The 46,727-nt window shown below is 71.5% G+C and carries 43 protein-coding genes and 1 pseudogene; 18 read left to right on the top strand and 26 right to left on the bottom strand.

The genetic code is table 11. The features are described 5' to 3' along the window. Positions 1–115 precede the first annotated feature (115 nt). Positions 116–3,298, bottom strand: a complete 3,183-nt coding sequence (locus AB0E94_RS46795; RefSeq protein WP_360341176.1) for a DUF4132 domain-containing protein — start codon at positions 3,296–3,298, stop codon at positions 116–118. 59 nt (positions 3,299–3,357) lie between these two features. Next, entirely contained in the window at positions 3,358–5,388 is a 2,031-nt protein-coding gene (locus AB0E94_RS46790) for a cellulose binding domain-containing protein (protein WP_360341173.1), read from the bottom strand. A gap of 100 nt (positions 5,389–5,488) precedes the next feature. Between AB0E94_RS46790 and AB0E94_RS46785 the strand changes: the two genes are divergently transcribed. The 7 genes from AB0E94_RS46785 (at position 5,489) to AB0E94_RS46755 (ending at position 12,187) form a co-directional block, all read left to right on the top strand. Beyond that, positions 5,489–6,121, top strand: coding sequence for a response regulator transcription factor (locus tag AB0E94_RS46785; protein ID WP_360341170.1), 633 nt, complete (start codon positions 5,489–5,491; stop codon positions 6,119–6,121). A 71-nt stretch (positions 6,122–6,192) separates the two neighbouring features. Continuing rightward, the gene (locus AB0E94_RS46780; protein WP_360341167.1) at positions 6,193–7,392 is read left to right on the top strand and encodes a cytochrome P450; all 1,200 of its coding nucleotides are present in this window, start codon (positions 6,193–6,195) and stop codon (positions 7,390–7,392) included. A gap of 11 nt (positions 7,393–7,403) precedes the next feature. Continuing rightward, positions 7,404–7,601, top strand: a complete 198-nt coding sequence (locus AB0E94_RS46775) for a ferredoxin (protein ID WP_360341164.1) — start codon at positions 7,404–7,406, stop codon at positions 7,599–7,601. Next, complete coding sequence (locus AB0E94_RS46770; RefSeq protein WP_360341161.1) at positions 7,598–8,866, top strand: FAD-dependent oxidoreductase; 1,269 nt, start codon at positions 7,598–7,600, stop codon at positions 8,864–8,866. Before AB0E94_RS46775 ends, AB0E94_RS46770 begins: the two co-directional genes overlap by 4 nt. Continuing rightward, positions 8,863–9,684 carry an SDR family oxidoreductase gene (locus AB0E94_RS46765; protein WP_360341158.1) on the top strand — a complete coding sequence of 274 codons (822 nt, stop codon included), beginning with the start codon at positions 8,863–8,865 and terminating at the stop codon, positions 9,682–9,684. The genes AB0E94_RS46770 and AB0E94_RS46765 overlap by 4 nt, the downstream gene beginning before the upstream one ends. 31 nt (positions 9,685–9,715) lie before the next feature. Further along, positions 9,716–11,209, top strand: a complete 1,494-nt coding sequence (locus tag AB0E94_RS46760; RefSeq protein WP_360341155.1) for a GGDEF domain-containing protein — start codon at positions 9,716–9,718, stop codon at positions 11,207–11,209. 648 nt (positions 11,210–11,857) lie between these two features. Next, positions 11,858–12,187, top strand: coding sequence for a cupin domain-containing protein (locus AB0E94_RS46755; RefSeq protein ID WP_360341152.1), 330 nt, complete (start codon positions 11,858–11,860; stop codon positions 12,185–12,187). A gap of 38 nt (positions 12,188–12,225) precedes the next feature. Here the strand turns inward: AB0E94_RS46755 and AB0E94_RS46750 are convergent, their stop codons facing one another. Next, positions 12,226–13,683 (bottom strand): MFS transporter, encoded by a 1,458-nt coding sequence (locus AB0E94_RS46750; protein ID WP_360341149.1) that lies wholly within the window; start codon positions 13,681–13,683, stop codon positions 12,226–12,228. Between the two features lie 97 nt (positions 13,684–13,780). Between AB0E94_RS46750 and AB0E94_RS46745 the strand changes: the two genes are divergently transcribed. After that, positions 13,781–14,407, top strand: coding sequence for a TetR/AcrR family transcriptional regulator (locus AB0E94_RS46745; RefSeq protein ID WP_360341146.1), 627 nt, complete (start codon positions 13,781–13,783; stop codon positions 14,405–14,407). Here the strand turns inward: AB0E94_RS46745 and AB0E94_RS46740 are convergent. After that, positions 14,374–14,973 (bottom strand): tetratricopeptide repeat protein, encoded by a 600-nt coding sequence (locus AB0E94_RS46740; protein WP_360341144.1) that lies wholly within the window; start codon positions 14,971–14,973, stop codon positions 14,374–14,376. The genes AB0E94_RS46745 and AB0E94_RS46740 overlap by 34 nt on opposite strands. 28 nt (positions 14,974–15,001) lie before the next feature. Further along, complete coding sequence (locus AB0E94_RS46735) at positions 15,002–17,242, bottom strand: CHAT domain-containing protein (RefSeq protein WP_360341141.1); 2,241 nt, start codon at positions 17,240–17,242, stop codon at positions 15,002–15,004. A 124-nt stretch (positions 17,243–17,366) separates the two neighbouring features. Here AB0E94_RS46735 and AB0E94_RS46730 point away from each other — a divergent pair, with 124 nt between their 5' ends. Beyond that, complete coding sequence (locus AB0E94_RS46730; protein WP_360341138.1) at positions 17,367–18,260, top strand: tetratricopeptide repeat protein; 894 nt, start codon at positions 17,367–17,369, stop codon at positions 18,258–18,260. Next, positions 18,238–19,446, top strand: a complete 1,209-nt coding sequence (locus AB0E94_RS46725; RefSeq protein WP_360341135.1) for a helix-turn-helix domain-containing protein — start codon at positions 18,238–18,240, stop codon at positions 19,444–19,446. The genes AB0E94_RS46730 and AB0E94_RS46725 overlap by 23 nt, the downstream gene beginning before the upstream one ends. Before the next feature lies 1 nt (position 19,447). Here the strand turns inward: AB0E94_RS46725 and AB0E94_RS46720 are convergent, their stop codons facing one another. After that, entirely contained in the window at positions 19,448–20,506 is a 1,059-nt protein-coding gene (locus AB0E94_RS46720) for a hypothetical protein (RefSeq protein WP_360341132.1), read from the bottom strand. Between the two features lies 1 nt (position 20,507). Further along, entirely contained in the window at positions 20,508–21,146 is a 639-nt protein-coding gene (locus AB0E94_RS46715; RefSeq protein WP_360341129.1) for a hypothetical protein, read from the bottom strand. Positions 21,147–21,240: 94 nt separating this feature from the next. Here AB0E94_RS46715 and AB0E94_RS46710 point away from each other — a divergent pair, with 94 nt between their 5' ends. Next, positions 21,241–21,810: a hypothetical protein gene (locus AB0E94_RS46710; RefSeq protein ID WP_360341126.1), complete on the top strand. Its 570-nt coding sequence runs from the start codon at positions 21,241–21,243 to the stop codon at positions 21,808–21,810. Positions 21,811–21,825: 15 nt separating this feature from the next. On the opposite strand, the gene AB0E94_RS46705 is transcribed toward AB0E94_RS46710, so the two are convergent. The 3 genes from AB0E94_RS46705 to AB0E94_RS46695 all read right to left on the bottom strand — a co-directional run bounded on the left by AB0E94_RS46705 (position 21,826) and on the right by AB0E94_RS46695 (position 23,487). Next, on the bottom strand, positions 21,826–22,215 hold the full coding sequence (locus AB0E94_RS46705) for a VOC family protein (protein WP_360341123.1): 390 nt from the start codon (positions 22,213–22,215) through the stop codon (positions 21,826–21,828). A gap of 29 nt (positions 22,216–22,244) precedes the next feature. Next, positions 22,245–22,706: a hypothetical protein gene (locus tag AB0E94_RS46700; RefSeq protein ID WP_360341120.1), complete on the bottom strand. Its 462-nt coding sequence runs from the start codon at positions 22,704–22,706 to the stop codon at positions 22,245–22,247. 109 nt (positions 22,707–22,815) lie between these two features. Further along, entirely contained in the window at positions 22,816–23,487 is a 672-nt protein-coding gene (locus AB0E94_RS46695; protein ID WP_360341117.1) for a helix-turn-helix domain-containing protein, read from the bottom strand. A gap of 150 nt (positions 23,488–23,637) precedes the next feature. Here AB0E94_RS46695 and AB0E94_RS46690 point away from each other — a divergent pair, with 150 nt between their 5' ends. Next, on the top strand, positions 23,638–24,459 hold the full coding sequence (locus AB0E94_RS46690) for an amidase domain-containing protein (RefSeq protein ID WP_360341114.1): 822 nt from the start codon (positions 23,638–23,640) through the stop codon (positions 24,457–24,459). On the opposite strand, the gene AB0E94_RS46685 is transcribed toward AB0E94_RS46690, so the two are convergent. The 13 genes from AB0E94_RS46685 to AB0E94_RS46625 all read right to left on the bottom strand — a co-directional run bounded on the left by AB0E94_RS46685 (position 24,454) and on the right by AB0E94_RS46625 (position 36,552). Next, positions 24,454–25,116, bottom strand: coding sequence for a response regulator transcription factor (locus AB0E94_RS46685; RefSeq protein WP_360341111.1), 663 nt, complete (start codon positions 25,114–25,116; stop codon positions 24,454–24,456). The genes AB0E94_RS46690 and AB0E94_RS46685 overlap by 6 nt on opposite strands. Then, positions 25,113–26,300 (bottom strand): histidine kinase, encoded by a 1,188-nt coding sequence (locus AB0E94_RS46680; protein ID WP_360341108.1) that lies wholly within the window; start codon positions 26,298–26,300, stop codon positions 25,113–25,115. Before AB0E94_RS46680 ends, AB0E94_RS46685 begins: the two co-directional genes overlap by 4 nt. 19 nt (positions 26,301–26,319) lie before the next feature. After that, positions 26,320–28,614, bottom strand: a complete 2,295-nt coding sequence (locus AB0E94_RS46675) for an FtsX-like permease family protein (RefSeq protein ID WP_360341105.1) — start codon at positions 28,612–28,614, stop codon at positions 26,320–26,322. 41 nt (positions 28,615–28,655) lie between these two features. Continuing rightward, on the bottom strand, positions 28,656–29,339 hold the full coding sequence (locus tag AB0E94_RS46670) for an ABC transporter ATP-binding protein (RefSeq protein WP_360341102.1): 684 nt from the start codon (positions 29,337–29,339) through the stop codon (positions 28,656–28,658). Positions 29,340–29,509: 170 nt separating this feature from the next. Next, positions 29,510–30,754, bottom strand: coding sequence for a styrene monooxygenase/indole monooxygenase family protein (locus AB0E94_RS46665; protein WP_360341099.1), 1,245 nt, complete (start codon positions 30,752–30,754; stop codon positions 29,510–29,512). Between the two features lie 30 nt (positions 30,755–30,784). Continuing rightward, positions 30,785–31,339 carry an ATP/GTP-binding protein gene (locus AB0E94_RS46660; protein WP_360341179.1) on the bottom strand — a complete coding sequence of 185 codons (555 nt, stop codon included), beginning with the start codon at positions 31,337–31,339 and terminating at the stop codon, positions 30,785–30,787. A 10-nt stretch (positions 31,340–31,349) separates the two neighbouring features. Beyond that, a complete protein-coding gene (locus AB0E94_RS46655) occupies positions 31,350–31,700 on the bottom strand; it encodes a DUF742 domain-containing protein (RefSeq protein ID WP_317796350.1) in 351 nt (116 codons plus the stop codon). Between the two features lie 10 nt (positions 31,701–31,710). Further along, positions 31,711–32,175 (bottom strand): roadblock/LC7 domain-containing protein, encoded by a 465-nt coding sequence (locus AB0E94_RS46650; RefSeq protein ID WP_360341096.1) that lies wholly within the window; start codon positions 32,173–32,175, stop codon positions 31,711–31,713. Then, positions 32,175–33,248 carry an ATP-binding protein gene (locus AB0E94_RS46645; RefSeq protein WP_360341093.1) on the bottom strand — a complete coding sequence of 358 codons (1,074 nt, stop codon included), beginning with the start codon at positions 33,246–33,248 and terminating at the stop codon, positions 32,175–32,177. The genes AB0E94_RS46650 and AB0E94_RS46645 overlap by 1 nt, the downstream gene beginning before the upstream one ends. A 334-nt stretch (positions 33,249–33,582) precedes the next feature. Continuing rightward, positions 33,583–34,392: a methyltransferase domain-containing protein gene (locus tag AB0E94_RS46640; protein ID WP_360341090.1), complete on the bottom strand. Its 810-nt coding sequence runs from the start codon at positions 34,390–34,392 to the stop codon at positions 33,583–33,585. A gap of 23 nt (positions 34,393–34,415) precedes the next feature. Continuing rightward, positions 34,416–35,327: a PDR/VanB family oxidoreductase gene (locus AB0E94_RS46635; protein ID WP_360341087.1), complete on the bottom strand. Its 912-nt coding sequence runs from the start codon at positions 35,325–35,327 to the stop codon at positions 34,416–34,418. Next, positions 35,324–35,518 (bottom strand): hypothetical protein, encoded by a 195-nt coding sequence (locus AB0E94_RS46630; RefSeq protein ID WP_360341084.1) that lies wholly within the window; start codon positions 35,516–35,518, stop codon positions 35,324–35,326. The genes AB0E94_RS46635 and AB0E94_RS46630 overlap by 4 nt, the downstream gene beginning before the upstream one ends. Continuing rightward, positions 35,515–36,552 (bottom strand): aromatic ring-hydroxylating dioxygenase subunit alpha, encoded by a 1,038-nt coding sequence (locus AB0E94_RS46625; RefSeq protein WP_360341081.1) that lies wholly within the window; start codon positions 36,550–36,552, stop codon positions 35,515–35,517. Before AB0E94_RS46625 ends, AB0E94_RS46630 begins: the two co-directional genes overlap by 4 nt. A 69-nt stretch (positions 36,553–36,621) precedes the next feature. Between AB0E94_RS46625 and AB0E94_RS46620 the strand changes: the two genes are divergently transcribed. After that, a complete protein-coding gene (locus tag AB0E94_RS46620; RefSeq protein ID WP_360341078.1) occupies positions 36,622–37,416 on the top strand; it encodes an IclR family transcriptional regulator in 795 nt (264 codons plus the stop codon). Positions 37,417–37,427: 11 nt separating this feature from the next. Here AB0E94_RS46620 and AB0E94_RS46615 read toward each other — a convergent pair. Further along, positions 37,428–38,003 (bottom strand): annotated as a pseudogene (locus AB0E94_RS46615) (HAMP domain-containing sensor histidine kinase); the annotation flags it as partial. Between the two features lie 1,050 nt (positions 38,004–39,053). Here AB0E94_RS46615 and AB0E94_RS46610 point away from each other — a divergent pair. The 3 genes from AB0E94_RS46610 (at position 39,054) to AB0E94_RS46600 (ending at position 42,939) form a co-directional block, all read left to right on the top strand. Then, entirely contained in the window at positions 39,054–39,857 is an 804-nt protein-coding gene (locus tag AB0E94_RS46610) for an alpha/beta hydrolase (RefSeq protein ID WP_360341075.1), read from the top strand. 53 nt (positions 39,858–39,910) lie between these two features. After that, the gene (locus AB0E94_RS46605; protein ID WP_360341072.1) at positions 39,911–41,335 is read left to right on the top strand and encodes an EAL domain-containing protein; all 1,425 of its coding nucleotides are present in this window, start codon (positions 39,911–39,913) and stop codon (positions 41,333–41,335) included. Positions 41,336–41,592: 257 nt separating this feature from the next. After that, positions 41,593–42,939, top strand: coding sequence for an AI-2E family transporter (locus AB0E94_RS46600; protein WP_360341069.1), 1,347 nt, complete (start codon positions 41,593–41,595; stop codon positions 42,937–42,939). A gap of 255 nt (positions 42,940–43,194) precedes the next feature. Here AB0E94_RS46600 and AB0E94_RS46595 read toward each other — a convergent pair whose 3' ends face one another. Then, positions 43,195–43,578, bottom strand: a complete 384-nt coding sequence (locus AB0E94_RS46595) for a hypothetical protein (RefSeq protein ID WP_360341066.1) — start codon at positions 43,576–43,578, stop codon at positions 43,195–43,197. A 64-nt stretch (positions 43,579–43,642) separates the two neighbouring features. On the opposite strand from AB0E94_RS46595, the gene AB0E94_RS46590 reads away from it, so the two are divergent. Beyond that, positions 43,643–44,101 carry a MarR family winged helix-turn-helix transcriptional regulator gene (locus tag AB0E94_RS46590; protein ID WP_360341063.1) on the top strand — a complete coding sequence of 153 codons (459 nt, stop codon included), beginning with the start codon at positions 43,643–43,645 and terminating at the stop codon, positions 44,099–44,101. 14 nt (positions 44,102–44,115) lie between these two features. Here the strand turns inward: AB0E94_RS46590 and AB0E94_RS46585 are convergent, their stop codons facing one another. Further along, positions 44,116–45,390 carry an NmrA family NAD(P)-binding protein gene (locus AB0E94_RS46585; RefSeq protein WP_360341060.1) on the bottom strand — a complete coding sequence of 425 codons (1,275 nt, stop codon included), beginning with the start codon at positions 45,388–45,390 and terminating at the stop codon, positions 44,116–44,118. An 89-nt stretch (positions 45,391–45,479) separates the two neighbouring features. Here AB0E94_RS46585 and AB0E94_RS46580 point away from each other — a divergent pair, with 89 nt between their 5' ends. After that, positions 45,480–46,376: an AraC family transcriptional regulator gene (locus AB0E94_RS46580; RefSeq protein ID WP_360341057.1), complete on the top strand. Its 897-nt coding sequence runs from the start codon at positions 45,480–45,482 to the stop codon at positions 46,374–46,376. Positions 46,377–46,727: the final 351 nt, after the last annotated feature.

Here is a 46,727-nt window from a genome sequence, read left to right as displayed (position 1 = left end):
CGTAGGTGTGGCGGTGTGGCGGTGTGGCGGTGTGGCGGTGTGGCGGTGTGGCGGTGTGGCGGTGTGGCGGTGTGGCGGTGTGGCGGTGTGGCGGTGTGGCGGTGTGGTGAGGGTGCTAGCTCGTGACGAACTTGAGGTCTCGGATCACCTCTGACGTGGCGATTGGGCCGAGCACGCCGAACGACTGCCGCCCCGCCGTGGTCTGGACGTGCACCGCCTCCAGGGTCTGGTCGCCGAGCCCGTCGGGGAGGCCGACCGGGATGCCCGGGTCGAGCTCGACGGTCACGGTGCACCCGGCGATGACCCGCTCGATCCGGTTCTGCACGCCGGCGTCCTGTGGCGTCTCCCGCCGCCAGCCACGCCTCTCCAGCCCGAGCACCCGCGTGGTCGGCACCTCGGCCCCGACCACGTCCTTGAGGTCGGCCTCGGTGTAGACCTCCCGCCCGAGCTGCGGGAACGGCTGGAGGATCTCGTAGTCGGCGAAGACCTCGCCCCACCCGGCGTCGAGGTCGAGCGGATGTGCGACCCCGACCGTGACGTCGGCGGGCAGGGTGTACGGCTCGTCGGTCACGTCGGCGTAGCTGCGGTCCTCGGAGACCCGGAACGAACTGCCGTCCGACACGGTCCAGACCAGCCGCCGCACGATGTGCCACAGCAGCGGGTGTCCGGCGAAGTAGCGGGCGAACTCGTCGGGTGTCCACCGGCGGCCGGTGACCATCGCCTGCTCCAGCCGCCGGACCTGGTCGGCGGCGACGGTGCGGACGTCCTTCTTCAGCGCGGCGAACTGTTTCTGCGCCTGCTCGGCGACCGGGTTCGACGGTTTCGGCAGCGCCTTGAGCCGTTTCCCACCGGCCTCCGACACGTAGGGCTTGAGCTGCTCGTCGAACCCGACGGTGAACTGCCGCGACCCGTAGTCGAGTGTCAGGCTGCCGTCGGCGGCCAGCCCGAAGTCGGGGACCAGCCGGTCGGCCAGCTGCTCGGCGGTCAGCCCGAGCCCGTCGGCAACCTCGATGATCTTCTCCTCGGCGGCCGTCTTGAGCCCTTTGAACTTCGCCCGCTGCGAGATGCCGTAGAGCCGCATCAGCGCCGTGTCGGAGCCGATCGTGGCCAGCACCCGGACCCCGGCGACCGCCTTGGTGTGCCCGCCCTCGCCGGGCCACGCGAGGATCAGCGGGGTGAGCTGCCGGACCGTCGTGTCGTCGCCGAGCAGCGCCAGGGCGTCGAGCACCCAGCTCTGCTTGGGGTCGGCCCCGGCGAGCTGCCAGGAGTCGAGCAGCCCCCAGGCGAACCCGGCCAGGTCAGCGGGCTCGCACGCGTCGGCGGCCAGGGCGACGCCGGCAAACGGCTCGTCCATCCGGGAGACGGCCAGCATGGTGATCAGCGCCTCGACGGCGGCCGGCGGCAGCACCCCCGAGCCGTCGCGCAACCGCACCGGCGGCAGGATCGCGGGCACCGCCCACGCCGGGGTCGCCGGCAGGCGGGCGGGCAGCAGCGTCAGCGGGTCGCGGGCCAGCAGCGCGGCGATCGCTGCGGCGGCTTCCGGCCCGTAGCCGGCGGCTGCCGCGTGCACCGTGTCGGCGGGCAGCGCGAGCAGCGCCGTCTCGGCCTGCCGCCGGGCCGGGCCGGCCTTGCCGAGCGCGGCCGGCACCAGTGCCCGGGCGGCCGACGCGGCGTGTCGCTGGAGCCAGGAGTACGCCGCCGGGCGGGCCCGCTTGACCCGCGTGAACCGGTCGGCCATCAGCAACGCGATCGCCGGTGACGAATACGGCAACAGCGCGTCGGTCATCGTGATCGACTGCTCGGCGGCGTCGTGAACGAGAGGCAGGGCGGCCCTGTCGAACCGGGCGGCGGCCACCTTGACCCACTGGTCGTAGACGTGCCCCCGGCTCGCCCGCCAGGTCGGCAGCAGCGGCCGGATCAGCTCCTCCGGGCCGTCGGCGAACAGCATCGCGGCCAGCCACTCGTTGCGGCCGGACGCGACGGCCTCGGTGATCTGCTCCCACGTCATCCAGGGTTGCTCCCGGCCATACGGCGTGTTGAGCCACCTGTCGCGCTCGCCGTCACGCCACTCGACGGTCGCCGGGTCGTCGCAGCTCAGGCCCGTGATCACGACAGGTTTCGCGGGCTTGGCCCGGGTCAGCCAGGGCGGGCTCGTCAGGACTGGCGGCACGGCCCCGACCGGGGCGTAGGTGACGGCGGCCGCGGCGGCGGCCAGGTCACGCACCCGCTCGGCGGCCGCGGGCGTCAGCGACGGCAGGACCTCGTCGACCAGGTCGAGATGGGACAGCACATGGGCGCGCAACAGCGGCGTGCCGGCCTCGGCGAACAGCCGCATGGCCCGGGCCGGGAAACGCGCGGCCGCGTCGAGCAGCGCGCCCGGCACATGCTTCCGGTCGAGCCGGGCCAGCAGCGCGGTGATCACCTCGTCGCCGTCGAGCTCGGCGAGGACGGACAGGATCCGCTGATGAACCTCGGTGGACAGGCGCGAGGTGTCGAGCCAGGTCAGCAGCCCGCTGGTGGCGCCCGGCCCGGCGCCCTCGGCGATGGTGGCGACGAACGGCAGCACCGGCAGCCAATACCAGGCGGTGATCTGCGGGGCGAGGACATCCACCTGCGCCCTCGTGCCCGCGGCGAGCAGCAGGAGCTCGGCCACCGGTTGGGTGAGGACTGCGGTGGCGACGTCGTGCTCGACCCACTCCAGCTCGCCGGGCAGCAGCACCGAGGTGGCGACGGATGCGCTCCAGCCCCGGTCTCGGTAGGGCCGCAGCGCGGCGAGCACCTCCGCATGGTCGCTGTCAGGCGCGACAGCGATCGCGGCCCGGACCCGGAGCAGGATCTGCTGCACCGGCCCCCGGAAGCCGGGCTGGTCCAGCGATGTCTCGGTGACGTAGAGCGGACCGAAGTGGGCCGGGTTGAGGCGGGTCCGCTCGTTGGTGGCCAGCATGGCGAGCTCGACCGCGGCGCACGCGGCGAAGACCAGCCCGCGGCGGGCCAGCCAGAGATCGGCGAACGGGCTGAGCGGGCCGTGCTCCCGGTATGCGCGCCACAGGTGTGGGCTCAGCGCCACGACGACCGCGGCCGCCCCGAGCGGCGGCGCGCCGGGATCGTCGTCGAGCCAGGCGCGGGCGGCCACGGCGATCTCGCGGGGCGTGCCCGGCTCGTCGAGAACCGGTGGCAGCTCAGCGTGATGATCGGCCAGAAGCTGCCCGGCGGAGGCCCCGCCGCTCGTGTCGATCACGAACGGCGGAGCATCCACACTGCCACGACGCACGAACCTGTTGCGCTTGACGACACCCACCCGGACCACCCTCCCGTGACGAACAGCCCGAAGAGTAGCGGCGGGGTACGACAGAAACCCTAAGCGCTGGTACAGACCGTGCCGTTGAGGGTGAACACGGCCGGCAGCACGTTGGGCCCGCTGTAGTTGCCGACGAACCCGACGCTGGCGGTGCCCCCGGCGGCCAGGGCGGCGTCGCTGGTCACCCGGACCGTGCGGCCGTCCTGGTTCCAGGTGGCACTCCACCCGCTGCTCACGCTCTGCCAGCCGGTCGGCCAGGTGAACGCCAGGGTCCACCCGTTGACCGGGGCGGTCGCGTTGTTGGTGATGTCGATCGTGCCGACGTACCCGTTGCCCCAGTCGTTGATGTCGCGGAACTTGACCGTGCACGACGAGGTCGCCGGGGTGCCGGTGGTGAAGGTCAGCGGCGGCGACGCGGGCGACTGACGGCCGGCGCCGTCGCGGGCCAGCACGTTGATCGTGTACCGGCGGCCGGGTTGCAGGTTGCCGATCGTCAGCGAGGTGCCGGTGGTCTCGCCGAGTTGCTCGCTGACGCCGCCGTTCTGCCGGAACACCTCGTATTTCAGCCCGGCTGCGCCGGCCGGCCAGGAGATCGTCGCGGTCCGGTCGGTCACCGTCGCGGCAGGCTGGCCGGGCGCCTTCGGCGATCCTGATTCGGTACGCCCGGAGCGAACCGTGACCAGCGAGACCGAGTACGGCTCCAGTGTCTGCGCCGAGGCGCTGCCCACGGCCGCGGTGCCGACGCCGTCGTCCCCGTTGCGGTACGAGGCGACCGTGGTCACCCCCGCTGCCGGCGTGAACCCCTGATAGTTGAGCGACACGGTGTGCGCCGCCCCCGGGTCCTTGTTGACCAGAAGCACCGCCAGATCCCCGTTGGCCCGCCGCACCGCATGCACGCTGACCAGCCCGTTGTCACTGCCGGCCCCGACGAACCGGTCGCCGGCCCGAGCGAGGTCCCCGACCAGCGAGAGCGCGTGATAGGGCGCGAACGGCGTGTTGAGCGCCGGCTGGCAGACCGTGTTGTCGGCGTTGCAGTTGCCGCTGGACAGCAGCCCGTAGTCGCCGTAGTCGGTCTCGCCGGCCACCTCGGAGATGGTGCCCAGGCCGTTGTGGACGTTCCACCACTGCACGGTGAACACACCCTGGGCGAGCAGCCCGCTGTACACGTCGGCGAGGAACAGCGCACCGGGCTGGGTGTTGCGGCCGACCTCGACGTTGGTCTCGGTCATGCTGATCCCGATCCGGCTCGCGCCGGCGCCCGCGTACTGGTTGATCTGCTGGCGCAGCAGGTACACGGCGTCCTGGATCTGCGCGGTCCGGGTCAGGGTCTCGGCCGGGGTGGCACCGCCCGGGTACCAGTGCACGTCCACGAAGTCGATGGCCGAGCCGGCGCGGGTCAGCACCTCCTGGTTCCAGGTGCCGGTGTCGCCGGAGCCGATGATGCCGTCCGGCCAGTTCCCCGGCATGGTCAGCACGGCGCCGACTTTGATCGTCGGGTCGACGGCCTTCATCGCCTCCGAGTAGGCGACGACGTTGGCGGCGTACTCCTTGGGGCTCTTGTCGGCATGGTCGTCGGCCTCCCAGGCCGAACCGTAATGGCCGTTGCCGTAGTTCTCGTTGCCGATGGTCCAGTATTTCGCGCCGTAGCCCTTGGTGACGTTGGCGTACCGCACCCAGTCGGCGGCCTCCTGGGCGGTGCCGGTGCCGTAGTTGGCGATGATCATCGGCTGGGCGCCGGTGCGCCGGGCTCCGGCCATGAACGTGTCGAAGTCGGTGTTCGGCGCGACGTAGCCGCCGGGGGCGGTGTGGTCGCGCCAGTGGTAGATGTCGGCGTAGGAGCCGCCCGGGTAGCGCAGCATGTTCACGCCGGCGTCGCTGAGCAGGTCGGCGACGGCCGGGGTGCCGAGCTGGGAGTCCCAGATGGCGTGGTTGACGCCGACCGCGGTGTCGCCGACGGTGGCCAGCCCGGCCCGTACGTCGATGTCGATCCGGGTGTCGGCGGCCGCGGCGGCGGACGCGCCGGTGGACGAGGGGAGGACGGCGGTGACCGCGGCGAGCAGCACGGCGCTCGCGAGGGAGGGGATCTTCACGGTGTCTCCACGAACGAGGGGGATGTTGGGAGCGCTCCCATCTTCGACGTAACAAAAGAAAGATGTCAATGAAACAAAATCGGTGCGGCATGCTGGACCGGTGAGGAATCAGCATGTGCTCGTCGCCGTCCCGGAGGAGCAGCTGCGGGTGTCGCTGGCCGAGCGCCTGTCGGCGGCCGGCTACCTGGTCACCGCGGTCACGACCGGCGCCGCGGCCATGACCCACCTCCAGTGCCACGACGTCGACCTGATCGTTGTCGATGTCGCGATCCCCGACATGTACGACCTGGCCCGGCACCGCCCGATCCTCGCCGACCGTCCGCCGGTCATCTGCATGACCACCTGCGACGCGCTCGACCTGCTGCTGCCCGAGATCGGCACCGATGTCGAGGACTGGGTCACCAAGCCCTGCCGGATCCCGGAGCTGCTCGCCCGGGTGCGGCTCCAGTTGCGCCAGACGGTGCTGCGCCACGGCGACCTCATCCTCGACGAGGTGGTCTACCAGGCGTGGCGCGGCGACCGGCCGCTCGATGTCACGCCCGCCGAGTACCGGCTGCTGCGCCACCTGCTGCTCAACGCCGGCCGGGTGCTGTCCAAGGAGCAGCTGGCGCAGAGCGTGTGGGGCGAGTCCCGCGATCTGAACACGATCGAGCGCCTGGTCTCCCGGCTGCGGCAGAAGGTCGGCCCCGAACTGATCCACACCAAGCGAGGCTTCGGCTACCGGCTGGAGTGACCTGGGTCACGTCTGGTTTCTGTCAGGTTCGTGTCCGGCTCACGTCAGGTCCGGTTGGTTGCATAGCGGGCATGTCTGACACGCCCTACTATCCGATGACACGTGAGGCGAGCTGCCCGTTCGCGCCCGCCGCCGCCATCCGCGAGGCCGAGCCGGTCAGCCGGGTGCGGATCTGGGACGGCAGCACCCCGTGGTTCGTCACCAGGCACGCCGACCAGCGCGCGCTGCTCAACGACCCGCGGCTGAGCATCGACGAGAAGAAGCCCGGCTACCCGCACATGACCCGCTCCCGGGCCGCCATCGCCCCGCACATCCCCGAGCTGATCACCAACACCGATCCGCCCGAGCACACCCGGCTACGGCGTACCGTCAACGGGCCCTTCATGGTCAAACGGGTCGAGGCGCTGCGCCCGCGAATCCAGGAGACCATCGACGGCCTCGTCGACGAGATGCTCGCCGGCCCCAACCCCGTCGACCTGGTGGAGGCGATCGGCCTGCCGGTACCCACCCTGGTGATCACCCGGATCCTCGGCGTCCCCTACGCGGACCATGCGTTCTTCCAGGCCGCCAGCCGCCGCGCGATCAGCCACGACACCGACCCCGAAGCGGGCGCCAAGGCCGGGCAGGACCTCGGCGAATACCTCGGCGCGCTGCTCACCCGCAAGATCGCCGAACCCGCCGACGACGTGCTCTCCGAGATGGGCGCCCGGGTCACCGCCGGGGAGATGACCTTCGCCGAGGCCGTCACGATGGGCAGCGCCATCCTCATCGCCGGCCACGAGACCAGCGCCAGCATGATCTCCCTGGGCACCCTCGCCCTGCTGCACAACCCGGACCAGCTCGCCCTGCTGCGCGCCAACAGCGACGACCCGAGATTCGTCGCCGGCGCGGCCGAGGAACTGCTGCGGTATCTGACGATCGTGCACACCGGCATCCGGCGGATCGCCGTCGAGGACATCGAACTGCACGGCGCCGTCATCAAGGCCGGCGACGGTGTCATCTTCGACCTGGGCGGCGCCAACTACGACCCGGCCGCCTACCCCGAACCCGACCGGCTCGACCTGACCCGGCCCGCGCGCACCCACCACGCCTTCGGCTACGGCGCACATCAGTGCCTCGGCCAGTCGCTGGCCCGCGTCGAGTTGCAGGTCGTCTACGGCACCCTCTACCGCCGCATCCCCACCCTCGCGCTCGCGGTGCCGTTCGAGGAGGTCGAGTTCGCCATGGAAGGCGTCGCCTACGGCCTCAAGTCACTGCCGGTCACCTGGTGAAAGGGGCTCTCATGCGAATCGAGTTCGACGAGCCGAAGTGCGTCGCCGCCGGGCAGTGCGCGATGGTCGCGCCAGACGTCTTCGACCAGCGTGAAGACGACGGGGTCGCCGTCGTCCTCGACGAGAACCCCGGCGCCGACCAGCACGAAGCCGTCCGCGAAGCCGCCGCGGTCTGCCCGGCCGCGGCCATCCGGCTGGTCGAGGAGTGAACCGGATCGTCATCGCCGGGGCCGGCGCGGCCGGGCTCGCCGCCGTCGAGACCCTGCGCCGGGAGGGGTTCACCGGCACGATCACCGTGCTCAGCGAGGAGACCGAGGTCTTCTACGACAGGCCGCCGCTGTCCAAACAGATCCTCGCGGGGGAGTGGGACGCCGACCGGATCCGGCTGCGCGCGCCCGCGCAACTCGCGGCGCTCGACATCGACCTGCGTCCGGGCGTGCGGGCGGCCGGCCTCGACACCGCCCGGCGGCTGGTCACCCTGAGCGACGGCACTGACGTGCCTTACGACGGGCTCGTCGTGGCCACCGGGGTGCGGCCACGACCGCTTCCGGACGATTCACAACCTTTCATCCGTACGATCGACCAAGCTCTTGAATGGCGCAAAAGGCTGCGGCCCGGCACCGCCTTGACCATCGTCGGCGCCGGGTTTCTCGGCGCGGAATGCGCCGCCGTCGCCGCACGCCTCGGATGCGCCGTCACCCTGCTCGAACCCGCCGCCGTCCCGCTCGCCCACGCCGTCGGCGAACCGGTCGGCCGGATGCTCGCCGACGTCCACCGCGAACACGGCGTCGACGTGCGCACCGGAGTCACCGTCACCTCGCTGGCCGACGACGCGCTGAGCACCGCCGACGAGGTGCTGGTCGCCATCGGCTCGATCGCCAACACCGACTGGCTCGCCGGCTCCGGACTCGACCTCGGCGACGGCCTGCTCTGCGACGAGTACTGCGCCGCCGCGCCGGGCATCTACGCCGCCGGTGACGTGGCCCGCTGGCACAATCCGCTGTTCGGCGTCACGATGCGCATCGAGCACCGCACCAACGCCGCCGAGCAGGGCATGGCCGCCGCCCGCAACCTCCTCGGCGCCGCGAAACCGTTCGCACCGGTCCCGTACTTCTGGTCCGACCAGTACGACCTCAAGATCCACGCGTACGGCCACCTGCGCGGACACGACCACTTCGAGATCGTCGAGGGCACCCTCGAGTCGCGCCGGTTCCTCGCCACGTACCGCCGCGCCGGGCGTCTCGTCGGCGCTCTCGCCGTCAACATGCCACCCAAGGCCATCCGCCCCTGGCGCCAGGCCATCGCCACCCCGCCGCCTTCCGCCGGTTCGTCTTCCGCGGCCTTGCCTTTCGCCGGTTCGTCTTCCGCGGCGTCGGCTTTCGCCGGTTCGTCGTCCGCGGCGTCGGCTTTCGCCGGTTCGTCGTCCGCCGCTTCGCCTTTCGCTGTCTCGCCTGTCGTCGAGGAGTCGCCGTGAGTGCCGCTGATGTCGTCGTCGTCACCGGGGCCGGTGGGATGGGCGCCGCCGTCGCCCGCCGCCTCGCCAGCGGCCGCACCCTGCTGCTCGCCGACGCGTTCCCCGACCACCTCGACCGTGCCGTGACCACGCTTCGTGCCGAAGGCTACGACGTGCGCGGCCAGGTCACCGACATCGCCGACCAGCCCGCGGTGGCCGGGCTCGCCGCCACCGCCGCGTCCCTGGGCCGGATCGCCGCCGTCGTCCACACCGCCGGAGTGTCGGCCGCCACCGCCACCGTCGACCAGATCATGCGGGTCGACCTGGCCGGAACCGCCTACCTGATCGACGCCTTCGAACCGCTCGCCGGCCACGGCGCCGCGATCGTCTGCGTGGCCAGCATGGCCGGCCACTACGCCCGGCTCAGCACGGCCGACGAACACGCCCTGGCCACCACCCCGGCCGCCGGGCTGCTCGAGCTCGACGTGATCACCGGCTTCGGCGGCGACCCGGTGCACGCCTACATCCTGGCCAAACGGGCCAACCAGGTCCGCGTCCAGGCAGCCGCCCTCGCCTACAACCGTCGCGGCGCCCGGATCAACACGATCAGCCCCGGCGTGATCGCCACCCCGATGGCCCGCGCCGAACAGGACTCCACCTCCGGTGCCCACATGATGGCCATGCTCGACGCGTGCGGCGCCGGCCGTACCGGGACGCCCGCCGAGATCGCCGACGCCGCAGCCTTCCTGACCGGCCCGCACTCCCGCTACATCACCGGAACCGACCTGCTCGTCGACGGCGGCCAGGCCGCGTGGATCCGCCACCACCGCGTTTCCTAAAGTCGGTGGCCCGGCAGTCGTTGTGGGGCCTGTGACGAGGTCTCTGCGCGCACGGTTGTCGGTGGTGATCGCCCTCGCGATCGCCTTCCAGGTGATCGTGCCGTTCGTCTCCCTGCCCGCCGGGCGCAGCATCTCGGACGCGCTGATCCTGCTCCTGGCCGGCACCGGGGCGGTCTCGTTCGGCCGGCGGGCCGCCACCGAGACCGGCCGCAACCGGGCCGCCGCGGTGGTGGCGTCGATCGGGGCCATCACGTGGGCGTCCGCCAACGGGCTGTTCCTGGCGAGCGAACTGGCCGGAATGCCGTTCGCGTATCTCGCCGGCGCCGTGCTCTCCGTCGCCGCCGCGGTGTTCCTGCCGGTGGGCATGCACCTGACCAGTCCACCGGTGCGCGCCGCCGAAGGCCTCCGCGGCCTGCTCGACGTCGCCGCGGTGTCCGGGGCCGTCCTGGCGCTCGTGTGGATCTACATCCTGGAGCCGGCGAACGACGCTCTCACGGACAGCGCCTACACCGCCGCGCTCATCGCACCCGAGGTCATCGCGGCGACCTTCGCGCTCGTCCTGATGTCGCGCAACCTGCCGGAGGCGTCCGGCGAAAGCCCCCGCCTTCTCGGGTCGGCCGCGGTGGTCCTCGCCGTCAGCGCTCTGCTCGGCCTGCGCAACCAGGTCGCCGAACAGCCCTGGTACGCGGGTGGCGCCGGCGCCGGGTTCATCCTGGCCGCCGGGCTGCTCCTGATCGCGAGCCGGGTACGGGCGCCCGAGTTCGCCGAGGCCGGCACGAAGCGGCACTTCGCCGGTCCGTGGGCGATCCTGCCGTACATCCCGATCGTCCTGGCCGTGGCCGCCACCGCTGTCGAACTGGTGCACGACGACACCCTCGCCGGACCTGTCGTCTGGGTTCTCCTGACCACGTTCAGCCTGGTCCTGGCACGCCAGTTCATGACCGTCGCGATAGTCGGCCGGCTCGCTATCACACTCGAACAGCAGCAGGCCGAGCTGGCGCACCAGGCCCACCACGACGCGCTCACCGGCCTGCACAACCGGGCCGCCTTCAACGACCTGGGCCGGCAGATGACCGCGGCCCCGGGCGGTGGCGCGATCCTGCTGCTGGATCTGGACGGCTTCAAACCGGTGAACGACCGCCTGGGCCACGCCGCCGGCGACGACGTGCTGGTCACGATCGCGGCCCGGCTGACCGCGGCGGCCCGCCCCGGCGACCTGGTCGTGCGGCTGGGCGGCGACGAGTTCGCGCTGGTCCTCACGGCTCCCGCCACCGAGGCCGCCGGCCGCCGGCTGGGCGCCGACATCCTGGCCGCGGTCTCCGCCCCGATGCAGATCCAGGGCGAGCAGGTGACGGTGGGCGGCAGCATCGGCATGGCCACCGGCACCCACCCACTCGGCGAACTGCTGCGCCAGGCCGACATCGCCATGTACGCCGCGAAGGCCGCCGGCAAGGGCACGATCCGCACCTACGAGCCCCCGGTGCCGGCCGCCGACCCGCCCCGGCAGCGAGCCCTGCTGAGCTGATCACACCGGCGGGTGGCCGTTCGCCGCTTGGTGGGCCGGCATCTCGGGCCGGGGTGCGATCGGGCTGCCCGGCCGCCGACCCAGAGGTCGCGCCGAGCGGCCCGCGTGGACACCTGCGGTTCGGATCGGGCCGTGTGTCACCACGTTGCCGGGTTGGCTGGCCTGCGTGGACATCTGAGGTTCGATCCGAACCGAGGGTCACCACGCGAGTCGCTGCTGTCGACGGAGGTTGGAACGCCCTACCCGCGCGCCACTGGTGTCGAACGACGGCCAGAGCACACAATGGCCGATCGTGTGCGTTCGGCACTGCCATCACGTAGGTCAGATCCCGCGATCGGCGTTACGTGTGCGCTGGTCATCGGCAGCACGAGGACCAGCGCACACGATCGCGCAGTGTGTGCTCCCATCGCCGCTCGGAGGCAGCGCCATGATGCCGGAACCCCACCGCCATGACTGCGTCATCGGCCGGGGCCGAGGCGGTCGGCACCTGACGGCGCGGAGCGGAGCAGGGTCCAGGCCGCGGCGGCGTAGACGGCCAAACCGCGCCGCTCCGGTGGGAACCAGGCGTGGCTGGGACTTCCGGCCCTGGCCGGCGGGCCCACGGGCGAGACATCGTGATCCGGCCGGACCCTACCGTCAGGAGACCCCATGGAGACCACGTCACTGTCCGGGCTCACCGAACAGCACCTGGCCATCGCCCGCCAGGCGTCCAGCGGGCGCAGCGCCCACACCGTGCACGGCGGCACCGCCAGTGTGCTGCGGCAGACACTGATCGCCCTGGCCGGCGGGCAGCAGCTCGACGAACACGAGAGCCCCGGCGAAGCCACCCTTCAAGTGCTGCATGGCCACGTACGGCTCGTCGCCGGCACCGACGAGCAGGCCGGCGACGCGGGTGACCTGCTGGTGATCCCGAACCGCCGGCACAGCCTGAAGGCCGTCGATGACAGCGTCGTCCTGCTGACCGTCGCCAAGAGCTGACGCCTCCGGCGATCCCGGTCCGCCGCCGCGACCAGGCTTCAGCGGCGGACCGGGGTGTCCAGGCCGGCGGCGCCCAGCACCTCGTCGGCCTCCACCTCGGCTACGGTGAGTTTCGGCTGCGGGGCCCGGGGCAGCAGCCGGGCGACCGTGACGGCGGCCGCCGCGGCCAGGGCGGCGCCCACCACGAACACCGTCACCAACTGGGCCTCGCGGGGGAGCGGGACCGGGCCGGGGATCGGGTTGCGGGTCGTCATGGTGACCACGAACGCGGTGCCCAGGGACATGCCGACCGAGCGGGCGATCGAGTTCACGCTGTTCGCGATGCCGGTCTCGGCGGGCTCCACGTGGGCGATCAGCATGGCGGGCAGGGCGGCGTACCCGAAGGTGACGGCGGTGTTGACCGCCAGCGCCCCGACGATCACCTCCCAGGTGGCCGCGTGCAGCACCGCGAGCCACGCGAAACCGGCGCCGGCCAGCGTCGCCGCGATCACCAGCGTCGCCTTCGCGCCGAAGCGGGCCACCAGACGGCCACCCAGTGGCGCGGTGAACACGCCGCTGGCCGTGCCGGGCAGCAGGTAGATGAGGCTGGTCGCGAGCACCGACGCGCCGAAACCGTAGCCGGCCACCTCGGGCGGTGTCTGGACCAGCGCGGACACCGACAGGAACACGGCGAACATCGAGAAGCCCAGGAACAGACCGGCCGCATTGGCCACCACGATCGGACGGTGGCTGAGCATCCTGGTACTGACCAGCGGATGCGTGACCCGGCGTTCAAAAAGGACAAACAGGGTGAGTACGGCCACCGCGCCGGCCAGCAAGCCGATCACCCTGGGTGAACCCCAGCCCCAGCCGTTGCCCTCGGCCAGCGGCAGGAGCAGCAGCACGAGACCCAGCCCGAGCAGGCCCGCGCCCGCCCAGTCGAGGGTGCCGGTGGCCGCTCCCGGGCGGGCCGGCAGCAGCCACGCGCCGATCAGGCCGATCACGGTCAGGGCGGAGGCCAGCCAGAACAGATGGTGATAGTCGCCGCCCTGGCGCATCAGCAGGCCGGTGATCACCAGGCCGAGGCCGGCGCCGACTGAGAGCATGCCGCTGACCAGGGCCATCGCGCCGGTCAGGCGGTGCGGCGGCAGCTCCTCCCGGAGCACGCCGATGGCCAGCGGGAACAGTCCGAAGCTGGCCGCCTGGGCGACCCGGCCGACGAGCAGGAGCGGCAGGCTGGCGGTGGTGGCGGCGAGCACGGAACCGAGCAGGACCGCGACGAGGACCCCGAGCATCACGGTACGGCGGCCGTACAGGTCACCGAGCCGGCCCAGCATCGGCGTGAGCACCGCCGCAGCCAGCAGGTTCGCGGTCACCACCCAGCTGGCCGCGCTCGTGGTGACGTCCAGGTCGGCCTGGATGTCGGCGACGACCGGGACCACGAGCGTTTGCAGGGCGGAGACGAGCAGGACGACGTACGAGGCGACAGGCAGCGCCAGACGCGTTCGGAAGGACATGCGCTGAACGTAGACCCGTAGCCAAGTATTTTCAACGCCGTGTCAAAAACTCAAGATGCGTCGTCAATTACATTTGATGGGCTGTAGAGTCGGCGCCGTGCCAGCCATCAAGAGCCGTCGTGCCCCCACGAAAGGTGACCAGCGGGAGCAGGCCCTGGTCGACGCCGCCCGGGCGGTCTTCCGGGACAAGCCGATCAGCCAGGTCACCATCGACGAGCTGGCCGGGGCGGCCGGCATCACCCGGTCCGGGTTCTACTTCTATTTCGAGTCCAAGCAGGCGCTGCTCGCCGCGGTCGTCGACCAGGGCATCGCCGAAGCCGACGTGGAACTGGCCGAGTGGCTCGGCTCCGACGGCCTCGACCGGGCGGCGCTGCGGCGCGGGCTGGCGGCCGGGCTGGCCCGGTGGAAGGTCGACGGGCGGTGGCTGCGCGAGGCGTTCCTCGCCCCCGATCCCGGGCCGGACGTCATGCAGGTCCGTGATCGGCTCGTCGACAAGGGCTGCACGCTGTTCAGCGCCCGGATCGAGCGCGACGCCCGGGCCGGCCTCACCGTCGGCGGGTCACCGGCGCTGCTGGCCCGGATGGCGGTCAACCTGCGCAGCACGATGTTCTCCGACGTGTACGCCGACCCGTCCGCCTACAACGAGGACGAACTCCTGGACACCCTGACCGACGCCATCCTGCGCCTGGTCTACGGGGTGAGCCCCGGCGACTCGGCCCGCTGACCTTCCGCCCGTTGCCGGCGCATTCGATCGAGTACGGCGGTGTGGGTGGAGAGATCAGGGTGTCCGATCTGGCGGTCGAGCTCGACCACCTGCTCGAGCTCGACCACCTGCTCGAGCTCGTGGACAGCCTGATCCAGGTCGCCGGTCATTTCGTGAACCATCGCGATGTTGTAGCGAGTGACCGATTCGCCGGCCCGGTAGCCGATCTCCTGGATGATGAACAGGGTCTGCCGGAAGTAGTCGAGTGCTTGCCGGTGGTTGCCCGACCCGATGTGCACCATGCCGATGTTGCTCAGGGTGTCGGATTCGCCGATCAGGTCCCCTGCCTGCCGGTGCAGATCCAGGGCGTGCTGGTAGTCCTGTAGGGCGGCCTGGGGCCGGCCGATCAAACGACGAGCCCACCCTCGCTGGTATAAGGCCGTCGCGTGCGAGCCCAGGGTCAATGTCGAGGTGGCCAGCGACTCGACATCACCGAACCGTGACCAGCTCAACCATGCCCAGCCCAGTCGAGTGCCGCAGTCCTGAGCGATGTCGGCCTGCCGGCCGGCGACCGCCAGACGATGCACCTCGACCCATCTGAGAAGGGCTGCCGGGTCATTCATCGGGGGCGGTCACGTCGAGGACCCAGAGTTTGTGCAGGGAGCGCGCGGCGGCGGCGCATGCCTCGACGTACTCGTCGTCGGTGAGCAGTGGGCGGATCAGTGGGTGCAGGACGTTGGAGACGTAGTAGCGCGGGTGGTGGGTCTCCGGGTCGGTGCCCTCCTCCAGCAGGCCGAGTTGTACGGCCCGTTCGATGTGGCGGGTGGCGTCGGCGTGGTCGTGCAGGGCGTGGACCGTCGCGGCCGGGATCGGCAACTCGACCACGTTGACCCGGGCCAGCATGCGGCGCAGTTCGAGCGGCTGGGACTCGAGGAGCTTGTTCGCCAGGACGGTCTCCCGGCGGAACCGGTCGGCCTCGTCCTCGATGGCGGTCAGCAGGCCCGGCACGTCGAGGGTGGTGTCGGCGGCGATCCGGTTCAGCCAGTCCAGCAGGCGGGGGTTGCCGGCCGCGGCCTCGATCGCCCTGGTCCGGATGGTCGGGTCGATCGTGGACTCGGGACGCAGGTTGGTCAGGTTGGCGACCTTCTTGGCCTGCTCGACCCTGGTCAGGGTCTCCAGGGCGACCGGCAGAACCCGGGTGCCGGCCGGCGCGGGGAAACGATAACGGCTGGTGATGATCACCCGGCTCGGGCTGCCGGTGTCACGGATCGCCTGGAGCAGGGCCGGCAGGATCTCGGCCATCGCCGGGGCCAGCACATGACCTCCGTCGTCGCGGGCGTCGAGATTGCCCACCTCGAAGTCGTCGAACACGAACAGGCACGGGGTACGGCCGAGCGGGCCGTTGCCGTCGAGGAGATACGTCAGCCGTACCGCCAGCGGGGTTTGATCGTTGTCGAGGAGTTTGGTGGCCTCCTCCTGCTGGTCCAGACTGTCGAACCGGATCTTGGTGGTGAGCTCGCGGAACCGGGTCAGGTCGACCCGGCCGAACCAGACGGCACGCTGGTGGGTGGGCATGCGTTCGAGCAGGCGGGAGGCGAGACTGCTCTTGCCGAGGCCGCCCATGCCGGTCAGCAGCAGGGCCTGTGCCTCGTCGGGGCTCCGCAGAATACGCAGGCAGCGCTGGATGACCCGGCGCCGGCCGATGAACTCGGCTCGCGACGCCACCCGCGAGAGCTGCGTCTGCGGGTCGAGGAACTGCTGGTCGGCGGCCCGTACCTGAAGACGCTCGCGGCCTCTGGTGTTGAGCGGCGTGACCATCGGAGCGAGCGGCGAGCGGTCGGCGTAGACCCGCAGCAGATGCCAGTAAGGGCTCTTGCGGTCCTGGTAGAGGTGCCGGCGGGCCTCGATGACGGCCTCGTCGAGCGGGCGGCCGTCGGCCAGGGCCCGGTAGAGTTCGGCGGCGAAATGGGTGGCCGAGACGTCGCCGACCGGCAGCGCCCAGCCGAGCACCGCCGGAGCGCCCGCCGCCACCAGGCTCTCGCTCATCGACGGGAACGCCCCCGCGCCGGGCGCGTCGCCGGTCAGGCAGCCCGACACGAACACCAGCCGGGGCCAGTTGCCCTGCATGGCCCGGGCGATCTGGTCGGCGGTCGCGGTGGCGTTGCCACCGAATTCGTTCTCCACCACGAAAACCGGCTGGCCACTCTCGGTGGTCGCATGGCCGCTGAGATGGAGTACGTCGAAGTAGCCCCGGCCGTAGTCGTTGCTCAGGAAACGCAGGCCCTCGAGGGTGCCGCTCTCCTCGACGACCAGATCGGTGCCGGTACGCCGGGTCGCCGTCAGGATCGCGGCTTCCTCGGCCTCGAAGTTGAGCACTGGCTCGACGCCCTCGGGGGAGGTGGCCATGAACAGCACCCGCAACGGGCGATTACCAGGTGTGACCGGGGTGTTCAGGGCGGCGTGGGTGCCCACCGCCCGCACCGGCAGCAGCGGGCGCGCGGCCACCGCCAGGAACGCCTTGTTCCGGGCCAGGAGCTCCCAGGGGAGATGCCGGAGCTGCTGTTCGGCGGTGATCCGCAGGACGGCGCCGTCCGGGCCGGCCAGGATCCGGTCCAGCCAGCGGCCGTCGCCGTCGAGGAACTCGGCCAGCCTGGTGCCCAGCTCGATCAGGCGGAGCGCGCCGAACACCTTCTGAGCGTCGGCGTCGGTGCTGTAGTCGCGCTCCACCAGGCTGATCAGCTCGTCGACGGCAGCCCGGTCCAGGCCACGGACCTCCGGCCGGCCACCGTCCGCAGACAGCCGCAGCTCGTAGTAGGTGGAGGACTGCTCGAAGATCTCCACCTCGAACGTGGCCATCGCGTTCACTCGTCGTCCGGCCGCATCGCCATGGCGGCTACTGTACGGTTCGTCCGCACCGGGCCACACTGAGCGAACACGACAGATCTGACGGGTTTCCGACTCGCAGGAGGTGGCCGGGTTCGTGGACCGGAGATCGACCGCCGTCGCCCGGTATGCCGAGGTGCACCGGCTCGCCGTGGCCGGCCGGGAGGCCGACATCGCACGCGAGGTGGGCAATCGTCTGTGCACCGCCTGGCTCCGTACCGCAAGATTTGCGGACGTCGAGGCAACGGCCACCGCAACGCTCACGCTGGGCCCGGACACCGTGGCCTTCTATCAGCGGGGTGGGGCCAGATTCGCGACCGGCCGGCCCGGGCCGGCGCTGGAGGACTACCAGCTGGCCCTGATCCGCTTCCGGTGGGCCGGGAACCGCCGCGGCGAAGCCGCCACCCTGAGCAGTATCGGCCGGGTGCACAACGGGCTCGGTGATCTGCACGAGGCGATGGCCTGCTACGAGCGGGCGCTGCCGATCCTGCGGGAGGTCGGCGACCCGGCGGGTGAGGCGACCGCTCTCAACAACATGGGCACCGCCTTCGCCAAACTCGGCGACCAGGAGCGGGCGCTGGCCGTCTACGAACTGGCCCTGGCCATCTCGCGGGAGATCGGCGACCGGGTCGGCGAGGCCGCGACCCTGAACAACATCGGCAGCGGCTACAAGGCACTGCAGGACCTGGAACGCGCGCTGGCCTTCCACGAGCAGGCACTGCGCATCGTGCTGGACACCGGGCACCGGCCGGGTGAGGCGGTCAGCCGGTTCAACATCGCGATGATCCACCGTAAGCGCGGCGACCTGGACGAGGCGATCCACGAGCTCGAACAGGTCGTCGAACTCGACAGGCAGATCGGCCACCCCGACCTGGACGCGGACAACGCCGTGCTGGAGAAGGTCCGGGAGGAGAAGGTGGTACGCGCATGTACCGGTGCCGTCCCGGACGCGGGTTACGTTCCGGGGCATGACCCCACGAACGAGCGGTGACCCCGGCATCGGGGAGCGCATCAGGGCACGTCGCCTGCTTCGCGGTTGGAGCGTGCGGTACGCCGCCAGCCGGGCCGGGCTCTCGCACGCCACCTGGAGCCGGATCGAACGGGGCCGGCAGGCCGCCGACAACAGGTTCACCCTCGCCGACATCGCCACCGCCCTGGAGTGCGCGCCGGCCGAGCTGACGGGTGTTCCGGTCCCGGCGGCGGATCGTGAGGTGGTGGCCGCGCACGCCCACGTGCACGCGATCCGGCAGGCGCTGATCGACACCGACCTGTCCGAGCCCGTCACCAGGGAACCCGGCCCGGTGACCGAGACGGCCCGTACCGTCGCGCTGGTCGACGAGCTGCGGCAGGCGTGCGACTACGCCGGCGCGGCCCGGCTGATCCCGGCCCTGCTGCGGGACCTGCACGCGGCGGCCGGCGGCCCGGACCGTACCGCCGCGATCCGGTTGCTCTGCGATGTCACCTTCATCGCCTCGTCGGTGCTGCGCAACCTGGGCCGTCAGGCCGACGCCTGGCTCGGCGCCGAACGCTGCCGCGACGCCGCCGAGGCCTCCGGCGATCCCACCCTGATCGGGTACGCCGCCTACGCCCGCGCCGCGGCTGCCACCGGATGTGGCTCCTACCAGCGTGGACTCACCCTGGTCGAACGCGCAGTCGACGAGTTGCGCCCGCACGCCGCCGACCCGGGCGCCACCGAGGTGCTCGGTTCCCTGCTGCTGATCGGCGCGCTCGCGAGCCGGGGCTGCGGCCGCCCGGACGACAGTGGCGCCTGGGCGGGGGAGGCCGTCGAACTGGCCGCCCGCACCGGCGAGACCACCACCATGAGCCTGTACTTCGGCCCGACGAACGTCGCCATGTGGCGGATCGGGATCGAAGCCGACGGCGGCGATCCGGGCCGGGCCGCGGAGATCGCCCGCACCACGAATCCGGCGGCCCTGCCGATCGGGTTCCGGCAGGTGTTCTACTACGCGGACACCGCGCGGGCGCTGGCCCGGCTGCGCGGCCGCGACCGGGAGGCGGTCCGTCTCCTGCTCACCGCGGAACGGCTGGCGCCGCAGCACGTGCACACGTCGGCGATGACCCGCGAGACGACCCGGATGCTGCTGGACCGGTCGAACCGCAGCGCCGGCGGCACCGAGCTGCGCGGCCTGGCCGAACGGCTTCAGGTCACCGCCTGAGTCAGGCGTCGATGCGGGCCTGCTCGGCGTCCCGCAGCCGCTCGTAGTGCCCGGCCCGGTCCTGGTCACCGGCCTGCTGCGCGGCCGCGACCGCATCGCGCAGCACCACCACCGGCAGGCGCGGCACGATCGCCGCCTGCCGGTCCGCCTCGGCGAACACCACCCCGGCGAGATCGTCACCGGCTGCGGCGGCAAGCTGGAACAACTCGTGTACGAACATCCGGCCCAGCCCGACCTCGGTCCACCCGGACACGTCGTCCAGCGCCCGGCCGCATTCGCGCAGAGCCGTCCAGGCCGCGCCGAGGTCACCGGCCTGACGTTCCAGCCCGGCCAGGTCCTGCCACGCCGACGCCCGGTCCCAGGCGCTGTCGGCGAACCCGGCCAGCTCCCGCTGCGCGGCCGCCGCCTCGGCGAACGCGTCCAGATCGGCCAGCTGGTAGCGCAACTGCGACAGCGTGCCCCGGTCGCGCGGACGGTTCGCCGACCACCGGTCCAGCCACTCGCGGGCCAGCACCCGGTCACCCGTCACTTTGGCGCGTTCGACCCAGGTCAGCGGATCCTCGGCGGCCGGATCGGCGGGGAACCGCGCCCGCCTGTCGTCGGCCCACTCGGCGATGTCGTCCTCGGACATCGCCGGCTCACCGTCCTCGTCGAGGAGACGTTCCAAAACCTCCTTTTGGTACGGGTGCCCGCTCCCGCGTACGAAATCAATCGTGGTCTGCACCCCGGCGGCGAACAGGTGCTCGACGTCGTAGCCGCACCACGTGTCGAAGTTGGCCCGCTTGAGCTCCCACTGCGTCCAGACGTCCTCGACCTGCCGGTATTCGGCGAGCAGGAACCCGGCCAGCTCAGCCTCGTCGGTGAGCCCCTGGAAGCCGTCCGACCGCCGGCACCGGACCTCCTCGGCGGCCAGCCATCGCACGAGCGCCAGATCCCCGGGCTGCCTGTCGTACTGAAGCGCCCACAGAACCGTTGCCCGCCGCACGTCGTCCCGCAGCTCCGGCCATGCCTCGGCCGACTCCCGCACCCGCCGCAGCTCCCGCCGCCCCGCCTCGATCACGTCACAGACTTCCTGACTCGGGCCAGAACGACCAGTGGGTGTTCGGCGGCCCGGCCGGCGTGTAGCGGCCCGGGTCGCCTGTGGTCAGCACGTCGGCGATCTGTTGATAGAACGGCGACTCGCTGGGCGTGGACTCGAACAGCTCCGGCTGGTGCCACTCGTCGAGGCGCAGCACCTCGGGCAGGTCGGCGGGGATCCGGCGGCGCAGTTCGGTCTCGTCGGCGAGGAGGAGTTCCCGGTGCTCGGGGACGAGCCGGCGCAGCACGTCGATCAGATCCTCGCCGGGCTCGCCCGGCACGGTGATCGTCTGCCCGCGGACCACCAGCGGGGCTCCGGTCCAGCCCTCGGGTTCGTCGCAGTTCTCGACGTCGTCCCAGTTGTCGATCCGGCTGAGGAAGTCCCCGTTGTCGAAACCCGGTTCGCCCGAGGTCAGGCAGTTGCCGAAGACATGCAGGACGTCGATGAGATTCCCGGCCCGCGGCGAATACCCGACCGCCTCGATGATGAGAGCCCACCGCTCGGCGTCACGGTAGGCGTGCAGCCGGACGTCGACGGCGTAGTAGTAGCCGTTGTCCAGGTCCGGGAACAGGAACTCTTCAGCGGCTTCGTCGAACTGTTCGAGGATCTCGGCGGTGCTCACGGCAGCGCAGTGTAGTTGAGGTGGCGTCACGCGGACGGGCGAACCCGTGGCCCGGCCGGGCAGGGATCCGGCCCCGGCGTTCGATGATGAGACGGTGCCGTTCTCTTTCGCCGTGCGCCTGGTCTGTCTCCCGGCCGTCGCGGTCACGCTGCTCGCCACCCTGACCGCGCCCGCACTCGGAGAGAGGCCCGATCCGGTCCGGCAGGCCGCGCTGGAGCTCACCCCGACGGCGGTCGGGCGGATCGCGGTTGGCGGGTCGGCCAAGGCCGCGGAGAAGATGCTGCGCCGCACCCTCGGGCCGCCCGACCGGGCGATCGACAGCAAGGGCTGCGAGCTGGACGCCACGGCCGACCCGCGCCGTACCCTGACCTGGGACGCCCTGACGGTGAGTCTCGCGCCGGCCGGTGCGGGCCGCCTGGTCGGCTGGACGATCGGCGCCGGCCGGATCCCGCCGCACGTGACGCTCCCGCACGGGGTCACCACCGCGACGACCGTCCGCGAGGCGGTCCGGGCGATCCCCGGCGCCAAGACCCAGTGGGACGAGGTGTTCCAGATGTACTGGATCACCGCCCCCGCCGAGCCGTCGATGATGTGGGCCGGCGACCACGAGGACGGCTCCGGCCGGATCGCCTACATCACCAACGCGTTCGAACCCTGCGAATAGCTCCGCACGCATCGATCAGTCGAGGCAGAACTCGTTTCCCTCGACGTCCTGCATCACGATGCAGGACTCGTTCTCCTCGTCGGCGACCAGCACCTGGAAGACCGTCGCCCCGAGCGCGACGAGCCGCTCGCTCTCGGCGGTGAGCACGGCGAGCCGTTCCGCCCCGACCAGCCCGGTGCCGACCCGCACGTCGAGATGCACCCGGTTCTTGACGATCTTGCCCTCCGGGACCCGCTGAAAATACAGCCGCGGCCCGTCACCCGCCGGATCCATCGCGACGGCCGAGCCGCCTTGCGGTTCATCAGGCTGCGGTACGACATACCCGAGCACCTCACACCAGAAGCGAGCCACCCGCCCCGGATCCGCGCAGTCGAACGTGACCTGAACCTTCCGTACCGTCCCCATTGATCCACCCTATCCGCGCGGGCGGACGGTCAGGGGCAACCCTGTTCCGGTCCGGGGGTGGGCGGGCCCGGCTCGGCGGCGTCGTCCGCCCACGTCACCTGCCACACCGCCGACCGGCCGCCGCCGGTGACCCGGTAGATCGCGGCCCGGCCGGCGAAACACAACCTGTCGACGACCGCCTCGGGCATCTGGAGGACCAGCTTGGTCGGTGGGGCGGTTTCGAAGTCAGTGCCGCCGGCGATCACTTCGAGCTGGTCACCGGCCGGCTCGTGGTCGGCGAGGCACCGCATGATGAGGAACATCTCGGCCCGGCCGTCCCCGTTCAGGTCGTAGTGGTCCCGGCGGACCACTTCGACGTCGCCGAGGCAGCTGACGTCCCGCTTGCGGACCGAGCCCCAATCGATCTCCGCGGCGGTCTCCGATGTGCCGGAGAAACAGCCGGCCGGCAACATCAGAGCCGCGACCGCGGCCGCGCATCCCAGACGACGCATCCCCTTGACCCCTTTCGCTCCGGTACGGATTCGCGTTCCAGAGTGGGTGGGCCGGGACGGCGTGGGCCAGGGGCTCGTTGTCAGTTGCCAGTCGCCTGCCAGCCGGCGATCAATCCAGCACCGCCCGATCGGTCTCGCGATAGGCGACCTCGGTGCCGTCGAAACGCACCGCCGTCCAAGCGAAGAATGCGCCGGTCCCGGTGATCAAAAGGTCGCCCCAATGGTTGTCGGCGGCATATTCGGTCTGGAAGCCGAGGCGTCGTTCATCCGATTCCCGCCCGATCCCGATCGTGAGATCGACCCGATGATGATGCGCGGCCAGCCAGTCGAGGCCCTTCTCCCCGTGGAACCGCCCCCACGCCGCGTGTGACCGCGGCGAGTACCGCAACTCGATACGCCCGATGATGTGCCGTTTCGCGGCGAGGGACACCCGCGCGATCTGCACGGTGACCGCGTCGACATCGCATCCGGTGTCCATCGGGTCGCTGCCGTCGGCCAGTTCCTGCGTCGGCCAGGCCGATGACGGATGTTCCTGGCCGGCCGCGTAGATCAGCCGCCACCGGCGTTCCCACGCCTTCTCCTCGTCGTCGGAGACGCCGCACGCCCGGACGATGGCCAGGGTCACCGGCAGGGACGGGAGTTCGGCGCCGAGTTCCGCCGCCCAGACCGTGGTGTGTGACAGGAATGCGAGCCGGGCGAGGGCGCGCTGACTGGTGATGCCGGCCGACAGCCGCAGTTTTCGCAGGTCCTCGGCGAATCCTCGAACAGCAGAGATCGTCATCAGCCGCTCCGGGGTGAGTTGACTGTTGCGTCGATTTCATCCCGGCGCCACCGTCGGTGGCAACCAGTTGGCAACCTGCCACCTGATCTCTTTTTTCGACCTTGCCGATCTGGGAGTCTGACGGCTCGCCCGTCGAGGCAAGGAATGGTCATGAGAATTCCGATGTACTGCCGTGTGCTCATTTCGATCGTCGCGATCTCTTTCGCGTCCGCCGTGTCCCCGGCCCCGGCCGCCGCCGACATCAGCGGCTACCGGGTGACCGGCACCGGTGGCGTGGGGCTCAAGGTCCGGCCCGACCCGTACGACCCGGCGGCGCCGCCGATCACGGTGCTGGCCGACGGCACGGCGTTCACCGCGATCTGCGCGGTACGCGGCCGTGACGTGCTCGGCAACAACGTCTGGCACCTGATCAGCGCGCCGGTCCGGGGCTGGATCGCCGACTACTACACCACGACTCCCGGCTTCAATCAGTACCTGCCGGGCGAACCGGAGTGCTACCACCGCACCGCCGCCCGGGACTGGGCCGTCGCGCACTATGCGGACGCCGAGCGCTATCCGGGCAACGACTGCACCTGGTTCGTCTCGCAGGCGCTCTGGGCCGGTCAGCTGGCGCGGACCGGGAACTGGACCGATCAGCCGTCGCCGACGGTCCCGGCGATCCGTGCCGACGCCCTCAAGAACGCGCTGATCCAGGCCGGTTACGCGACGATCCGGGAGGTCCAGTGGACCGACGTCACGGCCGGCGGCGCCCAGCTCGGTGACGTCATCGCCTACGACTGGGCCGGCGCACCCGACGGCGTGATCGACCACGTCGCCATCGTGACCGCCCTCGACGCGCAGCGGGCGCCGTCGGTGACGCAGCACAGCCTGGCCCGGCTCAACCGCTACTGGTCGTGGGATCCGGGCGCGAACGCACCGATCAGCCAGAGTCGTCCGGGCTCGCGCGTCTACCTGATTCAGATTCGGCTATGACGGCTCGCCCGGCCGGACCAGGCCGGATTCGTAGGCGTAGACCACCGCCTGGACGCGGTCGCGGAGGCCGAGTTTGTTGAGGATCCGGCCGATGTGGGTCTTCACGGTGGCCTCGGCGACCTGGAGGCGGCCGCTGATCTCCAGGTTCGACAGGCCCTGCGCGACCAGCAGCAGGACCTCGTGTTCCCGGTCGGTGAGGCTGTGCGGGCCGGAGATGCCCTGCTCGTCGGGGGTGAGGCGGCCGGCGAAGCGGTCCAGCAGCCGCCGGGTCACCCGGGGCGCCACCACCGCGTCGCCGCCGGCCACCACCCGGATCGCTTTGAGCAGGTCGTCCGGGGGCACGCTCTTGAGCAGGAAGCCGCTCGCCCCGGCCTGCAGCGCGGCGAACGCCTCCTCGTCGGTGTCGAACGTGGTCAGCACCAGCACCCGGGGCAGCGGCCCGGCGGCGCAGATCCGCCGGGTCGCGGTCACCCCGTCCAGCACCGGCATCCGCAGGTCCATCACCACGACGTCGGCCGGTGTGGTCCGGAGCAGGCGCAGCGCCTCCGCGCCGTCCCCGGCCTCACCCACGACGGTCATGTCGGCCTGATAGTCGAGGACCATCCGGAACCCGGCCCGGACCAGGTGCTGGTCGTCGACGAGCACCACCCGGATCATGCCGGCACCGCCCGTGCCCCGCTGAGCGGCAGCCCGGCACGGACCCGCCAGCCGCCGTCGGGCAGCGGCCCGGCCTCGAACGTCCCGCCGTGGAGCGCGACCCGCTCCCGCATCCCGACCAGCCCGTGGCCACCGCCGGCCGGACTCTCCGGCCGGGCGCCCGCCGGTGTATCGGTGACCTCGATGTCGATGTGGCCGGGGCGGTAGTCGACGGTCACCGCGGCGGCAGAGCCCGGTCCGGCGTGTTTCCGGGTGTTGGTGAGCGACTCCTGCACGATCCGGCACACCGCGAGCGCCACGCCGCCCGGCACGTCCGGCGGGGTGCCGTGCACCGCCAGGGTCGTGACCAGACCCGCGTCGCGGGCCCGCTGCACGACCGCTTCGATCTGATCAAGAGCGGCGGGGGCACGGTCGGACGCCTCGCCTCCGTCACTGCGCAGCATCTCGACGAGCTGACGGATCTCGTCCAGGGCGTCCGCCCCGGTGGTCCCGATGGTCCGCAACGCCTCACGCACCCGCTGCTGGTCGTGGTCGAACGCGTACGCCGCCCCGTTCGCCTGCAGCACGATCACCGACAGTGAGTGGGCGACGATGTCGTGCAGTTCCCGGGCGATCCGGGCCCGTTCCTCGGCGACCGCGATCCGCGTGTTGTCCCGGCGTTCGCGTTCGGCGCTGAGCCGGCGTTCGGCCGTGCTGGCTCGCAACTGGCCGAGGTAGCGCACGCTGAGCCCGGCCGCCCAGACCACGCCTCCGTAGCCGATCACGACCCCGAAGCTGTTCGCGATGTCGTGCAGGGTGATCCCGCTCAGCCCGCCGCCGACGTTGTTCTGTAGCGGGAGCACCACCGCGGCGGCCAGCGACGCGGCCACTCCACCGGCCACCGCACGCCGCAGGGTCGCCTCGTGCACGATGACCGCCCACATCGCGAGGGCGAGCGTGATCAGCAGCATGCCCTCGTGCAGCTGGGTCTCGTCGACCTCGACCGTCGCCGTCGCGACGGCCAGCGCCGACACACCGGCCAGCACAGCGAGCGGGTACCGGCGGCGCCACAGCAGCACCGTCCCGGCGAGCAGGCCGAACGCCAGCCCACCGGCCCGGAACTGATGCCACCACCAGGTGGCCAGGACGACTACGAAGGCCGAGACCAGCAGATCGGCCGGCGAGGGACGTAGACGAACCGGCATGCCGATCAGACTAGGACGTTCACTCACTGCGCAGTTCCTGGACCTGCAACAGCCGGAACAGCAGGGGCAGCCCGGCCGCCGTGACGGCCATGATCATCGCGGCGACCGTGGCGGTCACCAGGCTGATCGCCGGCCAGTCGATCGTGACCGGCGCCCGGGTGGCGGCGAGCAGCACCGCCGACAGGGTGCCGCCGACCAGCACCGCCAGCAGGAGCCCGGCCGACGCGGGGATGGCGATCTGGTAGAGCACCGACGCCGACAGGGTCCGCCGCCGGGTGCCGAACGCGGCGAGCACCGCCAGCAGCCGCCGCCGTTCGCGCAGCTGTTCGGTCACGTTGACGAGCATGCTCGCGCCGATGAAGAGCAGCAGCAGCACCGCGCACGCCTGGACCACCTGGCGGGCCCCGGCGAACTGGTTGCCGATCCGCTGGTCGCCGAAGAGTTGCAGGGGAGCGGCCGGGGCGAGCCGGGTCATCGTGTTGCGCACCTGTTCGATGGCGTCCGGCCGGGCCGGGTCGAGCCGGATCAGGTGACCGTCGGTGGTCAGGCCGGACAGGTCGGGGCGGATCTTCAGCGCGCCCGGGGTGGCCAGGTACGGCATCGGCCCGGCCTCACCCGGGTAGAGCGTGACCTCGGGCAGGTTGTCCGGGACCGTCCACGAGGAGAGCGGGACGTTGCCGTCGGCGCCGAAGAACGCGGTGCCCGGTTCCTGGACGATCTTGTCCCAGCCCGGCATCACGGCCGCGAAGGCGTCACCGTCGGTGCAGGAGGGCAGTGGGGCGTACTGCCGGAGGACTTCGCAGTCGCCCACCCGTACCATCGCGCCGTTTTGATCTTGAGAATCGGTCTGGAGATAGCCGTAGCCGGACAGGCGCACCGCCTCGACCCCCGGCGTGCCCGTCAGGGCCGCCGGCCATCCGGTGCCGTCGGCGCCGTTGGTGTAGGCGACCGCCTGGAACCGTTCGGCCGGCGCCTGCGCCCCGCCGGTCGCCGCGATCGACGCGCCGAGCAGCCCCTGAACAGCGATGATGCCGGCGACCGACACAGCGATCCCGGAGACCGAGCGGACCGCCGTGTCGCTGTCCAGCTGCAGCCGCCGCACCCCCAGCTGCCAGGCCACCCCGCCGCCGCCGAGCCGCCGGACCAGCGCCTGAACCAGCCACGGCAGCAGCACCACGACCCCGGTCAGCAGCAGGATCGCCCCGGCCGCCAGCTGCCCGCGGGTACCGTCGCCGATCTCCTCCGGCAGGCCGCCGGCCAGCGGATACAGCAGCGCCAGCCCGGCCGCCGGCGGAACCAGCCGCCACCAGAGCCGCCGCCGGCGCGGCACACTCTGCCGGACCACGCCGAGCGGTTCGATTACCACCCGGCGCAGCGCGGCCAGCGTCACCAGCACGGCTCCGGCCGGCACCAGCAGCAGGATCAAAACCAGCAAGATCAAAACCGGGCGGAGATCCGTGGGGTACGGGCTGAAGTCCGCCGGCAACAAGGTCCCGACCGCGGTTCGCAGCCCGAGGAAGACCGCACCGCCGGCCACGAGTCCCAGCAGCGCGCCGACCAGGGTGTCCCCGGCCGCGATCAGCCTGGTCATCCGGCCGTCCGCGCCGACCAGCCGGATCGCGGCGAGCTGCCGTTCCCGGGTCTCGCTGCCGAACCGCACCGCCGTGGTGACGAACGCCAGCACCGGCATCAGCATGATCGCCGCACCGATGATCGCGAGCACCACGATCGCCGCGTCCGTCGACGGCGGCCGCCCGTCCCCGAACGAGCTGATCCGCTCGGCGCCGTCGTCGCCGGTCAGCGTGCCGGACCCGGCGTAGAACCACATCTCGTCCGGCCCGGACAGGCCCTCCGGCGCGATCGTCCCGGCCACCCGCGCCGACCAGCGTTCCGGCAGCACGGCGCCGCCCGGCCCGGCGATCAGCTCGGCCAGCGCCGGGGACACGAACATCTCACCGGCCGCCGGAACCCGGTCCAGGCCCGGCGGAACCGGCGGGCGGTCACCGTCCGGGCGCAGGATCCGGCCCCGGACCGGCTCCTCCCGGAACCGGCTCTCCACGGCCAGGACCAGCAGGGTGCCCGGCCCGGCCGACTCGGCGACCGCGCCCGAGGCCCGGTCGTTGCGCCGCTGTTCCCGGGCCGCGACCGCGGTCGGCGCGGCCGCCAGCACCAGCAGCATCCCCACCCCGAGCCCGACCCCGGCGGCGATCAGCGCCAGCCGCAGCCACCCGGACCGTCCACCGGCCACACTCAGCCGCACACCCAGCAGCAGCGCGGTGACCAGCTCAATGCGGCGGCTTCGCTGCGCGGTCATCGGTCGGTCGTCGTGCTCGTTGCGGTGCCCTCGCTGCGCGGTCATCGGGCGGCCGCCATGTTCACGTTCGCGCCGTCGTGGAACGCGACCACCCGGTCGGCGGCCGCGGCGATCCGGTCCTCGTGGGTGACCAGCACGACCGCGCTGCCGCGCTCCTTCGCCGCCGCCACCAGCAGCCGGATCACCTGCTCGCCGTTGCGGGAGTCGAGCGCGCCGGTCGGCTCGTCGGCGAAGATCACCCGCGGGGTGCTGATCAGCGCGCGGGCCACCGCGACCCGTTGCCCCTGCCCACCGGACACCTGACCGGGCCGTTTGCCCGCCACCTCGGCGACCTGGAGCCGGGCCAGCAGCTCACCGGCCAGTTCCTCGGCCCGGCGGCGGCGGGCCCCGGCCAGCCGCAGGGGTAGCGCGACGTTCTCCAGGCAGGTCAGCTCGGGCACCAGCTGTCCGAACTGGAACACGAAACCGAACGCGTCCCGCCGCAGTGCGCTGCGCTCCCGGTCACCGAGCTCGCTGAGGTCATGGCCGTCGTAGGTGATCCGGCCGGCATCCGGCGCGAGGATCCCGGACAGGCAGTGCAGCAGGGTCGACTTGCCGGAGCCGGACGGCCCGGTCAGCGCGACCACCTCACCGGGAAAGACCTGCAACGACGCACCGGTCAGGGCCTGGGTGGCGCCGAACGACTTGGTGACGTCGTCGGCGGCGAGAAGGGGTTGGGTAGACACGTGAACGACGCTAGGCAGGCACCAGCGGTGCGGCGTCCACCCCGATGATGAACCCGGGCGTACGACTTGAGTCGTACTCATGACCTCCCGGTATGCCGTGCCGCTCGGCGGGCCGGGGAGGCACACCGGAATGGTGTGCCTCCTGCTGCGGCGTACCCGCTGAAGGTTTGTCAGCCGACCTCGGCCAGATAGGCGGCGGCCTTCTCCGGGTCGACGAACCAGTTGAGGAAATCGTTGGGGTCGACGAAGCCCGCGGCGAAGCGGCGGGCGATCTGCTCGTTCTGCGAGGCCGCGCCGAGCAGCTGCTGCACGTGCGGCGGCAGCGGCTGGAGCATGGCGTTGGTCCAGCCGGTGACCGCCGCGCCGTGCGCGGTCCAGAAGCCCTCGAACGTGTCGGTCATCCACTGCTCGTCGAACGGCTGGTCGCCGCGGGCCAGGATCGCCTTCAGGTAGTGGTCGGCCGCCTTGGCCGCGGTGTTGCTGCCCTGGCCGGTGATCGGGTCGTTGGCGATCACCACGTCGGCCAGGCCGAGCACCCGGCCGCCGCCCGGCAGGTGCGCGACCGGCCGGCGCACGGTCGGCGTGTACCGGCCGTGCAGGGTGCCCTTGGCGTCGGTGAGCTGCACGTTCCGGGCGCGCTCGGCCACCCACGGCAGGTATTCGCGGATCAGCCCGAGGGTGAGCTCGAGGTGCTGCTCCGGGACCATCCGGCCGTTGTGCCCGGCCCAGCGGTCCAGCGGCCCGCCCGGCACGGCCTCCCAGAACAGGATGTCGCACGGGCCGGAGTGGGTCAGGCCGGGGATGACGAACAGCTCGCCCAGGCCGGGGATGGCGTGGAAGCCGACGTGCGGCACCGGCCACTTCGGGTCCGGTTCGAGCCCGTGCACGTAGGCCACGGCCAGGCCCCGCTGCGGCTCGGTGTACGGCGACCGGCTCGGGTCCCGGTCGAACATCGCCACCAGATCGCCCTTGCCGGCCGCCACGATGGTCAGGTCGTAGCGGCCCAGCTGGGTGATCGCGTCCAGGTCCTGGGTGGTGACCGCGTTGTAGATGACGTCGACGCCGCGCTCCTGGGCGTCCTCCAGCCAGCGGGCCATCTTGACCCGCTGGTCGGTCGACTTGGCCGGTTTGTCCAGCGGCGCGATGATCTCCAGGGCGAGCTGGCCGGGCGGGGCGGCGAGGGTGGGCCGCAGGCCGTGGATCGGCGGGGTCTCGTCCTCCCAGTGGTTGAGGCCGTACGCCCGCTCGGTCTCCAGGGCCATGTCGAACATCGCCTGGGTCGACATGACCCAGCCGGTGCGGATCTCGTCGGGGGTGCGCGCCGACATCAGGGTGACCTCGTAGCCCTCGGCCCGCAGGCTCAGGGCGAGCTGGAGACCGGCTTGGCCGGCCCCCACGATGAGAATGTTGCGCAAGATAATCCGCCTCCTGTTGAGCTCTTCCGTCTATCCGATGGCCTGTTTCGCCGCGTGGTCCACGACGGCCAGCAACGCTCGGGCGACCTTGCGGGCGTCACGGATGTCGGCGGCGATCAACGGCACGTGTGCGGGCAGCGCCAGCGCGTCCCGCACCTCGGACAGCTCGTGGGTGGCAACTCCATGGAACAGATTCACACAGACGACCCACGGTACGTCCGCATCGTTCTCGAAGTAGTTGACGGCGGCGAAGGAGTTGGCCAGGTTGTTGGTGTCGACCAGGACCAGCGCGCCGACCGCGCCGCGGACCAGGTCGTCCCACATCGGCCAGAAACGGGGCTGGCCGGGCGTGCCGAACAGGTAGAGCACCAGGGTCTCGTCGATGGTGACCCGGCCGAAGTCCATGGCCACGGTGGTGGTCACCTTGTCGATGCCCGGATCGAGGCGGTCGATCTGGGCGGCGGCCGCGGTCATCCAGGACTCGGTGCGGATCGCCGGGATCTCCGAGATGGCGCCGACCGCGGTGGTCTTGCCCACCCCGAAACCGCCCGCGACGACGATCTTCGCCGAGGTCATCTGGCTCATCCGTACGCCGTCAGGTGAGTCGGGCAAGGCCGGCACGGAGTCTCTCCAGTAGTGCTAGATCCTGTGAGGAGCGGGGGTCGTGCACCTCCAGCTGACCGATCTTGAGCAGGTCGCTGATCAGCAGGCGGGTGAGGCCGAGGGGTAGCCCGCAGTTCGCCGACAGTTCGGCCACCGAGCACATCCGCCGGGCGTGCTCGTAGAGGGTCCGGGAGGTGGGTGCGAGGCTGGCGGCGAGCACCGGGTCGTAGCGGTTGCCGGTGGAGACCAGGGTGTGGATCAGCAGCGGGCTGCGGCTGCCGGTCCGCCCGCGGGCGGTCATGTACGGGCGCACCTTCCAGTGCAGCCCCGGCCTTCGAACCATGCCGGGCCTCCTAACGGCGTGCCGGTGCGGGCAGCGTGTTCTGGTGCAGCGCCTGCCTGGTCTCCGGGGTCAGGGCGTGCCCCACCGATTGGCTGAACGTGGTCATCGCGTACCCCAGGTGCCCGATCTGGGTCTGGGGTTGTGCGGCCACCAGCAGCGCCGCGACGAAGTCGCCGGCCGGGTCGTCGATGCGCAGGAAGGCCAGGTGGCCGTGCGGGTAGCGGATGCTCAGGTTCTCCGGGGCGCCGAGCTGGAGCAGGCCGCCGAGCTGGCCGGTGATGCCGAGGAACCCGGCGGCCAGGGCGGCGACGCTCTCCGCGTGCTCCCGGCTCAGGTGCCCGGACGAGGCCAGCTGGAGCCCGTCGGCGGAGACCAGCACGACCGCGGTGATCGTCGGTACCTCGCGGACGAGCTGGTCGATCAGCCAGGAGACGTCTGGCTGGCCGCCGTCGGCGGTGGTGCGGTAGTCGGTCATCACGGTCCTTCGACTTTCGGGGGGCGCTCGTTGCGGTGGGAGACCTTGGCCCGGGCGGCGTCGACACCGGCGTTGAAGTCGGCGGCGTCGTCGTGCCAGGTGGTCTGATGTACCTGGGTGGTGACCGGGAGCGGCGGCGGGTCGGCGCTGCGGACGCTGGCCGGCACCCGGCGCGGCATGGCCTGCTTCTGCACCGGCAGCACCATGGTCACCTCGTTGCCGCCGATCGCCCGGCGGCGCTGCTCGGGCACCGCCTCGATGGCCGGGGCCGGCTCCGGCTCGGCCACCCGCGGTGTCTCGCAGAGCAGGTCGGCGCCGATCAGCAGCATGGCGACGGTGCCGCGGGGCTGCCGGGGCACCAGGCGTACGCGCAGCGACCGGTGCCGGTGGGTGAGCACTCCCGCCACCGACAGTCCCAGGTGGGCGGGCCGCAGCTCGTCGGCGGGCGGCCCGTCCGGGCTGTCCAGCAGCCGCTCGATCCACGGCAGGTGGGCCGGGTTGATGCCGATGCCGCTGTCCTCGACCCGGATCACCACGTCGCCGTCGCCGGTGAGGTGCGCGGCGATGGTCACCGGCTCGGTCGGCGGAGAATACCTGTCGGCGTTGTCGATCAGCTCGGTCAGGATGCGGATCACGTCGTCGGCGGCGACCGCGGCCACCGCGAGATCGGCGATCGGGCCGAAGTGCAGGCGTTCGTAGTTCTCCACGGCGGCGCCTGCCGCGTGGGTGACGTCCTGGAGCGAGGTGATCTGCTGGTCCGGGTCGTCGAGCGGTTCGCCGGTGAGCACCCGCAGGTTCTCGGCGAGGCGCCGCACCCGGGTGACCGAGTGGTCGATGCGGAACAGCACCTTGCGCCGTTCGCTGTCCTGCTCGCGGAACTCGGCCTCACCGATGTGGTGGACCGCCTCCCAGGTGAGGGTGAGCAGCCGGAGGGCGAACTCGCCGGCGACCGGTCGCCACAGATCCTCTGGTGGGGCCGGCTCCTCTTGCACTTCGACTGCTTCGACCGGGTCGGCGTGCTCGTCGGGCTGCCGCCTGCGCCACCAGTTCGTCCAGCGGCCTGCCGCAGGCATCGATTGCTCCCCAATCAGCCTTGTGTCGTATCGGAGCGGAGGAAGATCACCGACTACGAAGTCTGTACCGTACCTGCCGGATTGCCGGGATGGCCACCAATCCTCATGTTGTGCAGGTCTCCCGGTCACCAGCTCCTGAGCTGCCCTGTCGTGAACGCGGGAACAGTCGGCTCCAATGTGGATCTTCCTGCTCTGTGGAGAGCTTAGCCACAGGCATGACCGGGCCGGTCGGTGCCCATCGCTTTCCGTCGAGCCGAGCATGGCGCTCCGCTGTGATGTGGTGACGGACTGTGCGTACGTTGGCCCCAGGGGGCCGCACCGGGGCCGGCCCGGCTCAGCCGACGGTCGCGGAGGCGAGCAGGGCGGCGGTCGGCAGCGCGAGCCGGCCGTCGCCATCGCGGTACGGGGCGGTGTGCCTGTCGAACTCGGCGCGGACCCGTTCGACCGTGGCCGGGGTCTGGCGGCGCAGGATCGCGCCGTGTGAGCCGATGCCGTTGGCCGGGCCGCTCCACCAGGCCTCGGGGTCGGTCCGGTGGACCCAGGTGAGGGTGTCGCAGCTCGGCTCGGTCAGTCCGGCCCGCCGGAGCAGGTCGGTGAGGCCGTCCTCGGTGCGCGGGAAGTCCTGGTCCGGGGCCACCCGGGGCAGGTCGGCCGGGCGTTCGACCCCGGCGGCGTCGAAGATGGTGGCCCAGACCTGCTGCGCGGGCGGCGGCGGGTACGGCCAGATCGTGACCGCGACCCGCCCACCGGCCCGGACGACCCGCCGCAGCTCGCGGACGGCGGCCACCGGATCACCGACGTGGTTGACGACGAAGTTGGCCACCGCCGCGTCGAACGCCCCGTCCGGGAACGGCAGGTGGGGGAGCAGCGCGTGCTGGAACTCGGCGCCGGGAACCCGCTGTCGCGCCACGTCGAGCATGCTGGGCTCGGCGTCGACGGCGGTGACTCGGGAGCCCCGCGCGCATGCCAGCCCGGCCACGGTTCCGGTGCCGGTGCCGACGTCGAGCAGCCGGTCCCCGTCACCGGCCGCGGCCGCGTCCAGCAGTGCCGCGGCCGGATGAGCGCACAGGGCGGCGAAGCTCCCCTGGAACGCCGTCCCCTGTCCCGCCCACAAGGCCCGCTCGTACTCGTCGAATGCTGTCATGATCGACAACTTAGCCAACCGGGTCACAGGTCGAGGACCAGGCGGGGACCGGCGGCGCGGGAGACGCACGGGAACACGGTGTCGTTGGCGGCCCGTTCCGACTGGGTCAGCAGGGCGTCCCGGTGGTCGACGGCGCCGGACAGCACTGTCGTCTCGCAGGTTCCGCAGGTGCCCTCCCGGCACGAGGAGAGGATCGGGACCCCGGCCGCCTCGACGACTTCGAGGATCGAACTGCCGGCGGGCACCGCCAGAGTCCGGCCGGTCCGGGCCAGCTCCACCTCGAAGGCCTCCGACGGCCCGGCGGTCCCGGCGGGCGCGGCGAACCGTTCCAGGTGCAGGGCCCGGCCCGGCCGGCGCGAGCAGGACTCCTCGACCGCCTGGAGCATCCCCGACGGCCCGCAGCAGTAGACGAGGGTGCCCGGCGGGTGGCGGCCGATCAGGGCGTCCACGTCGAACCGGCCGAACGGGTAGAGGGTCACGCGGGGGTCGGCGGCCAGTTCGTCGTGGAACGGCATGGCGGCCGCGGTCCGCCCCGCGTAGTGGAGTTCCCACGGCGCTTCGGCGGCGGCCAGCATCGGCCGGATCGGGGTGATGCCGATGCCGCCGGCCAGGAACAGGTAGCGGGGCGCGGGCCGCAGCGGGAAGTGGTTGCGGGGCTCGCTCACCTCGATCAGGTCCTGTTCCGACAGTTCGTCGTGAACGTGCCGGGAGCCGCCGCGCCCGGTGTCGTCGCGGCGCACCGCGATCCGCCACACCGAACTGTCGGCCGGATCGCCGCACAGGGAGTACTGCCTGGTCAGCCCGGGACCGAGGTGCACGTCGACGTGGGCGCCGGGTGACCAGGCGGGTAGCCGGCGATCGTCGGCGCTTCGCAAGTCCAGCGCGACGACGCCTTTTGCGACGACTGTGATATGCGTGACCCGTACCGTAATCATCTTAAATGCGCCGGAGGCCGCGGCAGGATCGCTGCCGGATCGGGTGTCGCGGGGCCTTCGGCCGGATGGTCGGGGTGGGCGAGCAGCCATTCCCACATCGCGACCGGCTCGATGGCCTCGGCCTGCGCGCCGCAGTGGCAGCGGCCGCGCAGCCGGTCGTCGCCGGGCAGCCAGCTGACCCGGAGTTTCATCGGGCCTCGCGCATCCGGGCGAGCATCCGGCGCGCGGCCAGGCCGCCGGTGTCGATGTTGATGGAGAGTTCCTGGTAGCCGTCGGGTTCGCCGCTGATCACCTTCTCCAGGGTGTCGAGGGCGGTGACATCCTGGAGGACGACGGTCCGGTTGCTCTTGGCGAGATAATCGCTGACGTCCTCGTCGTCGAGGGCGAAGTCGCGGGCCACCGCCCAGAAGTCGTGGGTCGAGCTCTCGGTCTCCGGCGTGATCGCGTAGACCACTTCGACGTGGAACGCGTCCGGGTCGCTGCCGTCCTCATTCGGCAGGACCCCGGCCGGCGCGATCCGGCTGTGCAGCAGATACAGGCACGGCGGCGTGTACTCGATGTCCTGCCAGCGGGTGATCCGGCCGGTGATGCCTGTCGAGTTGGCGTAGAACGGCGGGCACGCCGCGTCGGCCATGTGCCGCGACACGTAGACGATGCCGGCCTCCTCGTCGACCTCGGTGGTGATCGGCGTCTCGGCCACCTCGGGCGTGCCGATGTAACCGCCGTGCAGGTACGTCTCGTGCGACAGATCCAGCAGGTTGTCGACGAGCAGGCTGGCCCGGGCGGCGAGCGGCTCCATGCCGGACACGACGGTCCAGCCGGGCATGTCGAGCCACGGCGCCCGCGGGATCCGGGTCGTCGCGGCCAGCTCCGGATCGCCGATGAACACCCACACGAACGAGTCCTGCTCGACGACCGGGTAGGTCCGCAGCCGCGCGGTCCGCGGCACCCGCGTCTGTCCCGGCACCGCCACACACACCCCGTCGGCGCCGTAGGTGAACCCGTGATAACCGCAGACCACGGTGTCGCCGACCAGGTGGCTGGGCTTCTCCGAGAGCGGGAAACGGCGATGCACACACCGGTCCGACATGGCGGCCACGGCACCGTCTCCGGTGCGCCAGAACAAGATCGATTCACCACATACGGTACGGGAGAAGAGCTCCCGGTCCACTTCACGTGTGTAGGCCGCCACGTACCACTGATCCTGAACGAATGCCGTCGTCATACCCGGCAGTTTGTGACCTGGGTCGCAACAGGTCATCCTGGGTTTCCGTCATTCGGAAGGAGCCCGGCGATGGTGAAGCGCGCGGCGACCGGTCCCGTCCTCGGGCGGGCCCTGCTGATCCTGGAGGCGTTCGGCCCGCGGCACACCACGCTCACCCTCACCGACCTGGCCCGCCGGGCCGGGCTGCCGCTGTCCACCGTCCACCGGCTGGCCGGCGAGCTGGTGTCGTGGGGCGCTCTGGAACGCGACCCCGGCGGCCGGTACAGCGTCGGCCTGCGCCTGTGGGAGGTCGGCTCGCTGGCGCCGCGCGGTCTCGGCCTGCGCGAACGGGCGCTGCCCTACCTGGAGGACCTGTCCCAGGTCACCCACGAGAACGTCCAATTGGCGGTACGCGAAGGCGCCGAAGTGGTGTTCGTCGAACGGATCGCCGGCCGCCGTGCGGTGCCGGTGCACACCCGGGTCGGCGGCCGGTTCGCGCTGTCCGCCACCGGGGTGGGCCTGGTGCTGCTCGCCCATGCGCCAGTCGCGGTGCAGGAGGAGGTGATCGGGTCGGCGATCGAACGGTTCACCCCGCACACCGTCACCGACCCGGCGGCCCTGCGGCGGCTGCTGGCCGACGTGCGCACCAACGGCTTCTCGGTCAGCGATCGCCAGGTCACCGAGGACGCCCTGTCGGTCGGCGCCCCGATCCGCGACGCACACGGCACCGTCGTCGCCGCGGTGTCACTGGTGGTCCGCTACGGCACGGTCTCCCCGCACGCGCTGTCCCCGCTGGTGCGCTCCAGCGCCCGGGCCATCTCCCGCGCGCTCGACACGGCCGGCAGCGACAGCACGAAACAGGCGCCGCCCGAGCCCTTGCGGTAGGCGACCGAACCGCCGTTCGCCTCGGCCAGCTCACGGACGATGAACAGACCCAGCCCGGTGCCCTTCTTCGTCGGCGCCACGCCGGTGGTGGCCCGCGCGTACCTGCCGAACAGCTGGGGGACGAACGCGTCGGGCACACCTTCGCCGGTGTCGGACACCTCGAAGTCGACCATGCCGTCGCGCACGGCTATCCGTACGGTGACCGGCGGCCGCCCGTACTTCATGCCGTTCGAGATCAGGTTGCCGAGCATCTGCTGAAGGTGACGCGGGTCGGCCGCGACGAGGACCTGCTGGTGCGCCACATCGATCCGGACGTCGTCACGCTGGGCGACGCACAGCTGGGCGAGGGCCTCGACCGTGGCCTGGTGGGCGTCGAGCGGCGTCCGATGGGCGACGAGATTCTCCTCGTCCAGCTGGGTCAGCGTGAGGATCTCCTCGACCAGGTTGCCCATGGTGACGGCCGCGGTGGCGACCCGCTCGACGTCCCCGCGCTTCTCGGCGTCGGGGGAGACGTCCCAGTCCGCCAGCATCAGCTCGCAGTACCCGGTGATCGCCGTGATGGGCTGCCGCACGTCGTGGGTGAGCATCCCGACCAGGCCGGCCACCCGGTCGTTCGCGGCCCGCAGCGAGGAGTTGAGCGCTCCGAGCTCACGGGCCCGTTCCGCGGCCCGGATCGTCTCCCGCTGAACGGCCCGGTTGCGGGCGGTCAGACCGGCCACGGCCACCAGCAGGAAACTGGTCACCACGGTCAGTCCCACCGCGAACCGGTACTCGCGGACCACACCGTCGATCGTCTGGAACAGCGTGGTGGCCGGGATGGCGGCGCCCACCAGCCAGTAGGTCCCCCGGACGGGCGCCTCGGTGACATGCCAGTCAGGTCGTGCCGCCCCCGTCGATCCGGTGATGACGTTCACCGTGCGGTTGGTCCGGGTGTCCCGGAGGTACGCGCTGGTCGCCCCGGACGATGCGACCGCACGACGCAGGTCGGCTGCCGCCATGCTGCTCTGGACGTCGATGGTCGTGGTGAACATCCGCCGGCCGTCGGCGGTGTCGACGGGCACCGTGACCTGGATGACGTCGATGTGCCGGGTCGGGTCGAGCATGATCGAGGCGGTCGGCCCGTCGTCGCCCGGCAGCCGGCGCGGGGCCATCGGCTCGGACCGGAACTCCTGGACCCGGCGCTTCGGCACCCGGTTGATCGACGGTGCTGCCATGTCGAACGCCGTCCGCGAACTCCCGTCGTCGGTGAGGCCGGCCTTGGCGCTTCTCCGCTGACCGTCCTCGATCTCCTTGAGACCGGCCGCGATCGCATCGGCGGCGCCGGCCACGTGGTCGTCGAAGGTCTGCTCCAGGCTCTGCCCGGCCGCGTGACCGAAGACCAGGAAGAGGCCGCCGGCCAGCAGATACACCGCCAGGAGCAGGGCCGCGGGAAGGATCAGGTGACGCCGGTAGCCGCTGCTCGGCACTCTGCTCGGCCCAGGACGAGTCCGCATCTGTTTCCGCCCTTTTCGCACATTCTCGGCGCGAGCGAAGTTTAGGACGACCGGGCGGCCGTCCGCCCACGGAATGCAGATGCATGTGCGGCCGCCGGCCTGGCAGGCTGCACTCCGGGCGTTTCGACACCGGGGAGCAGACGAATGACCAGCACCGACCAGGAGATCAAGTCCGCCGACGGGACCCGGCTCGTGGTGCGCCGCGTCGGCGCCGGTGATCCGGTGATCCTGTTGCACGGCTCCGGCGGCGGCCTGCACTCGTGGGCGGCGGTGGCCGAGCGGCTGGCCGGATCGTTCGAGCTGTGGATGCCGGCCCGCCGGGGCTACCACCCGAGCGACGTCCCGCCCGGCCGCAAATCGTTCCGGGACGAGGTCGCCGACGTGCTCGCCGTGCTCGACACGATCGGCCGCCCGGCACACCTGGCCGGTGGATCGTACGGCGCGACGCTCGCCCTGCACACCGCCGCCGCCGAGCCGTCCCGGCTGCGCTCGCTGTCGCTGTTCGAGCCACCGCTGTTCGCCGCCGGCGACGCCCTGACGCCGCTGCTGGCCCGCTACCGCACGGCCCTGGCGGCGGACGACGCCGCCGGGATGTTCACCGTGCTCGACGAGGTGACCCGGGTGCCTCCGGAGGTCGTCGCCGCGTTCCAGGCCGCGGCCGGTGACCGCCGGATCGACCCGGCCACCGCGACCGGCTGGCTGCACGACCTGGAAGCCCTCACCGGCGACACCACGGGCCCGGCCACCTGGTCGACGATCACCGTCCCGGCGCTGCTCATGCAGGGCGCCGACACCTGGGCGCCGATGCCCGCCACGATGGACGCCCTGGCCGCCGCGCTCCCCGGGGTGCGCCGCGTCATCTGGCCCGGTCAGTCCCACTTCGCTATGATGACCGCCCCCGGCCTGGTCGCCGACACCCTGCGGGACTTCTTCGGCAGCTGCCCCTGAACTGCCACCGGCCGGTTGCTCAGCGACCGCCCGCCATCGCCGAACGGTGAACCGTGTCGGAACCCGGTCGTCCAGCCGTCCCCTCGCACGAGATCGAGAAGCCCGCCCACCGGCTGATCGCCGGCGTCATCGTGGTCCTCGGGGTGAGCATGCTGCTCACGTTCGTGCTGTCGGTGTGGGAGTGGGAGGACGTCGTCGTCAACGGCGAGCCCGCCGAACTCGACGAATGGCTGTCCGTCGTCGCGATCTGCTGGCTCCCGGTGATCACCGTGGCCCTGCTCCGGCTGATCGACCTGCAACGACGGATGCGGGCCACCGCCCAGGCCGCCGTGCAGGCGTTCGAGAGCACTGTCCGGACGGTGTCCGGCTGGGTCTGGCGCACCGACGCCGACCTGCGGGTGACCTATTCCAGCGACGGCGTCACCACGCTGTTGGGCCTCGACCCGGAGCAGGTCGTCGGCAGCGCTCTCGATTCGGTTCTGACCGATTCCCTTTCCGCGGTACGGGCGAACGCCGCCACCGGCACCGCGGAGTGGGCGAACGCCGCCGCCGGCACTGCGGAGTGGGCGGACAGCACCCGCCACACCGACGACACGATCCGGCACGTGCGCAGCAACGCCACCCCGCTCCGGGACGGCAAAGGTGTGATCGTCGGCTATCACGGGTTCAGCACTGACGTCACCGCCGAGGTCGAGGCGACCGAGGAGAAACGCCGCGACCGGCAGCGGCACGAGACGCTCCGGGCCGGGATCGCCGCGCTGCTGGACGACGACGACGCGCTGCGGATCGTGCTCCAGGTGATCGTCGACCTGGACACCGGCCGCCCGGTCGGGGCTGAGGCGCTGTCCCGGTTCACGGCCGAGCCGTACCGTCCGCCGAACGTCTGGTTCGAGGAGGCCTGGCAGGTAGGGCTCGGATCAGACCTGGAACTGCACGCCGTCGGCAAGGCCCTGGCCCGGCTCCCGGAGTTGCCCAACCACGCCTACCTGTCGGTCAACGTCGCCCCGGACACCCTCGTCGACCCGCGTTTCCTGGCCATGCTCGACGACCTGGGCGCCGACATGGCCCGGATCGTCGTCGAGATCACCGAACACGCCGTCGTCAACGATTACGGCCTGCTCACCGAGATCGCCGACCGGATCCGCCTGCGCGGCGGCCGGCTTGCCGTGGACGACGCGGGCGCCGGCTACGCGACGATGCAGCACATCCTGGCGTTGCGCCCGGACATCATCAAACTGGACCGCAGCATCGTCGGCCACGCCGACGAGGACCCGGCCCGCCGAGCGCTGACCGCAGCGATGGCAGCCTTCGCCAGTTCCCTGGGCACGACGGTGGTGGCCGAGGGCGTGGAGACCGCCGGCGAGATCGAGGTACTGCTCGACACCGGCGTGCACCTGGGCCAGGGCTTCTTCCTCGGCCGCCCGGCCCCCGACTGGCCAGCCGAGAACCCGGCAACCCGGGTGTGCACCAGCCGCTGACGAAAAGCTCCCAGCGCCCCGGACATGCGTCGGCCCGGGTGCGTTGCGGCCGGCAGTCGGGAGTTTCGGTGGTGCGGGCCTGTGCCGGCTCGCGGCTGGGAGTTTCGGTGGTGCGGGCTTGCGTCGGCCCGGGGCTGGGGGTTTCGGTGGTGCGGGCCTGTGTCGGCTCGCGGCTGGGGGTTTTCGGTGGACCACGTATGCGTCGGCCCGTGACAGGGAAGTGAGTGGGAGAGTCACGTGGCGTAGCGAGGAGAGTCATGAGCTGGGCGCAGGCGGTTCGAGAGCGGGCCCGTACCACTTTGGCCTCGGCGGCCAGCCGGAACCTGCCGCCGCCGTTCACCGTCGGCCCGGAGTTGCCGGACCCGGCCACCCCGGTGGTCGTGGTGGACCGGCGGCCGAACAGCGAGGACGTCCTGCCGCCCGGCATCCGCACCGCGGGCGCCTGGGCCTGGCGGTTCATCCTGTTCGTCGTCGCCACCTACCTGCTGCTGCGTCTGATCTCGCTGCTGAGCGTCGTGATCATCCCGGTGGTGGTGGCGATCCTGCTGGCGGCCCTCTTCCAGCCGGCCAGCGCCGCGCTGGTGCGATGGGGTGTCAAGCGCTCCCTGGCGGCCGGACTGGTGCTGGTCAGCGGACTGATCGTGGTGTTCGGCGGGCTCGGGCTGATCGTGCGAACCTTCATCTCCCAGTTGGACACCCTGTCGGCACGGGTCACCGAAGGCGTCGACGAAGTACAGACGTGGCTGTCGCGTGGCCCGCTGCACCTGACCGACGCGCAACTCAGCCAGTACGTCGATCAGGCCCGAACCGCGCTCACCTCCAACCAGGGCGCCGTCACCAGCGGGGCGATCACCACCGCCACCACTCTGGGCGAGGTGATCACCGGATTCTTCCTGGTCCTGTTCACGCTCTTCTTCCTCCTGCGCGACGGCGCCCAGATCTGGTCGTTCCTGTGCCGGCTGCTGCCACGCGAGGCCCAGGTGCCGACCGCACGGGCCGGGCACTACTCGTGGCACACGCTCGTCTCGTATGTGCACGCCACCGTCCTTGTCGCCTTCGTCGATGCGGTGGGCATCGGCATCGGCCTGGCGATACTGCGAGTCCCACTGGCCCTGCCGCTCGCCGCTCTGGTGTTCCTCGGCGCGTTCATCCCGGTGATCGGCGCAACCCTGACCGGCGCCGTGGCGGTCCTGGTCGCCCTGGTCGCGAACGGCCCGGTGACCGCGGTGACCGTCCTGATCATCGTGATCGCCGTCCAGCAACTGGAGGGCCACGTGCTCCAGCCACTGATCATGGGCCGCGCCGTGGCACTGCACCCCCTCGCGGTGATCCTGGCGATCGCCGCCGGCATCGTGGTAGCCGGAATCGTCGGCGGCCTGATCGCGGTCCCCTTGCTGGCCGTGCTGAACACCGCAATCCGCTACCTGGCCCAGCACCCGAACGGCGAACCGACCCCGAACCGAGTGCCCCCAGGCACCGAACCCACCGACGACGAGGAAGCCGAACAGGAGAACCGTGCCGACGCCGCCCAGCGCGCCGCCGACCCGGCAACCCCACCCCCGGCCAGCACCTCGGTGTCCCCAGCCGGAGCCGGCCAGAGCTGATCCACAACCGAGGCCGACCATGCCGGCCTTCTTGTCCTCGTGGCCGGCCACGGTGGAAGCGGCTCGGTGTGGCAGTTGCACTGGGCCGTTCTTGTCGGCCGGGCCGACCCTCTTGTCCTCGTGGCCGGCCACGGTGGAAGCGGCTCGGTGTGGCAGTTGCGCTGGCCGATCTCGTCGGCCGGGCGGGCCGCTTGTCCTTGTGGTCGGCCACGGTGGAAGCGGCTCGGTGTGGCAGTTGCGCGGGCCGGCCGCCCGTCAGGTGACGACGACCCCGCCGATGCCGGTGCGTCCGGCGATGGTGGCCACCAGATCGACCGTGACGCCGTCGCGGATGCGCTCGCCGAAGACGTCGACGATCGCATCCGTGACCACGGCGATCAGGCGGGCGACGATCTCGTCGGCGTCGGGACGGCTGAACGCCGCCTCCTTGATGCCGAACGAGACGTATGGCGAGGCAGCCCGGGCGGGGAAGCCCCCGATGCCCCAACGGGCCGCTGGCAGGCCGATCAGCTTGACGTCGACCAGCCCGCGCGCCCACTCGCCGTAGACGGTGACGACCGCGTCGGTCAGTTTCTGAATCAGGACGGCCTCGCGGCCGGCCAGATCGCTCTCCAGCACATGGACGCTGAGGTGTGGCATAGCATCCCCCATGGCTTTGACTACAAAATAGCTTTGCAAGCAAAGATATTCGGAGGATGGGCGGATGTCAACTGAGGACCGGGTCCGGGAGTTGCTGCTGGTGATGCCACGGATGGTCGGCCGGATCAAGAAGCTGCCGTTGCCCGAGCAGTTGCAGTCACTCGACCTCGCGCCCCGGCACCTGTCGCTGCTGTCCCTGCTGCTCCTCGACGGCCCGCAGACGGTCTCCCACCTGGCCGAGGTGCTGGGTGTCGCGCCGACCACGATCAGCCTGATCGTCAGCGACCTGAGCCGCCGGGGAGTCCTGGCGCGCCGTGAGGACGACGACGACCGCCGCCGCCGGATCGTCGACATCACCCCGGACAGCCGGGACGCCATCGCCGAGTGGCTCTCCCCGGGCGCCCAGGCCTGGCGTCAGGCCCTGGCTCCGTTGACGCCGACCGAGCAGCGGACCTTCGTGGACACCCTGCTGCGCTACGAGGCGGCGGTCGCCGATCTCCGGCCGGAGATCGGCGACCGGTGAGGGCCGGGCGAGGTTCACCGTTGCGGTGACCCGGATGCCGATGCGGGCCAGCCGTGGATGTCGAAGACGGCGATCGGGTCGAGATAGTCGCGCCAGCGGCTGATCTTCCGGTCCCGGATGGTGATCACCGAGACGAAGTTGTTCGTGTAGTCGGCTCCGGTCGCCGTCGCCCGGCCGTGCACGGTGTATTCCAGGACCACCACCGACTTCTCCCGGTCGTGGTGGACCGCGAGCTGATCGGCGGCGTACAGGACCATGCTGTCGCCGTAGTCGCGGTACAGGTCGGCGACCGCAGTCCGGCCGACCACCCGGCGCGGATATCCGGGCACCGTGATCACGTATTCGAAGACGGCGTCCTCGGCCAGGGTGTCGAAGTAGTGGTCGCCGTCGACCAGGCCGGCCAGTCCCCGGGCGACGATGTCGAAGAACGGATTCAGGGCGGCGAAGTCGTCGCTGTTCACGGGCCAGGCCCGGCGTGCGAAGTCGGCGAGGCTGCGGGGCGGCCGGCCGAGTACCCGTTCGATGTCACCGGTGGGCCGTGATCCGTTGCCACCGGCGACGGCCGATGTCTGCCAGTCGAGCACGACCCCGTAGTCGGCGGGAACGAATCCGGTGGCGACGACGGCCCGTACCCAGGTGTCGCGGTCGATGTCCTGGAAACGGACCGGCCGGCCGGTCACGTCGCCGATCGTCTCGGCCACCTGGGTGAAGGTGAGCGCTTCCGGGCCGGTCAGGACATACCGTCGACCGGCGTGCCCGGTGGGGTCGGCGAGCGTCGCGGCGGCCACCGCGGCGATGTCGGCGGCGTCGACGAACGCCTCGGCGCCGGTGCCGGCGGGCACGGTGATGACATCGTCGACGATCGGGACGTGGTGGTCGGCGAAGTTCTGCATCACCCAGCCCGGCTGGAGGATCGTGTGGGTGAAGGCGGTCCGGCTCCGGAGCTCGGCCTCGACCGCCGCGAAGTCGGTGGTCTCCGGAGCGTCCTCGGCACGGTAGGTGCTGAGGTGGGTGATGTGCCGGACACCGGCCTTCTCGGCGAGGTCGAGGAAGTCCGACACCTGCTCGGCGTACCGAGTCCGGGGCACCGGCGCGACGAGATACACCCGGTCCACGCCGTCGAGGGCGGTGGCCTGGGACGCCGGGTCGTCCCAGTCGAAGCTCACGTCGGCGCCGCTGCGAGCCGCGGTCCGGGCCGGCAGGCCGCGGTTGCGGAGTTCGGCTGCGACCAGGGAGCCGGTCCGGCCGGTCCCGCCCAGCACCAGGACGGTGTTCATCGAGTTCGTCATGAATTCATGATCTGGGTTGTCCGCTGGCGTCTCAATGTGTCAAACGCGCCTGTTGTTTGTTTCAGACGCTCATTCGGTACGCTCGGCGAGTGGATCTCCTACAGGATCATCTGACCCGGGCGAGGGCGTCGGGTGGAGTCTTCGCCCGCACCGTGGCCGTCCCGCCGTGGGGTCTCACCCTGGCCGGCACGATCCAGTTGTCGGTGCACACCGTGGTGCAGGGCCGGGCGTGGCTGTGGTTCGACGATCCGGGACAGGCGATCGAGCTGGCGCCGGGGGAGCTGGCCCTGGTCCGGGGCGGCCGGGCCCACCACATCGCCCACGAGCCCGGGGCCGAGTGCTCGGACCATACCGAGTTCCTGGCCCGTCCGGCCCCGTCCGAGCCCGCGCCCGGGCAACGGCTGACCGTCTTCCTGTGCGGGGCGTACCGCTTCTCCGGTGACATCGGTCAGGGCCTGCTCGACGCGCTGCCCGAGGTGGTTCCGCTGTCCGCCGGCGTCGGTGATCCACTGCACGGTGTCGTCTCGGTGCTGTCGCAGGAGCTGAGCGGCGACGAGCCCGGCCAGCAGACCGTCCTGGACCGGCTGCTCGATGTGCTGCTCGTGCTCGCGCTGCGTACCGCGTTGCGGCAGAGCCCCGACGCCCCGCGCTGGTTCCGGGCCTCCGCCGATCCCCGGGTCAGCGGGGCGCTGCGGGCGATGCACGAGGACGCGGCCCGGACCTGGACGGTTCCGGAGCTCGCGGCGATCTGCGGGCTGTCCCGGGCCGCCTTCGCCCGGCTCTTCGCCCAGGCGCTCGGGCAGACGCCCATGCAGTACCTGACCGACTGGCGGATGGCGATCGTCCGCGACCACCTGCGCACCACTGACCTGACGCTGGCCCAGATCGCCGACCGCACCGGTTACGGCTCGCCCTATGCGCTGGCCGCCGCCTTTCAACGGCACCACGGCATGCCGCCCGGCGCCTGGCGGGAGCGCCGTCCCTAGCCCAACCCGCGATCTTGGGGAGTTCCACGAGACAGGTGTGCCGTTAGAGTTTCGCCATTTCGGGGATCGTTTGGGTGGCGGCGCACCGGTGTCCGTCGTCGCAAGCCTTGGTCGTCGGCCTTCCGCTGGACGCGGTCGGCGGCGCTCGGCCCGACGTGGTCGGCGGCGGGCGGCCAGACGCGGTCGCCGGCATTCGGCCGACGCGCGACGACCAGCGCACACAATGCGGCAATGTGCGATTTCACCCTCGTCGGAGCGACGACGGGCGCACACGGACGGCACAACGTGTGCGCCCGTCCCCGTCAGAGCGAAGCAGGCGCACACGATCGGCGAACGTGTGCGCTGACCATC

The sequence above is a fragment of the Actinoplanes sp. NPDC026670 genome, from assembly GCF_040638175.1.
GTDB lineage: Bacteria > Actinomycetota > Actinomycetes > Mycobacteriales > Micromonosporaceae > Actinoplanes.
Note: the sequence above shows the minus strand (reverse complement) of the source record. Positions and strands in the feature narration are given on the sequence as shown.

What these genes read in the sequence shown, in the direction of transcription:
- AB0E94_RS46780 (WP_360341167.1), top strand. Translation starts at nt 6,193, where the DNA reads ATGTCTGACACGCCCTACTATCCGATGACACGTGAGGCGAGCTGCCCG.
- AB0E94_RS46775 (WP_360341164.1), top strand. Translation starts at nt 7,404, where the DNA reads ATGCGAATCGAGTTCGACGAGCCGAAGTGCGTCGCCGCCGGGCAGTGC.
- AB0E94_RS46755 (WP_360341152.1), top strand. Translation starts at nt 11,858, where the DNA reads ATGGAGACCACGTCACTGTCCGGGCTCACCGAACAGCACCTGGCCATC.
- AB0E94_RS46750 (WP_360341149.1), bottom strand. Translation starts at nt 13,683, where the DNA reads ATGTCCTTCCGAACGCGTCTGGCGCTGCCTGTCGCCTCGTACGTCGTC.
- AB0E94_RS46735 (WP_360341141.1), bottom strand. Translation starts at nt 17,242, where the DNA reads ATGGCCACGTTCGAGGTGGAGATCTTCGAGCAGTCCTCCACCTACTAC.
- AB0E94_RS46725 (WP_360341135.1), top strand. Translation starts at nt 18,238, where the DNA reads ATGACCCCACGAACGAGCGGTGACCCCGGCATCGGGGAGCGCATCAGG.
- AB0E94_RS46705 (WP_360341123.1), bottom strand. Translation starts at nt 22,215, where the DNA reads ATGGGGACGGTACGGAAGGTTCAGGTCACGTTCGACTGCGCGGATCCG.
- AB0E94_RS46700 (WP_360341120.1), bottom strand. Translation starts at nt 22,706, where the DNA reads ATGCGTCGTCTGGGATGCGCGGCCGCGGTCGCGGCTCTGATGTTGCCG.
- AB0E94_RS46695 (WP_360341117.1), bottom strand. Translation starts at nt 23,487, where the DNA reads ATGACGATCTCTGCTGTTCGAGGATTCGCCGAGGACCTGCGAAAACTG.
- AB0E94_RS46690 (WP_360341114.1), top strand. Translation starts at nt 23,638, where the DNA reads ATGAGAATTCCGATGTACTGCCGTGTGCTCATTTCGATCGTCGCGATC.
- AB0E94_RS46685 (WP_360341111.1), bottom strand. Translation starts at nt 25,116, where the DNA reads ATGATCCGGGTGGTGCTCGTCGACGACCAGCACCTGGTCCGGGCCGGG.
- AB0E94_RS46680 (WP_360341108.1), bottom strand. Translation starts at nt 26,300, where the DNA reads ATGCCGGTTCGTCTACGTCCCTCGCCGGCCGATCTGCTGGTCTCGGCC.
- AB0E94_RS46675 (WP_360341105.1), bottom strand. Translation starts at nt 28,614, where the DNA reads ATGACCGCGCAGCGAAGCCGCCGCATTGAGCTGGTCACCGCGCTGCTG.
- AB0E94_RS46660 (WP_360341179.1), bottom strand. Translation starts at nt 31,339, where the DNA reads ATGAGCCAGATGACCTCGGCGAAGATCGTCGTCGCGGGCGGTTTCGGG.
- AB0E94_RS46655 (WP_317796350.1), bottom strand. Translation starts at nt 31,700, where the DNA reads ATGGTTCGAAGGCCGGGGCTGCACTGGAAGGTGCGCCCGTACATGACC.
- AB0E94_RS46650 (WP_360341096.1), bottom strand. Translation starts at nt 32,175, where the DNA reads ATGACCGACTACCGCACCACCGCCGACGGCGGCCAGCCAGACGTCTCC.
- AB0E94_RS46645 (WP_360341093.1), bottom strand. Translation starts at nt 33,248, where the DNA reads ATGCCTGCGGCAGGCCGCTGGACGAACTGGTGGCGCAGGCGGCAGCCC.
- AB0E94_RS46640 (WP_360341090.1), bottom strand. Translation starts at nt 34,392, where the DNA reads ATGACAGCATTCGACGAGTACGAGCGGGCCTTGTGGGCGGGACAGGGG.
- AB0E94_RS46635 (WP_360341087.1), bottom strand. Translation starts at nt 35,327, where the DNA reads ATGATTACGGTACGGGTCACGCATATCACAGTCGTCGCAAAAGGCGTC.
- AB0E94_RS46630 (WP_360341084.1), bottom strand. Translation starts at nt 35,518, where the DNA reads ATGAAACTCCGGGTCAGCTGGCTGCCCGGCGACGACCGGCTGCGCGGC.
- AB0E94_RS46625 (WP_360341081.1), bottom strand. Translation starts at nt 36,552, where the DNA reads ATGACGACGGCATTCGTTCAGGATCAGTGGTACGTGGCGGCCTACACA.
- AB0E94_RS46620 (WP_360341078.1), top strand. Translation starts at nt 36,622, where the DNA reads ATGGTGAAGCGCGCGGCGACCGGTCCCGTCCTCGGGCGGGCCCTGCTG.
- AB0E94_RS46610 (WP_360341075.1), top strand. Translation starts at nt 39,054, where the DNA reads ATGACCAGCACCGACCAGGAGATCAAGTCCGCCGACGGGACCCGGCTC.
- AB0E94_RS46600 (WP_360341069.1), top strand. Translation starts at nt 41,593, where the DNA reads ATGAGCTGGGCGCAGGCGGTTCGAGAGCGGGCCCGTACCACTTTGGCC.
- AB0E94_RS46595 (WP_360341066.1), bottom strand. Translation starts at nt 43,578, where the DNA reads ATGCCACACCTCAGCGTCCATGTGCTGGAGAGCGATCTGGCCGGCCGC.
- AB0E94_RS46590 (WP_360341063.1), top strand. Translation starts at nt 43,643, where the DNA reads ATGTCAACTGAGGACCGGGTCCGGGAGTTGCTGCTGGTGATGCCACGG.
- AB0E94_RS46585 (WP_360341060.1), bottom strand. Translation starts at nt 45,390, where the DNA reads ATGACGAACTCGATGAACACCGTCCTGGTGCTGGGCGGGACCGGCCGG.